Source organism: Nonomuraea maheshkhaliensis (assembly GCF_039529435.1).
Taxonomy (GTDB): domain Bacteria; phylum Actinomycetota; class Actinomycetes; order Streptosporangiales; family Streptosporangiaceae; genus Nonomuraea; species Nonomuraea maheshkhaliensis.
Genome location: NZ_BAAAMU010000081.1, coordinates 1 through 46,980, shown reverse-complemented (window position 1 = coordinate 46,980; position 46,980 = coordinate 1). Strand labels below are relative to the sequence as shown.

Annotated in this window: 47 protein-coding genes; 31 read left to right on the top strand and 16 right to left on the bottom strand. The window is 70.2% G+C overall.

All coding sequences use genetic code 11. The annotated features are described in order from the left end of the window. The coding region (locus ABFX54_RS38595; RefSeq protein ID WP_346111737.1) for a hypothetical protein at positions 1–426 on the top strand (426 nt) is incomplete at its 5' end. Here the strand turns inward: ABFX54_RS38595 and ABFX54_RS38590 are convergent. Further along, a complete protein-coding gene (locus ABFX54_RS38590) occupies positions 374–1,219 on the bottom strand; it encodes a glutathione S-transferase family protein (protein WP_346111736.1) in 846 nt (281 codons plus the stop codon). The two genes, ABFX54_RS38595 and ABFX54_RS38590, sit on opposite strands and share 53 nt — an antisense overlap. Before the next feature lie 45 nt (positions 1,220–1,264). On the opposite strand from ABFX54_RS38590, the gene ABFX54_RS38585 reads away from it, so the two are divergent. The 8 genes from ABFX54_RS38585 (at position 1,265) to ABFX54_RS38550 (ending at position 10,477) form a co-directional block, all read left to right on the top strand. Next, positions 1,265–2,323, top strand: coding sequence for an MBL fold metallo-hydrolase (locus ABFX54_RS38585; protein WP_346111735.1), 1,059 nt, complete (start codon positions 1,265–1,267; stop codon positions 2,321–2,323). Positions 2,324–2,374: 51 nt separating this feature from the next. Further along, positions 2,375–3,247, top strand: coding sequence for an SDR family oxidoreductase (locus ABFX54_RS38580; RefSeq protein ID WP_346111734.1), 873 nt, complete (start codon positions 2,375–2,377; stop codon positions 3,245–3,247). A 342-nt stretch (positions 3,248–3,589) separates the two neighbouring features. Beyond that, entirely contained in the window at positions 3,590–4,747 is a 1,158-nt protein-coding gene (locus ABFX54_RS38575; RefSeq protein WP_346111733.1) for an ROK family transcriptional regulator, read from the top strand. 13 nt (positions 4,748–4,760) lie between these two features. After that, the gene (locus ABFX54_RS38570) at positions 4,761–6,245 is read left to right on the top strand and encodes a sugar ABC transporter ATP-binding protein (protein ID WP_346111732.1); all 1,485 of its coding nucleotides are present in this window, start codon (positions 4,761–4,763) and stop codon (positions 6,243–6,245) included. Next, positions 6,245–7,252 (top strand): ABC transporter permease, encoded by a 1,008-nt coding sequence (locus ABFX54_RS38565; protein WP_346111731.1) that lies wholly within the window; start codon positions 6,245–6,247, stop codon positions 7,250–7,252. Before ABFX54_RS38570 ends, ABFX54_RS38565 begins: the two co-directional genes overlap by 1 nt. Beyond that, positions 7,249–8,304 carry an ABC transporter substrate-binding protein gene (locus tag ABFX54_RS38560; protein ID WP_346111730.1) on the top strand — a complete coding sequence of 352 codons (1,056 nt, stop codon included), beginning with the start codon at positions 7,249–7,251 and terminating at the stop codon, positions 8,302–8,304. Before ABFX54_RS38565 ends, ABFX54_RS38560 begins: the two co-directional genes overlap by 4 nt. 17 nt (positions 8,305–8,321) lie before the next feature. After that, positions 8,322–9,473 carry a Gfo/Idh/MocA family protein gene (locus ABFX54_RS38555; protein WP_346111729.1) on the top strand — a complete coding sequence of 384 codons (1,152 nt, stop codon included), beginning with the start codon at positions 8,322–8,324 and terminating at the stop codon, positions 9,471–9,473. Then, a complete protein-coding gene (locus tag ABFX54_RS38550; RefSeq protein WP_346111742.1) occupies positions 9,470–10,477 on the top strand; it encodes a sugar phosphate isomerase/epimerase family protein in 1,008 nt (335 codons plus the stop codon). The genes ABFX54_RS38555 and ABFX54_RS38550 overlap by 4 nt, the downstream gene beginning before the upstream one ends. Before the next feature lie 126 nt (positions 10,478–10,603). Here ABFX54_RS38550 and ABFX54_RS38545 read toward each other — a convergent pair whose 3' ends face one another. The 3 genes from ABFX54_RS38545 to ABFX54_RS38535 are packed head-to-tail and all read right to left on the bottom strand — an operon-like array spanning position 10,604 to position 12,355. Beyond that, positions 10,604–11,692: a Zn-dependent alcohol dehydrogenase gene (locus ABFX54_RS38545; RefSeq protein WP_346111727.1), complete on the bottom strand. Its 1,089-nt coding sequence runs from the start codon at positions 11,690–11,692 to the stop codon at positions 10,604–10,606. A 22-nt stretch (positions 11,693–11,714) separates the two neighbouring features. Then, positions 11,715–11,906: a ferredoxin gene (locus ABFX54_RS38540; protein WP_346111726.1), complete on the bottom strand. Its 192-nt coding sequence runs from the start codon at positions 11,904–11,906 to the stop codon at positions 11,715–11,717. Continuing rightward, positions 11,903–12,355 (bottom strand): pyridoxamine 5'-phosphate oxidase family protein, encoded by a 453-nt coding sequence (locus ABFX54_RS38535; RefSeq protein WP_346111725.1) that lies wholly within the window; start codon positions 12,353–12,355, stop codon positions 11,903–11,905. The genes ABFX54_RS38540 and ABFX54_RS38535 overlap by 4 nt, the downstream gene beginning before the upstream one ends. An 85-nt stretch (positions 12,356–12,440) precedes the next feature. Here ABFX54_RS38535 and ABFX54_RS38530 point away from each other — a divergent pair, with 85 nt between their 5' ends. Then, positions 12,441–13,070: a class I SAM-dependent methyltransferase gene (locus ABFX54_RS38530; protein WP_346111741.1), complete on the top strand. Its 630-nt coding sequence runs from the start codon at positions 12,441–12,443 to the stop codon at positions 13,068–13,070. Positions 13,071–13,075: 5 nt separating this feature from the next. On the opposite strand, the gene ABFX54_RS38525 is transcribed toward ABFX54_RS38530, so the two are convergent. The 4 genes from ABFX54_RS38525 to ABFX54_RS38510 form a co-directional block, all read right to left on the bottom strand. Further along, the gene (locus tag ABFX54_RS38525) at positions 13,076–14,056 is read right to left on the bottom strand and encodes a DUF1702 family protein (RefSeq protein ID WP_346111724.1); all 981 of its coding nucleotides are present in this window, start codon (positions 14,054–14,056) and stop codon (positions 13,076–13,078) included. Positions 14,057–14,201: 145 nt separating this feature from the next. Next, complete coding sequence (locus tag ABFX54_RS38520) at positions 14,202–15,263, bottom strand: prenyltransferase (protein WP_346111723.1); 1,062 nt, start codon at positions 15,261–15,263, stop codon at positions 14,202–14,204. Then, on the bottom strand, positions 15,260–15,970 hold the full coding sequence (locus ABFX54_RS38515; RefSeq protein WP_346111722.1) for a class I SAM-dependent methyltransferase: 711 nt from the start codon (positions 15,968–15,970) through the stop codon (positions 15,260–15,262). The genes ABFX54_RS38520 and ABFX54_RS38515 overlap by 4 nt, the downstream gene beginning before the upstream one ends. Before the next feature lie 3 nt (positions 15,971–15,973). Next, positions 15,974–17,221: a glycosyltransferase family 4 protein gene (locus ABFX54_RS38510; RefSeq protein ID WP_346111721.1), complete on the bottom strand. Its 1,248-nt coding sequence runs from the start codon at positions 17,219–17,221 to the stop codon at positions 15,974–15,976. A 251-nt stretch (positions 17,222–17,472) separates the two neighbouring features. Here ABFX54_RS38510 and ABFX54_RS38505 point away from each other — a divergent pair, with 251 nt between their 5' ends. Next, a complete protein-coding gene (locus tag ABFX54_RS38505) occupies positions 17,473–18,495 on the top strand; it encodes a GDP-mannose 4,6-dehydratase (RefSeq protein ID WP_346111720.1) in 1,023 nt (340 codons plus the stop codon). Positions 18,496–18,569: 74 nt separating this feature from the next. On the opposite strand, the gene ABFX54_RS38500 is transcribed toward ABFX54_RS38505, so the two are convergent. Next, complete coding sequence (locus ABFX54_RS38500) at positions 18,570–19,406, bottom strand: helix-turn-helix transcriptional regulator (protein ID WP_346111719.1); 837 nt, start codon at positions 19,404–19,406, stop codon at positions 18,570–18,572. A gap of 53 nt (positions 19,407–19,459) precedes the next feature. On the opposite strand from ABFX54_RS38500, the gene ABFX54_RS38495 reads away from it, so the two are divergent. From ABFX54_RS38495 to ABFX54_RS38480, 4 genes are all read left to right on the top strand, one after another. Continuing rightward, complete coding sequence (locus ABFX54_RS38495) at positions 19,460–20,035, top strand: ArsR/SmtB family transcription factor (protein WP_346111718.1); 576 nt, start codon at positions 19,460–19,462, stop codon at positions 20,033–20,035. Beyond that, entirely contained in the window at positions 20,028–20,870 is an 843-nt protein-coding gene (locus ABFX54_RS38490; protein WP_346111717.1) for an SRPBCC domain-containing protein, read from the top strand. The genes ABFX54_RS38495 and ABFX54_RS38490 overlap by 8 nt, the downstream gene beginning before the upstream one ends. Positions 20,871–20,921: 51 nt before the next feature. After that, the gene (locus tag ABFX54_RS38485) at positions 20,922–21,332 is read left to right on the top strand and encodes a DUF2000 family protein (RefSeq protein WP_346111715.1); all 411 of its coding nucleotides are present in this window, start codon (positions 20,922–20,924) and stop codon (positions 21,330–21,332) included. Positions 21,333–21,729: 397 nt separating this feature from the next. After that, a complete protein-coding gene (locus ABFX54_RS38480; protein WP_346111713.1) occupies positions 21,730–22,653 on the top strand; it encodes a DUF559 domain-containing protein in 924 nt (307 codons plus the stop codon). Positions 22,654–22,996: 343 nt separating this feature from the next. Here ABFX54_RS38480 and ABFX54_RS38475 read toward each other — a convergent pair whose 3' ends face one another. Next, on the bottom strand, positions 22,997–24,181 hold the full coding sequence (locus tag ABFX54_RS38475) for a cytochrome P450 (RefSeq protein WP_346111712.1): 1,185 nt from the start codon (positions 24,179–24,181) through the stop codon (positions 22,997–22,999). Between the two features lie 480 nt (positions 24,182–24,661). Between ABFX54_RS38475 and ABFX54_RS38470 the strand changes: the two genes are divergently transcribed. From ABFX54_RS38470 to ABFX54_RS38440, 7 genes are read left to right on the top strand one after another with little or no spacing between them, the layout of a single operon-like run. After that, entirely contained in the window at positions 24,662–25,507 is an 846-nt protein-coding gene (locus ABFX54_RS38470; RefSeq protein WP_346111711.1) for a fumarylacetoacetate hydrolase family protein, read from the top strand. Continuing rightward, complete coding sequence (locus tag ABFX54_RS38465) at positions 25,504–26,814, top strand: L-fuconate dehydratase (RefSeq protein WP_346111710.1); 1,311 nt, start codon at positions 25,504–25,506, stop codon at positions 26,812–26,814. The genes ABFX54_RS38470 and ABFX54_RS38465 overlap by 4 nt, the downstream gene beginning before the upstream one ends. Beyond that, complete coding sequence (locus tag ABFX54_RS38460; RefSeq protein WP_245956732.1) at positions 26,811–27,563, top strand: SDR family NAD(P)-dependent oxidoreductase; 753 nt, start codon at positions 26,811–26,813, stop codon at positions 27,561–27,563. The genes ABFX54_RS38465 and ABFX54_RS38460 overlap by 4 nt, the downstream gene beginning before the upstream one ends. A gap of 35 nt (positions 27,564–27,598) precedes the next feature. Then, on the top strand, positions 27,599–28,621 hold the full coding sequence (locus tag ABFX54_RS38455; protein ID WP_346111709.1) for a sugar ABC transporter substrate-binding protein: 1,023 nt from the start codon (positions 27,599–27,601) through the stop codon (positions 28,619–28,621). Then, entirely contained in the window at positions 28,621–30,099 is a 1,479-nt protein-coding gene (locus tag ABFX54_RS38450) for a sugar ABC transporter ATP-binding protein (RefSeq protein ID WP_346111708.1), read from the top strand. The genes ABFX54_RS38455 and ABFX54_RS38450 overlap by 1 nt, the downstream gene beginning before the upstream one ends. Before the next feature lie 5 nt (positions 30,100–30,104). Further along, complete coding sequence (locus ABFX54_RS38445) at positions 30,105–31,085, top strand: ABC transporter permease (protein ID WP_346111707.1); 981 nt, start codon at positions 30,105–30,107, stop codon at positions 31,083–31,085. After that, on the top strand, positions 31,085–32,035 hold the full coding sequence (locus tag ABFX54_RS38440; protein WP_346111706.1) for an aldo/keto reductase: 951 nt from the start codon (positions 31,085–31,087) through the stop codon (positions 32,033–32,035). Before ABFX54_RS38445 ends, ABFX54_RS38440 begins: the two co-directional genes overlap by 1 nt. Before the next feature lie 236 nt (positions 32,036–32,271). On the opposite strand, the gene ABFX54_RS38435 is transcribed toward ABFX54_RS38440, so the two are convergent. Beyond that, positions 32,272–33,219, bottom strand: a complete 948-nt coding sequence (locus tag ABFX54_RS38435) for a DNA polymerase ligase N-terminal domain-containing protein (protein ID WP_346111705.1) — start codon at positions 33,217–33,219, stop codon at positions 32,272–32,274. A gap of 259 nt (positions 33,220–33,478) precedes the next feature. On the opposite strand from ABFX54_RS38435, the gene ABFX54_RS38430 reads away from it, so the two are divergent. Next, positions 33,479–33,991, top strand: a complete 513-nt coding sequence (locus ABFX54_RS38430) for an SDR family NAD(P)-dependent oxidoreductase (RefSeq protein ID WP_346111704.1) — start codon at positions 33,479–33,481, stop codon at positions 33,989–33,991. A gap of 14 nt (positions 33,992–34,005) precedes the next feature. Next, positions 34,006–34,188: a Rossmann-fold NAD(P)-binding domain-containing protein gene (locus ABFX54_RS38425; RefSeq protein ID WP_346111703.1), complete on the top strand. Its 183-nt coding sequence runs from the start codon at positions 34,006–34,008 to the stop codon at positions 34,186–34,188. Positions 34,189–34,292: 104 nt separating this feature from the next. Here the strand turns inward: ABFX54_RS38425 and ABFX54_RS38420 are convergent, their stop codons facing one another. The 5 genes from ABFX54_RS38420 to ABFX54_RS38400 form a co-directional block, all read right to left on the bottom strand. After that, complete coding sequence (locus ABFX54_RS38420; protein ID WP_346111702.1) at positions 34,293–34,973, bottom strand: FadR/GntR family transcriptional regulator; 681 nt, start codon at positions 34,971–34,973, stop codon at positions 34,293–34,295. Positions 34,974–34,998: 25 nt separating this feature from the next. Beyond that, positions 34,999–36,021, bottom strand: a complete 1,023-nt coding sequence (locus tag ABFX54_RS38415) for an MBL fold metallo-hydrolase (protein WP_346111740.1) — start codon at positions 36,019–36,021, stop codon at positions 34,999–35,001. An 809-nt stretch (positions 36,022–36,830) separates the two neighbouring features. After that, positions 36,831–37,946: a steroid 3-ketoacyl-CoA thiolase gene (locus tag ABFX54_RS38410; RefSeq protein ID WP_346111701.1), complete on the bottom strand. Its 1,116-nt coding sequence runs from the start codon at positions 37,944–37,946 to the stop codon at positions 36,831–36,833. A 42-nt stretch (positions 37,947–37,988) separates the two neighbouring features. Beyond that, positions 37,989–38,981: a sigma-70 family RNA polymerase sigma factor gene (locus ABFX54_RS38405; protein WP_346111699.1), complete on the bottom strand. Its 993-nt coding sequence runs from the start codon at positions 38,979–38,981 to the stop codon at positions 37,989–37,991. A gap of 194 nt (positions 38,982–39,175) precedes the next feature. Continuing rightward, positions 39,176–39,772 carry a TetR family transcriptional regulator gene (locus tag ABFX54_RS38400; RefSeq protein ID WP_346111739.1) on the bottom strand — a complete coding sequence of 199 codons (597 nt, stop codon included), beginning with the start codon at positions 39,770–39,772 and terminating at the stop codon, positions 39,176–39,178. 241 nt (positions 39,773–40,013) lie between these two features. Here ABFX54_RS38400 and ABFX54_RS38395 point away from each other — a divergent pair, with 241 nt between their 5' ends. From ABFX54_RS38395 to ABFX54_RS38365, 7 genes are all read left to right on the top strand, one after another. Then, positions 40,014–41,624 carry an AMP-binding protein gene (locus ABFX54_RS38395; RefSeq protein ID WP_346111698.1) on the top strand — a complete coding sequence of 537 codons (1,611 nt, stop codon included), beginning with the start codon at positions 40,014–40,016 and terminating at the stop codon, positions 41,622–41,624. Next, entirely contained in the window at positions 41,624–42,754 is a 1,131-nt protein-coding gene (locus ABFX54_RS38390) for an acyl-CoA dehydrogenase family protein (RefSeq protein WP_346111697.1), read from the top strand. The genes ABFX54_RS38395 and ABFX54_RS38390 overlap by 1 nt, the downstream gene beginning before the upstream one ends. Further along, entirely contained in the window at positions 42,754–43,908 is a 1,155-nt protein-coding gene (locus ABFX54_RS38385) for an acyl-CoA dehydrogenase family protein (protein ID WP_346111696.1), read from the top strand. Before ABFX54_RS38390 ends, ABFX54_RS38385 begins: the two co-directional genes overlap by 1 nt. After that, positions 43,905–44,870 carry a bifunctional MaoC family dehydratase N-terminal/OB-fold nucleic acid binding domain-containing protein gene (locus ABFX54_RS38380; protein WP_346111695.1) on the top strand — a complete coding sequence of 322 codons (966 nt, stop codon included), beginning with the start codon at positions 43,905–43,907 and terminating at the stop codon, positions 44,868–44,870. The genes ABFX54_RS38385 and ABFX54_RS38380 overlap by 4 nt, the downstream gene beginning before the upstream one ends. After that, entirely contained in the window at positions 44,867–45,250 is a 384-nt protein-coding gene (locus ABFX54_RS38375; protein WP_346111694.1) for a MaoC family dehydratase, read from the top strand. Before ABFX54_RS38380 ends, ABFX54_RS38375 begins: the two co-directional genes overlap by 4 nt. Further along, on the top strand, positions 45,250–46,413 hold the full coding sequence (locus ABFX54_RS38370) for a lipid-transfer protein (protein WP_346111693.1): 1,164 nt from the start codon (positions 45,250–45,252) through the stop codon (positions 46,411–46,413). Before ABFX54_RS38375 ends, ABFX54_RS38370 begins: the two co-directional genes overlap by 1 nt. Before the next feature lie 93 nt (positions 46,414–46,506). Next, a partial coding sequence (locus ABFX54_RS38365; protein ID WP_346111692.1) for a sigma-70 family RNA polymerase sigma factor occupies positions 46,507–46,980 on the top strand: 474 nt, incomplete at its 3' end.

Below are 46,980 nucleotides of genomic sequence, written 5' to 3'. Positions count from 1 at the left end.
GGCGGCTCCGCGCGGGGCGCCATCGCGGGGACGGTGCTGATGGCGCTCTCGGTCGCCGCGCTGGCCGCCACGGCGGACCTCCGCGGCGCCGCGGGGCTGGTGAGCGCCGGGCTGGCCTACGTCGCGCTCTTCGTGGGTCTCGCGGTGGCGGGCGTGCTGTGCCTGGAGATGACGCACAATGCGGTCACCGCCGCCGAGCGCACCACGGTCACCTCGACCAGTTCGCTGTCCCTCCAGGGCGGCGGGGCCGCGGCCAACCTGGCGCTCGGCGCCCTGGCCGCCCAGGCCGGCCTGCCGGTGGCGTGGGGGATCACGGCGGCGGTGGCGCTGGTCTCGGTGCTGGTGTTCGTCCGGATGCCCCTGATCGGGGTGGTCACGAACTCCAGTCCAGATCAGGTCCTACCGGCACGATCCGGCTCGGGTTGATGCCGGGCTGGGTGAGGTAGTAATGACGCTTGATCTGGTCGAAGTCGGTGGTTTCGCCGAAGGCCGGGATGGCATGCAGCCGGCGCGCGTACGCCCAGAGCGCCGGATAGTCCACCAGCCGGCGGACCGAGCACTTGAAGTGCGTGTGATAGACGGCGTCGAACCTGGCCAGACTCGTGTAGAGGCGCACATCGCTGTCGGTGAGCGTGTCGAAGAGGTGCTCCGACCCGGCCAGGCGCACCTCCAGGAAGTCGAGGGTGGTGAACACCCGCGCGACCGCCTCCTCGTACACCTGCTGGTCACGGGAGAAGCCGGCCTCGTAGACCGCGTTGTTGAGGCCGTGGTAGAGGCGGTCGTTCATGATGTCGATGTCGGGGCGCAGGCGTTCCGGATAGAGGTCGGGGGAGGTCCCCCATGACGTCTCCAGGTCGAGGGTGATCTGGGGGAAGTCGTTGGTGACGATCCGCTTGTCCTGGGTGTCCCAGACGCAGGGGACGGTGTAGCGGCCCGTGTAACCGGGGTCGGTGGCGAGGTAGAGCTCCGACAGATATTCCGGGTCGCCGCCAGGGACGCGCCAGCCCTTCTCGTCCCTGATGGGGTCCACGATCGTGACGTCCAGCAGCTCCTCCAGGCCGAGGAGCGCGCGGACGATCAGCACCCGCTGGGCCCACGGGCAGGCGTAGGAGGCGTAGAGCCGGTAGCGGCCGGGCTCGGGCGGGCCCAGGCGATCGGTGAAACGGTTGGGCTGCCGGACGAAGCGGCCATCGGCGTCGAACTCGCGGCTCGGCTTCATGACCCCAGTAGAACACGATTCGGGCACAGAACTATATTCGGGCGTGTGGCGAAATTTGTGGTGACACCCTCGAACGCGGCGCAGCGGGAGGCGTGGGTAGGCGGGACGATCCCCGGCGTCGAACGGGTACGGCCGGGAGTGTGGTCGGTCCCGGTGCCGATCCCGATCAACCCCCTCCGGTACGTGCTGGTCTACGTCCTCGAACTGCCCGACGGCGTGGCGATCATCGATGCCGGCTGGAACACCGACGAGGCGTACGACGCGCTCGTCGCGGGCCTGGGCGTGGCCGGGTACGCGATCACCGACGTCAAGGGCGTGCTCGTCACCCACATCCACCCCGACCACTACGGCCTGGCCGGACGGGTCCGCGAGATGTCCGGCGCCTGGATCGCGCTGCATCCCGCGGACGCCCGCCTGGTGCGCGAACGTTACGACGACGCGGCCATCGACTCCCTCGTCCAGCGCGAGCGGTCGCTGCTGCAGCGCTGCGGCGTCCCCGAGCTGACCCTGGACGAGCTGGCGGGGGCGTCCATGATGATCAGGCACATGGTCTCGATGGCCAGGCCGGACCGGCTGGTCGAGGACGGTGAGGAGCTCGGCCTGCCCGGCTGGGACCTGCGGGCCGTCTGGACGCCCGGGCACTCGCCCGGCCACCTGTGCTTCGTCTCTCCCGAGCGCAAGGTGCTGTTCTCGGGTGACCACGTGCTGGCGAAGATCACGCCCATCGTGGCCGTGCATCCCCAGTCGGGGCCCAACCCGCTGGCCGACTACCTCGACTCACTGGCCGCCGTACGCAAGCTGGACGTGGACGAGGTGCTGCCCGCGCACGAGTTCCGCTTCCTCGAACTGGCCGAACGGGTGGACACCGTGATGGCGCACCACGACGAGCGGCTGGCCGAGATCGAGCGGGTGCTCGGCGCGGCAGGGGCGTCGTCGTGCTGGGAGGTGGCCACCCGGTTGACCTGGTCGCGGCCGTGGGAGACGATCCCGCCGTTCATGCGGCGCTCGGCCAACAACGAGACGCTGGCTCACCTGGCCTGGTTGGAGGCGAAGGGGCGGGTAGTGCGGCAGGCGGGGCAGCCGGACCTGTGGCTGAAGCCCTGAGGCGGTTATCGTACTCATACTAGAATGTTGTTCTCCTGCGCGGGAGGTTCGATGCTTCGGTTCGATGACAGGGTCGCGATCATCACGGGGGCCGGGCACGGCCTCGGCAGGTCACACGCCCTCCTGCTGGCCGAGCGGGGCGCCAAGGTCGTGGTCAACGACCTCGGCGGCGCGCTCGACGGCACGGGCGCCTCGACGGGGCCGGCCGCCGAGGTCGCCGACCTCATCACGAAGAACGGCGGCCAGGCGGTGGCCAACGCCGACGACATCTCCACGCCCGAAGGGGCCAGGGCCGTCGTCCAGGCGGCCGTGGACGCGTTCGGCAAGGTCGACATCGTCGTCAACAACGCGGGCATCCTGCGCGACAAGTCGTTCGGGAAGATGACGGTCGAGGAGTTCGACGCGGTGCTTGCCGTGCACGTGCGCGGCTCCTACCTGGTCAGCCAGGCCGCCTACCCGCTGATGAAGGCGGCCGGTTACGGGCGCGTCGTCAACACCTCCAGCCCGGCAGGGCTGTTCGGGAACTTCGGGCAGGCCAACTACTCCACCGCCAAGATGGGCCTGGTCGGCCTGACGAAGACGATCGGCATCGAGGGCGCGCGCAATGGCATCAAGGCCAACGCGATCGCCCCCGTCGCCTGGACCCGGATGACGGAGGCGCTGCTGCCGGCCGAGTTCGAGGCGAAGTTCACGCCCGAACGGGTCAGCGCGCTGGTCGCCTATCTCGTGCACGAGTCGTGCGAGGCCAGCGGCGAGGTCTTCACCGTCGGCGGCGGGCGGGTGGCGCGGGTGTTCGTGGCCGAGGGGCCCGGCTGGAAGGCCGACGACGTCACGCCCGAGGCGATCGAGGCCAACTGGGAGGCGGTCATGGCCGAGCAGCCGTACGTGCTGACGGCCGGCGACTCGATGAAGGCGATGCTCTGAAGAGACCGCCCCGAGAGTGTGGTGGCTGTTAACGAGGCGGTAACGGTATCGCGGCCGGTCGCGGCGCTCTGACCGGGCCGTCGCCGTCCGCGACGATCTGACTGCGCCGCGGTCGCGGACCACCTCCACGTGCCGCCGCGTCGGGCTCCGCCGCAGGTGAAGCCGCTTTTTCCGGGCGCCGGTCCCTTGACAGGGGCCGGTGCTCGGCACGTCCGCCCGATGTCGGAAATGTCGATACGAACGGGTTGGAACGCCGCCTTTGTTCGATCTCCGGCGGAAGTTGGGGGAGTTTGGTCGATTATCACTCTTGATTTGCCGCATCGGTGATCTTATTGTCGCGGCATGACCCCCCTGCCGGGCTCTGCCGGCGACGTGCTGACGCTGATCAGTGCGGGCTCCGCGACGACCCGTTCCGACCTGGCGAAGCTGACCGGCCTGGCCAGATCCACGATCTCCCAGCGCGTCGACGCGCTGATCGAACGCGGACTCGTCGAGGAGACCGAGAGCGGCGAGTCCACCGGCGGCCGGCCGCCGCGCCAGCTGCGCCTGCACACCGAGGAGCACGCCTTCGCCGGCGTGGACCTCGGCGCCACGCACTGCCGGGTGGCGCTGATGGACATCTCGGGCGAGGTGCTGGCCGAGTGCGAGGACGGGCTGCTGATCGGGGAGGGCCCCGAGACGGTGCTCGCCCACGTGGACCAGCGGCTCGACCACCTGCTCGACCGGGTCGGACGGCCGCGCTCGGCGCTGCGGGCCATCGGCATCGGCGTGCCGGGGCCGGTGGAGTTCGCCACCGGACGGCCGAACAACCCGCCGATCATGCCGGGCTGGAACGACTACCCCGTCCCCGAGTACTTCGACGGCGTCGAGGTCCTGGTGGACAACGACGTCAACGTGATGGCGCTGGGTGAGCACCGCAACGCCTTCCCCGGCGCCAGCCACCTGCTGTTCGTCAAGGTCGGCACCGGCATCGGCTGCGGCATCATCGCCGAGGGCACGCTCCACCGGGGGGCCCAGGGCTCGGCCGGCGACATCGGGCACATCCGGGTCAGCGGCCACGACGACGCCGGCTGCCGGTGCGGCAACAGCGCCTGCCTCGAAGCCGTGGCCGGTGGGGCCGCGATCGCGCGGAGGCTGAGCGAGCTGGGCCTGTCGGCCGAGTCGGGAGGCGACGTGGTGGCGCTCGTCCAGGCGGGCGACACCCAGGCGCTGCGCCTGGTCAGGGAGGCCGGCCGGCTGATCGGCGAGGTGCTGGCCGGCCTGGTCAACTTCTTCAACCCCGAGGTCATCGTCATCGGCGGCGCGCTGTCGCGGGTGCACGAGCATCTGCTGGCCGGGATCAGGGAGACGGTCTACCGCAGATCGCTGCCGCTGGCCACGCACCATCTGTCCATCACGCCGAGCCGTACCGGCATCAATGCCGCCGCGCTCGGCGCCGGAATCCTAGCGATCGAGCATTACCTGTCACCCGACAACATCAACCGCATCGTCAACGCCTGAAAGGGACTTCCCGATGCTGGTCATGAAGGGCATCGTCAAGCAGTTCCCCGGCGTGCGCGCGCTGGACGGGGTCGATCTGGACGTACGCGCGGGCGAGGTCCACTGCCTGCTCGGCCAGAACGGCGCCGGAAAATCCACCCTGATCAAAGTGCTCGCCGGAGTGCACCAGCCGGACGAGGGCACCATTTTGTTCAACGGGAGCGAAGTACGTCCCGGGAGCCCCATCGACGCCATCAAACTCGGCTTCGCCACCATCTACCAGGAACTCGACCTGGTCGACGGGCTCACCGTGGCCGAGAACATCTTCCTCGGCCACGAGCACGCCCGCCTGGGCTTCGTCAACAGAGGCGAGGGCCGGCGCGCCGCGCGCGAGGTGCTCGAACGCCTGGGTCACCCCGAGATCCGCCCGTCGGCCGAAGTCGGGCGGCTGTCGCCGGCGGCCAAGCAGGTCGTCTCGATGGCCCGCGCGCTCTCGCACGACGCGCGCCTGATCATCATGGACGAGCCGTCCGCCGCCCTCGCCCACGACGAGGTGGCCAACCTCTTCCGCATCATCCGCGAGCTCACCGCCCAGGGTGTGGCCGTGGTCTACATCTCCCACCGCCTGGAGGAGATCCGCGAGATCGGCGACCGGGTCACGGTGCTGAAGGACGGCCGTACGGTCGCCGTCGGCCTGTCCGCGAGCCAGACCCCGACCACGCAGATCGTCTCCCTGATGACGGGCAGGAACGTCGAGTACGTCTTCCCGCCCAGGGGCGGCCGCGAGCCGGGCGAGGAGGTGCTGCGGGTGGAGAACCTCACCTCGCCCGGCGTCTTCTCCGACGTCTCGTTCTCTGTGCGGGCGGGCGAGATCGTGGGCCTGGCCGGGCTCGTCGGCTCGGGCCGCTCGGAGATCCTCGAAGCCGTGTACGGCGCCCGCCCCGCCTCCGGCCGCGTCCTGCTCGAAGGCCGCCCGGTGCGCCGCGGCGTCGTCGGCACGGTCAAGCGAGGCATGGGCCTGGCCCCCGAGGAACGCAAGGCCCAGGCCCTGCTCCTCGACCAGAGCGTGACCGCCAACATCACGCTGGGCACCCTGCCGGGCTTCTCCAAGTTCGGCTGGATCGACCGCAAACGTGAGCTGGACGAGGCCAAGCGCCTTTCCGAGATGCTCGACATCCGGCCACCCGACCCCGAACGCCCGATCCGCACCCTGTCGGGCGGCAACCAGCAGAAGGCCGTGCTCGCCCGCTGGCTGCTCGGCGGCACCAAGCTGCTCCTGCTCGACGAGCCGACCAGAGGCGTGGACGTGGGCGCGAGGGCCGAGCTGTACGCGGTCATCCACGACCTGGCCGAGCAGGGCATCGGCGTGCTCCTGGTCTCCAGCGAGGTGCCCGAGGTGCTCGGCCTGGCGGACCGGGTGCTGGTGCTGCGCGAAGGGGTCGTCATCCACGAGGGCGAGGCCGAAGGGCTGGACGAGCACCGCGTACTGGACATGATCATGAATGGGAGGGCGGCGTGATGAGCGAGCCCACGACGGACCGGCCCCCGGGGAAGACGGCCGCCCTGTCACTGCCGTCGATCCGCGGCGTCGGAGAGATGCGCCACCTCGGCCTGTTCGGCGCGCTGGCGCTGCTGGTCGTGGTCGGCCTGGTCACCCGGCCGGACAACTTCGCGACCGCCTCCAACCTGGTCAGCATCCTGTCGCTGGCGGCCACCATCGGCGTGATCACGGTCGGGGCCACGTTCGTCATCATCGGCGGGGGCATCGACCTTTCGGTGGGCGCGGTCATGGCGCTGGCCTCGGTGTGGGCGACGACGTTGGCCACGCAGTCGTACGGGCCGGTGGTGATGGGGATCTGCGCGATCCTCGTCGGCACCGGGGCGGGGCTGGTCAACGGGTGGCTGATCGCCTACGGGCGGCTGGTGCCGTTCATCGCCACGCTGGCCATGCTGGTGGCCGCGCGCGGCCTGGCGCAGCGCATGTCCGACCGCAAGACGCAGCTGATCCAGTCCGACAACGCGGCCATCGTGGATCTGTCGACCACTCGCGTGGCCGGCATCCCGCTGCTCGTCTACGTCTTCGCCTTCGTCGTGATACTCGGGTGGGTGCTGCTCAACCGCACGACGTTCGGGCGGCGCACCTACGCGGTCGGCGGCAACCCCGAGGCGGCCCGCCTGGCCGGCATCGACGTGCGCAGGCACACGATGCTGCTCTACGCCCTGTCCGGGCTGTGCTGCGGCATCGCGGCCATTCTGATCATGGCGCGCACCACCACCGGCTCGTCCACCCACGGCGACCTGTACGAGCTCGACGCGATCGCCGCGGTGATCATCGGCGGCACGCTGCTCACCGGAGGGCGAGGCACGATCATGGGCTCCATCCTGGGCCTGCTGATCTTCACCCTCATCACCAACCTGTTCATCCTCAACGGCCTCAACACCAGCGACCAGCTGATCGCCAAGGGCCTGATCATCGTCGTCGCCGTCCTTCTCCAGCGGCGGAACCTGAAGGAGAGAGCACCATGAGTGACAACGTCGCCCGCAGGGGATTCCTCGTCGGCGGTCTCGGCGGAGCCGTTCTCTTAGCGACCGGCTGCACCAGCAACGAGCCCGCGGCCGCTCCGTCGAGCGCGGCCCCGGCTCCGGCCCAGGCGACCGGCGGCAACGACCAGCCGGGCACCAAGGTCGTGATCGGATTCTCGGCCCCGGCCGCCGACCACGGCTGGATCGCGGCCATCGCCAAGAACGCCGAGAGCGCCGCCAAGCAGTATTCCGACATCGAGTTCAAGCCCGTCGAGCCCACCAACGACATCAACCAGCAGATCTCCGCGGTCGAGTCGCTGATCGCGGCCAAGGTGAACGCGCTGGTGATCCTGCCCAACGACGGCCAGCAGCTCAACCAGGTCGCGCTGCAGGCCACCGAGGCGGGCATCCCGGTGATCAACCTTGACCGCATCTTCCCCGACAAGCTCGCCTACCGGACCTGGATCGGCGGCGACAACTACGGCATGGGCGTGGCCGCCGGCCACTACATCGGCAAGGAGCTCAAGAGCAAGAACGTGGCGAACCCCGTGATCGTCGAGATCCAGGGCATCGCCACGCTGCCCCTGACCCAGGACCGCAGCAAGGGCTTCGCCGACGCGCTCAAGACGTACGGGTTCAAGGTCACGGCCCAGCAGGACGCCCAGTTCACCGTCGAGACCGGCAACGAGGTGGCCACCTCGCTGCTCCAGGCGCACAAGAAGATCGACGCGCTCTGGAACCACGACGACGACCAGGGCGTGGGCGTGCTCGCCGCGATCAAGGAGGCGAACCGGAACGAGTTCATCATGGTCGGCGGCGCGGGTTCGCTGAACGCGATGAAGGAGATCCAGTCGGGCACGTCCGTGCTCAAGGCGACGGTCACCTACAGCCCGACCATGGCCTCCTCGGCGATCAAGCTGGCGCGTCTGATAGCACAGGGGAAGGGCATGAGTGATCTGGTGGAGAACCAGGTTCCCCAGTCGATCACACTCGCGTCCGAGACCATCACCAAGGACAACGTCGAGAAGTACCTGGCGCTCGGCTTCGAGTCCTGATCCTGATCGGGGGTTGCATGTCAGACAGAACCACCATCGGCGTGGGCATGGTCGGCTACGCCTTCATGGGCCGTGTCCACTCCCAAGCCTGGCGAAGCGTGGGCGCCTTCTTCGACCTGCCGCTGGCACCGCGCATGGCGGTGCTCTCCGGCAGGTCCAAGGAGCGCACCGAGGCGGCCGCCGCGCAGCTCGGCTGGGACGCCGTCGAGACGGACTGGAGAGAGCTGGTCAAGCGCGACGACGTGCAGATCGTCGACATCTGCACGCCGGGCGACTCCCACGCCGAGATCGCCATCGCCGCGTTGCAGGCCGGCAAGCACGTACTCTGCGAGAAGCCGCTGGCCAACACCGTGGCCGAGGCCGAGGCCATGGTGGCGGCCGCCGCCGTGGCTCCGGGCAAGAGCATGGTGGCCTTCAACTACCGGCGGGTGCCCGCGATCGCGCTCGCCCGCCGGTACGTCGAGGAGGGCCGGATCGGCGAGATCAGGCACGTACGCGCCGCGTACCTGCAGGATTGGATCGTCGATCCGGAGTTCCCGCTGGTCTGGCGGCTGCAGAAGGACAAGGCGGGCGCCGGCGCGCTGGGTGACATCGGCTCGCACATCGTCGACGCCGCCCAGTTCATCACCGGCCAGAACGTGGTGGGCGTGTCCGCGCTGACGGAGACGTTCATCAAGGAGCGGCCGCTGGCTGCGGAGTCGGCGGGGCTGGGCGCCACCGGCTCCTCCGCCCGCGGCACCGTCACCGTCGACGACGCCGCGCTGTTCATCGGCCGGCTGTCGGGCGGCGCGGTGGCCTCCTTCGAGGCCACCCGCTTCGCCAACGGGCGCAAGAACGCGATGCGCATCGAGATCAACGGCTCGCGCGGCAGCCTGGCCTTCGACTTCGAGGCGATGAACGAGCTCTGGTACAGCGCCGACGGCGGCGGCTTCGAGCGCATCCTGGTCACCGAGCCCGACCACCCGTACGTCGGCGCCTGGTGGCCGCCCGGCCACGGACTCGGCTACGAGCACACTTTCACCCACGAGATCAAGGACTTCCTGGAAGCGGTCGCCACCGGAGCCGACCCGACGCCCTCGTTCGCCGACGGGCTGCGGGTGCAGCGGGTGCTGGAGGCGGTCGAGCGCAGCGCGGCTGAGGGCAGCCGCTACACGGACGTGGAGGACTGATGAGACCAGTCACGCTGTTCACGGGACAGTGGGCCGACCTGCCCTTCGAGGAGGTGTGCAGGCTGGCGGCCGAATGGGGCTACGACGGCCTGGAGATCGCCTGCTCGGGTGACCACTTCGACGTGGCCCAGGCTGTGTCGGACCCGTCGTACGTGGAGCAGAAGCGCGCGCAACTGGACAAGCACGGCCTGAAGGTATGGACGATCTCCAACCACCTCGTGGGCCAGGCCGTGTGCGACCATCCCATCGACGAGCGGCACAAGGCCATCCTCCCGGCGCGCATCTGGGGCTCGGGCGACCCCGAGTCCGTGCGCCAGGCGGCGGCCGAGGACCTGAAGAACACCGCCCGCGCCGCCGCGCTGCTCGGCGTGGACACCGTGGTGGGCTTCACGGGCTCGTCGATCTGGCACACGGTCGCGATGTTCCCGCCGGTGCCCGCCTCCATGGTGGACGCCGGCTACCAGGACTTCGCCGACCGCTGGAACCCGATTCTCGACGTCTTCGACGAGGTCGGGGTGCGTTTCGCGCACGAGGTGCACCCGAGCGAGATCGCCTACGACTACCACACCACCGTGCGCACCCTGGAGGCCATCGGCCACCGGCCCGCGTTCGGCCTCAACTGGGACCCGTCCCACATGGTGTGGCAGGACATCGACCCGGTCGGGTTCATCCTCGACTTCAAGGACCGCATCTACCACGTGGACTGCAAGGACACGCGGGTCCGGGTCGGCGACGGCCGCAAGGGCCGCCTGTCGTCGCACCTGCCGTGGGCGGACATGCGCCGAGGCTGGGACTTCGTCTCGACCGGCCGCGGCGACGTGCCGTGGGAGGACTGCTTCAGGGCGCTCAACTCGATCGGGTACGAAGGGCCGATCTCGATCGAGTGGGAGGACGCGGGGATGGACCGGCTGGACGGGGCCAAGGAGGCGCTGTCCTACATCCGCACCCTCAACTCCATCACCCCGCCGACCACGGCCTTCGACGCGGCCTTCTCGACCACGTAGCAGCCGTTCTGTGCGCCCCTCGGCCCCCTGGGCCGGGGGGCGTATCCTTTCACCGCCGCCACGGCGATGAAAGGATAACGACTGGTATTTGGGGGGAATCGCCTGTTTGCTCCAGTTTTCCTGATGTCAGTCCATGATGACGATCTGGCGGAGGACCTCGCCGCCGCGCAGTGCGGCCACCGCGTCGTTGAGGTCGGCGAGGCGGATTCTGGCGCTGATCATGGATTCCAGGTCGAGCAGGCCCGTCTTGTGCAGCTTGGCGAAGTACGGGAAGTCGTGGCGGACGTCGGCCTCGCCGTACAGGCTGGACAGCAGGTTCTTGCCTTCGAAGAGGAGGCTGAAGGCGGAGATGGACACCATGTCGTCCATCGCCCCGGCCCCGACCACGATGACGTCGCCGCCCGCGCGGGTGAGCTGCCAGGCGCTCTGGATCGTGGCGGACTTGCCGACGACCTCGAAGCCGTAGTCGAAGCCTCCGCCGCCCGTGAGCTCGTTCAGAGCCTCCGGGGCCTGCTCAGGAGTCACCGCGTGGGTCGCCCCGACCTTCTTGGCGAGGGCGTGCTTGGACTCCAGCGGGTCCACCGCGAGGATCGTCCTGGCACCGGAGACGCGGGCGCCCTGGATGACGGACAGGCCGACGCCGCCGCAGCCGATCACCACGACCGTGGAGCCCGGCCGCACCTTCGCGGTGTTGATCGCGGCGCCGACGCCGGTCGTGATGCCGCAGCCGATCAGGGCCGCCGCCTCCCAGGACACGTCCTCGTCGATCTTGATCGCGCCCTGCCAGGGCACGATGATCTCCTCCGCCCAGGTGCCGCACCCGGCCATGCCGAAGACCGTCGCGTCGTCGCCGCCGAGGCGGAAGTTGCCCTTGGAGAAGGACTCGATGACGTACTTCATGCACAGGTACGGCTGCCCGCCCACGCACAGCTCGCACTCCTGGCAGGCGGGCCGCCAGGAGATGACCACGTGGTCGCCTGGTTTGACCGAGCTGACGTGCTCGCCCACCTCGACCACCTCGCCGGCGCCCTCGTGGCCCGGGATGAGCGGCACGGGTTGCGGCAGCACGCCGGTCATGGCCGACAGGTCCGAGTGGCAGACGCCCGTGGCTCTGATCCGCACGCGTACGTCGGTCGGCCCGACGGGGGCCAGGGTGACGTCGTCCCGGATGTCGAGCTTGTCGTTGCCTACGGCGTGCAGGATCGCGGCGCGCATGGGGTTCCTCCTCGTGCCTGGGCTATTCCTCGAGGGACAGAGCGGCTTTCGGGCAGGACCTGACCGCGTGGCGGACGCGGTCCTGCGTCTCGGGGGGTGGTTGCGGGAGCAGGATGTGCAGCTGGTCGTCGTCGTCCAGCTCGAACACCTCCGGCGCGAGCCCCGTGCACACGGCGTTGGCTTCGCAGACCAGCTCGTCCACCTTGACCTTCATGTGAGCCTCCTGTGATCCCATGAGACCACTTTGGTGCGCTCGACGACGTACGCAACCCGTTTGAGGCCGGTTTTCTCCACGTACGGACGCAGGAGTTCGTCCGGTACGCCGGGTGTCATCCTGCGGGCGATGGTCATGCCGATGTCCATGACGCGGTCGCGGTCGTCGACCCTGCGGGCGGTGCCGTACACCAGGACGCCGCGCAGCTGGTCGTAGTCGTCGCCGGTCTCGACCAGGCAGCTCACCCGGGGGTCGCGGGACAGGTTGCGGGCCTTCTGCGCCTTCGCGTAGGTCCAGAAGGCGATCTCCCCGCCCGCGAGGCCGTAGAACATGGTCACCAGGTGCGGGGTGCCGTCGGCGTTGATGGTGGCCAGCTGCACCTTGCGCGAGCTCTCCAGGAAGGCGGTGACGTCGTCGTCCGACATGGCGATGCGTGCGCGCTGATTCACGTGCCAAGTAGAACAGGTTGCAGAACGGCCCGGCAAGAGCTCGCCGGAATGTTATTCGGTTCGGCTAGGGTGCATGCCTATGTCGATGCCGTCAGAGCTGCTGCACGCGGCCAAGCACGCCAAGGGATTCATGCCGCAGGACGAGGGCCTGGCCCTGTTCGAGGCGGCCTGCCGGTACGGCAAGCTCGGCCCCATCTGCGAGATCGGCACCTACTGCGGCAAGTCGGCGATCTACCTCGGCGCGGCGGCGCGGAAGTCCGGCTCGGTGGTCGTCACCGTGGACCACCACCGCGGCTCCGAGGAGATCCAGCCGGGCTGGGCGCACCACGACCCGTCGCTGGTGGACCCGCGTTTCGGCAAGATGGACTCACTGCCGACCTTCAGGGCCACGATCGCCGCCGCCGGCCTGGAGGAGGAGGTGATCGCCGTCGTCGGCAGGTCCGAGCGGGTGGCCGCGCTCTGGAGCACGCCGCTGGCCATGCTGTTCATCGACGGCGGCCACTCCGAGGAGCCGGTGACCCGCGACTACGAGGGCTGGGCGCCGCACGTCATGACGGGCGGGGCGCTGGTCTTCCACGACATCTATCCCGATCCGGCCGACGGCGGGCAGGCGCCGTTCCAGGTCTATCGGCGGGCGCTGGCGTCGGGGGCGTTCGAGGAGGTGTCGGTGACCGGGTCGCTGCGGGTGCTTGAGCGGGTCGGGTCAGGAATTTGACGGGGTCAGCAGCGGTGGCGGCGGTTCCAGGAGCGGCGGATCTGCGACTGCCAGCGCTGGAAGTCCTCGTGCGTGTGCGCCTCGTGCCCGAGCGCGATGAGCGCCTGATCCGTCCACGAGGCCGCCTCCTCCGGGTCGGTCCCGGCCAGGATCGGCACGGCCCGCGCGACGTGCGCGGGCAGCTCTCCCGAACGCAGCCGCGCGGCGACCGCGAAGGCGCACCCTTGGGCCAGGTACGCGCGGAACCCGTCGGCCCCCGCGTGCTCGGTCAGCCACCACAGCTCGTCGGCCTCGGCCCCGCCCGTGTACGTGGCCCCGAAGCCGACCCCGCTCCACAGGTCGGCCCGCCGCGGCGCGGGAAAACCGCCGATCCGCGTGGCCGCGTCGTCGGGGGAGGCGCCGTCGTGGTACCACAGCAGCCGCCCGAGCCCCTGGTCGAAGACCGCGCAGTGGGCCCTGGTGAGCAGATCGGGCATGGTCCGCTCGCCCACCAGGCGATCGGTCCTGGTCAGCGCCATCTGGAAGCCGAACCCGTCCACCGCCAGCCAGCGCAGCAGCGGATGGGCCCGGCGCGCGCCCCACACCGGGCGCAGCCGTAGGAGTGCGTACCCGCGGCCGGCGCCCAGGTAGGCGGCGTGGCGGTGATGCTGGGCGGGGCCGGCCAGTAGCTCGTGAAGGCGCCGGCCCCGGGTCAGGGTGAGCAGGTCGAGTACGGTGCAGGCGGCGGCCGCTCCCTCGTAGCCGAAGGGCCGCTGCTCGTGCGGGATCTCCTCGATCTTCTCTGTCTCGCGTGACATCACCGCGTTGTAGCCGAAGACGTACGAACTCTCGGCCTTCGTGAAGACCATCCGCGAAGGCCCGCCCCTGGACCGGAATCTCCGCCGGCCCAGATCGGACTCCAGCGGATCCTTGGCCAGGAATCTGCGCAACCCTCTGGCCCGCGACACCTGCGGCTCAGCCGCCGGATGGGTCCTGACCTGGTCCAAGAACGATGTTGTGCCCGTGTCGCCCACGCTTCCCCCGAAGACGCCTCGTACGGCCAGACACGAAGCTAGTAACCCCATTGCGCCGTTCGACGGCGGCGCACCGGTTGTCCCCGGCAAAGAACCGGCAAAAGCCCTTGTGCGCGGCTCAGGGACCTTCTTCGGCCGTCTGGGGAGGCACGCGTACGCCGGCGCACCCGCACACGTCAGGATCGAACACGGAGGTCCCCGCGATGTCGCGGAACAGCCCGGCCCCCGCCGAATACCCGGCCAGCGCGTCGGCCGCGAGGACGGTGGCGGCGGCGGTGTAGCCGGAGCGCTCGTGCGGGAAGTGCTTGCGGTTGACGAACTGCCAGCCGGTCCAGTACGAGCCGTCCTCGTGCCGCAGGTGCTGCATGTCCTGGAACAGCGCCAGCGCCCGTTCCCTGTCGCCCAGCGCGTCGAGCGCCAGCACCAGCTCGCACGTCTCCGCCCCTGTGACCCACGGCTGGTCGGAGACACACCGGATGCCGAGCCCCGGCACCACGAACGTGGCCCACTCGCGCTCCAGCAACTGCACCGCCTGCCGCCCGCGTACCGCGCCGCCGAGGACGGGGTAATACCAGTCCATGGAGAAGCGGCTCTTGTCGGCGAACGCCTCGGGGTGGGCGGCGAGCACGTGTGCCAGCCGGTCGGCGGCCAGCTCCCAGTGCGGCTGCGGGTCGCCCAGGTGGTCGGCGAGCAGCACGCCGCAGCGCAGCCCCTGGTGGATGGAGGAGCAGCCGGTGAGCAGCGCGTACGTCGAGGGCCTGCCGTGCGCGTCACGTTCCCAGACGATCTCGCCGCGCTCGGTCTGCAGCCCCGCCACGTAGTCGAGCGCGGCCTTGACCATCGGCCAGCTCTCCTCGGTGAGGCGCTGGTCGCCGGTGACGAGGTGGTGGTGCCACACGCCGGCGGCGACGTAGGCGGCGTGGTTGGTCTCGCCGCCCAGCTCCGTGGGCACGCCGCCGGCCAGCTTCATCGGCCACGAGCCGTCGGCGCGCTGGTGGCGGGCCAGCCAGGCGTAGCCGCGGCGTACCGGCTCCTCCAGTCCCGCCACGGTCATCGCCATCAGGCACTCGACGTGGTTCCAGGCGTCGACGTGGCCCTCGGGCCACGGCACGCCGCCGTCGTCCTGCTGGATCGCCGCGATGCTGGCCGCGGTCCTGGCGACCTCCTCGCGGGAGATCATGGCTTGCGGACGTAGAGGACCACGCTCTTGCCGATGAGCGGGTTGAGCAGGCTCTCGGCGATCCTGGTCGCGGCCGGGCGCTTCATGATGTCCCAGACCAGCAGCTCGTGGTACGCCTTCGCGAGGGGGTGGTCGTCGTTGTTGACGCCCACCGCGCACTTGATCCACCAGTAGGGGGCGTGCAGGCCGTGGGCGTGGTGGTGCGGGCCGATGGTGAACCCGACGGACTTCAGCTTGGCCGACAGCTCGGCCAGCGTGTAGATGCGTACGTGGCCGCCGGGGGCGGTGTGGTAGTCCTCGTCCAGCGCCCAGCAGATCCGCTCGGGCAGGAAGCTCGGCACGGTGATCGCGGCCGTGCCGCCCGGCTTGAGCACGCGGAAGATCTCCCGCATGGCCGCCATGTCGTCGGGGATGTGCTCCAGCACCTCGGCCGCGATGACCCGGTCGAAGGAGCCGTCCTCGAACGGCATGTCCAGGGCGGTGCCCTGGACGATCTCGCCGGACGCGCCCGCGGGCACCTCGCCCGCCTTGTCCATCGCCGCGAACATGGCCGACACACCGTCGAGCTCCGACTGGTCCATGTCGAACGCGATCACGTCCGCCCCCCTGCGCAGCACCTCGAACGCGTGCCGGCCGCCGCCGCAGCCGAGATCGAGCACGCGAACGCCGGGGCCCACGGGCAGCCGGGCGAAGTCCACGGTCAGCACTGGTCAGCCTCTCCTCTTGTGGTTCTCGATGGCCTCGTGGTACGCCTCGACGGTCTTCTTGGCCACGACGTGCCAGGTGTAGCGCTCCATGACCCGGTCGTATCCGGCCCTGCCCACCCGCTCGCGCTCCTCGGGCGAGTCGAGGAGGCGGCGCAGCGCCGCGGCCAGCTCCTCGGGGTCGCCGGGCGGCACCTGGACGGCCGCGTCGCCGACGACCTCGGGCAGCGCGCCCGTACGGCTGGCGACCAGGGGCGTGCCGCAGGCCATGTGCTCGACGGCCGGCAGCGAGAAGCCCTCGTAGAGCGAGGGCACGACCGAGATCTCGGAGGTGGCGATCAGCTCGCCGAGCTCGTCGTCGGAGATGCCGTGCACGAAGCGGACCCGTTCCTGCAGTGACAGCTCCTGCACGAGCTGCTCGGTCGGGCCGCCGGGGGTGGGCCTGCTGACGACGGTGAGCTGCACCTCGCGCTCGGTGGCCAGCTTGGCCACGGCCCGCAGCAGCGTCGCGACGCCCTTCATGGGCGAGTCCGCGCTGGCCACGGCCACGATCGAGCCCTTGCGCTTCGGCTTGTCCGCGCGCGGGTGGAAGTAGCGGGTGTCCACGCCCAGCGGGATCAGGCGCATGTTGGCCTGGGGGACGTTGAAGTCGCGGTGGATGTCGGCCAGCGACGACTCGCTGACGGTCAGGATGGGGCTCAGCCGGGGCGCGACGCGGGACTGCATCTTGACGAAGCCGTACCAGCGGCGCATGGTCAGCTTCTTCGCGCCCTTGGCGGCTTCGAGCTCGATCCGCCGGTCCACGCTGATGGGGTGGTGGATGGTGCCGACCACGGGAAAGAGCTTCTGGATGCCGAGCAGGCCGTAACCGAGGGTCTGGTTGTCCTGGACGACGTCGAAGTCGCCGACCCGCTTCTTCAGCTCGCGGTGGGCCCGCAGGGTGAAGGTCAGCGGCTCGGGGAAGCCGGCCGTCCACATGGTGCCGACTTCCAGCCAGTCGATCCAGTCGCGGTATTCGTGCAGCTTGGGCGTTCTGAACGGGTCTTCGTCGCGGTAGAGGTCGAGACTGGGGACCTCCCGCAGGATGACGCCCTCGTCCAGCTCGGGGTAGGGCTGACCGGAGAACACCTCGACGTGGTGGCCGAGCGCGACCAGCTCCCTGCTGAGATGGCGGAGATAGACGCCCTGGCCGCCGCAGGTGGGCTTGCTGCGGTAGGACAGAAGCGCGATCCGCAGCCTTCGCTCCACGGACACCCCTTTCGCCGCCGGTAAGGCCCTGAGGCGGGCGTGTACCGTGAAAGATGACCTTAGTCCGAGAAGGCTACCATTCGGTAGATCGGGTGGAATTGTTCACAACGGCCGCCACAGGCCGTGCGAACTGCGACGTTGCTGTAACCGAGCGTGGTTCGGTGGAACGTGTTCTAGGTCGGTGGATGTGCTATCTAGGCGCTTAGCTGTACATTCCCGTCCCAAAGGGATGGGGTAGGCGAAAGTTGGAGGACCCCTTGGCCAGGCGCGCTCTGATCACCGGCATCACCGGCCAGGACGGTTCCTATCTGGCGGAGCACCTGCTGGAGCAGGGGTATGAGGTGTGGGGCCTGGTCAGAGGCCAGGCGAACCCGCGCGTGTCGCGGATGCGCAAGCTGCTCACCGAGGTCCGGGTGGTGCGGGGCGACCTGCTGGACCAGGGGTCGCTGATCTCGGCCGTCGAGCGGGTGCAGCCCGACGAGGTCTACAACCTCGGCGCGATCTCGTTCGTGCCCATGTCGTGGGAGCAGGCCGAGCTCACGGCCGAGGTGACCGGGATGGGCGTGCTGCGGATGCTCGAAGCGATCCGGGTGTGCTCGGGCGTGTCGCGGGGCGGGAGCACGTCCGAACAGATCCGCTTTTATCAGGCTTCGTCCTCTGAGATGTTCGGCCAGGTCAGCGAGACGCCGCAGACCGAGGCCACCGCCTTCCATCCGCGCTCGCCGTACGGGGTGGCCAAGGCGTACGGGCACTTCCTGACGCAGAACTACCGCGAGTCGTACGGGATGTACGCCGTGTCCGGGATCCTGTTCAACCACGAGTCGCCGCGGCGCGGGGCCGAGTTCGTCACCAGGAAGGTCTCGCTCGGGGTGGCCCGCATCAAGCTGGGACTGGCCACCGAGCTGCGCCTGGGGAACCTGGAGGCGCGGCGCGACTGGGGGTACGCCGGCGACTACGTCAAGGCCATGCACCTCATGCTGCGGGCCGGCAAGCCCGAGGACTACGTGATCGGCACCGGGCGGATGAAGTCGGTCAGGGAACTGGTGGAGGCGGCCTTCACCGCGGCCGGGCTGGACTGGGAGCGGTACGTGGTGACCGACCAGACGCTGCACCGGCCGGCCGAGGTCGACCTGCTGTGCGCCGATCCCAAGAAGGCGCGGGCGCAGCTGGGGTGGGAGCCACAGGTGCCGTTCGACGAGCTGGTGGCGATGATGGTGGAGTCGGATCTGCGGCTGCTCACGGACGGCGGCGACCCGCACGACGAGGGCTCCTGGCCCTGATCGCAGCGGTTGCCGGCGTTTTGAGCGTCGTGCGCGCCGGCATGTCGAACGCCGCTCCGGCGTTGTGAGCGCCGCTACCGCTGCTGGGCGGCGCGGCGGTAGGCGCCAGGGGTGAGGCCGAAGCAGCGGGTGAACCAGCGGGTCAGATGGCTCTGGTCGGCGAAGCCCGTGGCCGCCGCCACCTCGCCGATCGGGGTGCCCGCGGCGATCAGGGCGCGGGCCTTCCTGAGGCGGAGCTGGCGCTGGTAGTCGCTGGGCGGCAGGCCGTACTCGGCCTGGAAGGCGCGGTAGACGGCGTACCGGCTGGCGCCGGCCGCGCGCGCCAGGTCGTCGATCGTCAGGTCGTCCGTCGGACGGTCGTGCAGGACCTGCCTGGCCCGCCTGGCCACCCGCTTCCCGGTGCTGTCGCCGGCCTTACTGCCGGGTTGCCGGGTCGCCGCTCGTCTGACGATGCTCGCGACCGCGGCCGTCAGCAACTCCTCGCGACGCAGGGCCGTCGCCGTCGTACCGCCGTCGAGGAGGGCCGCGTGCAGGGCGCGTAGTGCGTACGCCAATGCCGGATCGTCCACCACGGGGGAGTCGAAGAGCGGCAGGCCCGTACGGCGGCCGGTCGCGTCCGCCAGCGCGCCGGCCACCAGCTCGGGACCGAGGTGCACGATTCGATACGTGAAGCCGAGCGCGTCCGCGGCGTGGCCGTCGTGGGGGTCGTCCGGGTTGAAGGCCATGACCATGCCCGCCGCGCTCGTGTGCGCGCCGCCCCGGCAGCTGAACGACTGCGCGCCGGTCTCGGTCAGCCCGAAGGAGTAGGTCTCGTGGCTGTGCCGGTGGTAGACGTGCCGCTCGAAGTGGGCGTGCATGGCCTCGATCGGCCGGTCGGGCGACCGCCAGTAGCGGGACCAGTCGTGCGTCATGCCTCCATTCTCTATTGACAAGCAGATTTTTTACGTAAAAGATTGTTTTTGCGATGAGAGACGTCCTGTATCTGGAAGAGATCGAGCAGGCCGAGGCGCTGCTCAAGCCGCAACGCGTGGAGGTGCTGCGGCAGCTGGCCGAGCCGCGCACCTGCTCCGAGGTCGCCGAGCGGCTCGGGCAGACGCCGCAGCGGGTCTACTACCACGTCAAGCGGCTGGTCGAGGCCGGGCTGGTGGACCAGGTGTCCGAGCGCAGGGTGCGTGGCATCCACGAGGGCATCTACCAGGCGGGCGCGCGGTCGTACTGGCTGTCGCCGCGCCTGGTCGGCCGGATCGGGCTGCGCAAGGTTCGCGACGAGCTGAGCCTCGGCTACCTGCTCGACCTCATGGAGGAGGTCCAGGCCGACATCGCGGCCCTGGACAGGGCCGCGCCCGAGCTGCCGTCCATCGGACTGTCCGGAGAGATCCGCGTACGTCCGGACCAGCGGCAGGACTTCCTGAACGACCTGCAGCACACGTTGCGGGACCTTTTCACCCGGTACGGCGGCGCCGAGGGCGACGCCTTCAAGCTGGCCGTCGCCTGCTACCCCCAGACCGAGCCCACGCAAGGAGAGCGAGACGATGACTGAGCCCCTGATCGTGCGTGCCAACATCCCGGCGCCTGTCGAAGAGGTGCGCCGGGCGCTGACCGACCCCGACGTCCTGCGGGTCTGGCTGGCCGAGCACGTGGAGGTGGAGCTGCCCGACCGGTTCGCGTTCTGGGGACGTACGACGCCGGAGGGCGACGCGCCGCACCAGCGGCTGCTGCACGCCGACGAGCGCACGCTGCGCTTCGCGTGGCTGCTCGACGGCGAGGAGACCACCTCGGAGATCACGCTGGCACCGGACGAGACGGACGAACGGCGCACGGTGCTGACCCTGTCGCAGACGCACTTCGACTTCCAGGACGCCATGACGGGCAAGAGCATCCGGGGGGTGCTGCAGACGTACTGGTGCCAGGTGCTGACCATCCTCGCCGAGCACCTGGAGGGCCGCGAGCCCACGCCCATGCAGGACTTCACCTCGCCGGAGATGCGGGCCGAGGTCTCGATCGACGCCTCGCCGGAGGCGGTGTTCGAGTCGATCACCTCGTCGGAGGCGGTGACGAAGTGGTTCGGCTATCCCATCGAGATCGAGCCGTTCGTGGGCGGCCGGTACGCCATGGGCGGCTTGGAGAACAACCCCGACCCCGCGAAGGTGCTGGAGCTCGAACCCGGCCGCAAGCTCTCTGTCGACTGGGGCGAGACCGGGGTCGGCACGTGGGAGCTGGAGGGGTCGGAAGGGAAGACGCGGCTGACGCTGGTGCAGAGCGGGTTCGACCAGACGAATCCTCCCTATGCGGCGTGGGGCGGGTTCCTGTCGGGCGTCGCCGAGTTGCGGCGCTACCACGAGGTGGCCGACTGGCGGCCGATCCTCCGGGCGTAGGCGCACGAGCGTTCAAGACCCGGCCGGGGGAGGTGGGGGAGGGTGGTGGCCATGCGTTTCGATACCAAGATCGCCATCGTGGTGCGCGAGGACCTGGCCCCCTGGCAGCGCCTCAACGTCACCGCCTTCCTCGCCGGCGGCCTGGCCGGCGGGGTCACCGGGGCCATCGGCGAGCCTTACCAGGACGCGTCGGGGAACGCGTACCTGGCGCTGTTCCGGCAGCCTGTGCTGGTGTACGAGGGGGACCTGGGGGCGTTGCGCGGGGTCAGGGAGAAGGCGGTGGGGCGGGGGATGGACGTGGCCGTCTACGTCGAGGAGATGTTCAAGACCGGCCATGATGCGGACAATCGGGCGGTTGTGGCGAGGGTGCGGGGTGAGGAGCTGGACCTGGTGGGGGTGGCGGTGCATGGGGCGAAGAACGGGGTGGACAAAGTCCTGAAGGGCCTCCGCCTGCACTCCTGACCGACCCGTCGCGACCAACCCGCAGAACGTCGGGTCGTCAGAGCCCGCATCCATCCCAACCCCAGACCGACCGGCCCCAGGACCTCAAGCTGACCGGCCCGCAGAATCTCATGCCGCCCAGCCCCAGAACCTCAGAGTGACCAGCGCGCAAAGCTGGGAGTGGCCCAGCCCGGGCGACCAACCCCCCAGGACCTCTGACTGACCGGCGCGCGCAGAACCTTGGGCCGTCCAGCCCCGCGACCACCCCTCCCAAAACCCCAGACTGACCGAACCCCCAGAACCTCGGGCAGACCACCCCCACCCCCACCCCCGACCTCTGATCTCGAACAAGCCTTCGTTATCCACAGAATCCCGTTCGGCTCCCCCGCGCCCACCCCCGCCCACGCATCCTTACGCCATGAACCAGCCGCCAAGCCCCGGGCTCCCGCGAGAGACACCACCTTCGAGCATCGGCCCCAGGCCACCGTCCCTGACCCGACGTGCCGCCCGCATCACCCGCGCCGTTCCCCAGGTCGTGGCCTGCCGCCAGACGGCGGCGCACATCTGGGGCCTGCAAGTTCTCCCTGCTCCGGAAGCCGATTGGCCCGTCGAGCTCACCGCCCCCGATCACCTCGTGATCCCCGGTTGCGTCACCTACCTGGCGTCCCTCCCCGACGAGGACATCACCGAGCACAACGGCGTGCGGATCACCACCATGGAACGCACCGCCCTCGACTGCGCCCGCTGCCTGCCCCGCATGGAGGCCGTCGCCATCGTCGACCAGTTCGCCCGCAAGGGTGTCGATCTGGAAGCCCTGTGGCATCGCCCGCTCAACGGCTGGCGCCTGCGCGACACACTCAGTCTCGCCGACCGGGGAGCCGCCTCGCCGAGGGAGAGCTGGCTCAGGGTCCTCCTCGTCGACGGCGGCCTCCCCAGACCCACCACACAGATCCGGGTAGCCCTGGGCGAAGACCGGTTCGCCTACCTCGACATGGGCTGGAAGGAGTTCAAGGTCGCCGTGGAATACGACGGCCGGCAACACCACACCTCGGCCGCCGACCAGCAACGCGACACGGACCGCCGGGAGGAGCTTCGGCGGCGCGGCTGGCGGGTGATCGCCGTCCGGCGCGACGTCATCCCCGGCCAGATCGCCGACCTGCTGCACCACGTGGCCGACGCCCTGATCGAACGCGGCTGGCGCCCAGGCCCACACGGCACCAACCGCATCCTGAGTCGCATCCGCGCGGCCCGCCGCAGCTCCCGCTTCCGCTTACCCACCCACCCCACCGCACGGGGGCACGCCACCTTCCAAGCCGCCAACCCCACCACCGAGCGCCCATGACCACCGCCCCGACCCCCATCTCGACCGAACACCGCCAGGGAGGGCGGCAGGACGATGTTGACCCCCGCGGCCCGCGTCCGGTACGGCGGTGTGGAAACGCGTCCGCTACGACCGACGCGCGGCCCGCGCCGAGCACGGCCGGTACGGTCCCACGTCCGGCACGGCGAGCGCAATGCCCGCCGCCGGTGCGGGAGCCGGTGTGGTGGGGCGTCCGGCACCACGGGCGTAATGCGCGCCTCCCCCACAACGGATGCGATGTCGGCGTCCTGTCAGCGGGAGCGGAGTCCGCGTCCGAAGAGCAATCGCGCCCTGTGCGACCAGCGTCGCCGTGTTGCCATGACCCTCAGCTGATGGTTACGGGGAGCTCTTTGATGCCGTTGATGAAGTTCGAGCGCAGTCGCCGTGCCTCGCCCGTCTGCCGCAGGCGGGGACGGCGGCGGGCCAGCTGCTCGAACAGGATGCGGAGCTCCAGCTTGGCCAGGTGGTTGCCCAGGCAGAAGTGGGCACCGCCACCACCGAAGCCGATGTGGGGGTTGGGGTCGCGGCCGATGTCGAAGGTCTCCCCGTCGGGGAAGACGGAGGCGTCGCGGTTGGCAGAGGCGTAGAAGACGACGACCTTGTCGTTCTCCTTGATCTCCTGCCCGCCCAGCACCTGGTCGGCCGTGGAGGTGCGGCGGAAGAGGTTCACGGGGGAGACCCAGCGGACGATCTCGTCGGCGGCGGTCTTCGCGAGCGTGGGATCGGCGAGGAGGCGGTCCCACTGGTCGGGGTGCTCGAAGAGGGCGAGCATGCCGCCGGAGGCCGCGTTGCGGGTGGTCTCGTTGCCGGCGACCACCAGAAGGAGGATGAAAAGGTCGAACTCGTCCTCGCCGAGGGTCTCGCCGTTCTCGTTGGGCTGGAGGAGCTTGGTGACGATGTCGTTCTTCGGGTTGGCCCTGCGCTGCGCGGCCAGCTGGTTGGCGTAGGCGTAGACCTCCATGGCGGCCCCCGACCCCTCCTCGGGGTTGGCGGCGTAGTCGGGGTCCTGGGCACCGATCATGCGGTTCGACCAGTTGAACAGCTTGTCGCGATCCGCCACGGGAGCGCCGAGGAGCTCGCAGATCACGTAGAGGGGCAGGGGCGCGGCGACTTCGGTGACGAAGTCGATCTCGCCGGTCAGCTTGTCGAGGAGGTCGTCACAGATGTCGCGGATGTGCTGTTCGAGCGCGCCGATCGTACGCGGCGTGAAGCCCCGGTTGACCAGGGAGCGCCGCCTCGTGTGCTCGGGCGGATCCTGGTTGAGCATCATGAGGCGCTGCAGCGCGATCTGGTCCTCTTCCAGGTCGTCGAAGAGGGCGAGCTTACGGTGGGAGGAGAAGAGATCGGAGTGTCGCGACACGTGTACGACGTCGTCGTATCGGGTCACGGCCCAGAACCCCGGCTCGCCCTCGTGCCAGTGGACGGGGGAGTTCGCGCGAAGCCAGGCCAGCTGGTCGTGGGGCGGTCCTGAAGTCGCGTAAAGGTCCCTGTCGACGAGGTCTATGCGCACGCGGGTTCACCTCTTGATCAAGCGCTTGGTTTTGCGGTACTGAAACGTGTTCTATTACGGGACTATAAGTGCGTCAAGGAGTGCCATGGATCGTTCCTGGTCACCGCTGGTGCAGAGCCCTCTCGGCGACCCATCCACCCATCCGCGCCATCGCCTCCACCCGCCTCGCACCGCACCCCGCCGCTACGCCCCCACGCCCCAACCCGTGCCTGGCTCGATGCCGAATTTCCTCGCCGCCCGCTGCCCAGGTGCTGCCTGTAGCCGTCCTAGCTGTCGTCCGATGTATTCGAGAGTCACATTTCGAGTCTGTGAAGTCAGCGATCGGAGCGGTTAAGTGGGTTCACAGGGAACCGACCCGCCGAAGGGGTGTATTTCGAGGTCGCGGATCGGAGGTATCCGGCTTGACGCCCTTGACATGCTCCACCCCATCGCACCAGCATCAGGAAACAAGACATCCGATGTATATGAGAAGGAACGTGTGTGAAGCTGCTGCGAGTGGGACCCGTCGGTCAGGAGCGGCCGGTGGTCATGGACGATGCGGGGAAACTGCGCGACTTCGGGGAGCCCGAGATCGACGGGGCCTTCTTCGCCTCCGGCGGAGTGGCCCGGGTTCGTGCGGCCCTGGAGCGTGGTGACCTGCCCGTGGTCGAGGAGGAGGGGGTGAGGGTCGGTGCGCCGGTCGCCCGGCCGGGGAAGATCGTCTGCATCGGGCTCAACTACAGCGACCACGCGGCCGAGTCGGGCGCGGCGGTGCCGGAGGAGCCGGTGGTGTTCATGAAGGCGAGCAACACCATGGTGGGTCCGTACGACGAGGTGCTCGTGCCCCGGGCCAGCGTCAAGACCGACTGGGAGGTGGAGTTGGCCGTCGTCATCGGGCGGGAGGCGCGATATCTGCGCAGCCGCGAGGAGGCGCTCGATGTGATCGCCGGCTACGCGATCTCCAACGACGTCTCCGAGCGCGAGTTCCAGCTGGAGCGCGGCGGTCAGTGGGACAAGGGCAAGTCGTGCGAGACGTTCAACCCGCTCGGCCCCTGGCTGGTGACGGCCGACGAGGTGAGCGACCCGCAGCGGCTGGGCATGCGCCTGTGGGTGAACGGGGAGCTGCGGCAGGACGGCGACACCAAGAACATGATCTTCGACGTGGCGGAGGTCGTGCGGTATCTGAGCCAGTTCATGGTGCTGGAGCCGGGCGACGTGATCAACACGGGTACGCCGGCGGGTGTTGCCATGGGGATGCCGGGGCAGCCGTACCTGCGGGCCGGTGACGTGATGGAGCTGGAGATCGAGGGATTGGGGCGGCAACGGCAGACGGTGGGGCAGGCATGACGGTGACGGCGGGCGGGAGTCCGTACCGGATCGTGGCGATGGAGACGCACGACGTGCGGTTTCCGACGTCCCGCGAGCTCGACGGCTCCGACGCGATGAATCCCGACCCCGACTACTCGGCCGCCTATGTGGTGCTGAAGACCGACGACGGCTACGAGGGGCACGGGTTCGCGTTCACGATCGGGCGCGGCAACGACATCCAGACCACGGCGATCGGCGCGCTGGAGCCGTACGTGGTGGGCAAGGACGCCGAAGACCTCGGCACGCTCTACAAGGACATGGTCAACGACTCGCAGCTGCGCTGGCTGGGGCCGGAGAAGGGCGTCATGCACATGGCGATCTCCGCCGTGGTCAACGCCCTGTGGGACCTCAAGGCGAAGCGGGAGGGCAAGCCGCTGTGGCGGTTGCTGTCCGAGATGTCGCCCGAGGAGATCGTCGAGCTCATCGACTTCCGCTACCTGAGCGACGCGTTGACCAAGGACGAAGCCCTGGAAATCCTGAAAAATCAGGAAAAGGGGAAGGCTGAGCGGATTCGACGGCTCATCGAGACAGGTTATCCCGCGTACACGACCTCCCCAGGCTGGCTCGGCTACGGTGACGAGAAGTTGCGGCGGCTCTGCAAGGAGGCGCTCGAGCAGGGGTTCGGGCAGATCAAGCTCAAGGTCGGCGCCGACCTTGAGGACGACCGGCGGCGGTTCAGGGTGGCCCGCGAGGTGTGCGGTGACGGCTTCCCGATCGCGATCGACGCCAACCAGCGCTGGGACGTCGGTTCGGCGATCGAGTGGGTCAACGCGCTGGGCGAGTTCGACCCGCACTGGGTCGAGGAGCCGACCAGCCCCGACGACATCCTCGGCCACGCCGCCATCGCCAGGGGCATCGCGCCCATCAGGGTGGCCACCGGCGAGCACGTCCAGAACCGCATCGTCTTCAAGCAGCTGCTGCAGGCCGAGGCCATCTCGTTCCTGCAGATCGACTCCGCCCGCGTCGGCGGGGTCAACGAGAATCTGGCGATCCTGCTGCTGGCGGCCAAGTTCGGCGTGCCGGTCTGCCCGCACGCGGGCGGGGTCGGGCTGTGCGAGCTGGTGCAGCACCTGTCGATGTTCGACTACGTGGCGGTGACGGGCACCATGGACGGCCGCGTCATCGAATACGTCGACCACCTGCACGAGCACTTCGTGGACCCCGTGGTGATCCGTGACGGCCGCTACGTGGCTCCGTCCAGGCCGGGGTTCAGCGCGGAGATGCACCAGGAGTCGATCGCCGCCCACGCCTTCCCCGGCGGCGAGGTTTGGAGGGACGAGGCGTGAGCCGTACGACGAGTGAGGGTCTGAAAGCGGTCGTGACCGGCGGCGGGTCCGGGATCGGGCTGGCCGCGGCCACCGCGCTGGCCGAGCGCGGGATGAAGGTCGCCTGCCTCGACCTCAACCCGCCCGGTGAGCCGTTCATCGGGATCAAGGCCGACGTCACCGACGACGCGGGCGTGCGGGCCGCGGTGGCCGAGGCCGCCGAACGGCTCGGCGGGATCGACGTGCTCGTCAACAACGCGGGCATCGGGGCGCAGGGCACGATCGAGGACAACCCCGACAGCGAGTGGCACAAGGTTTTCGACGTCAACGTGCTCGGCATGGTCCGCGTGGCGCGGGCCGCGCTGCCGTACCTGAGGAGGTCGGAGCACGCGTCGATCGTGAACACGTGCTCGATCGCGGCCACCGCCGGGCTGCCGCAGCGCGCGCTCTACAGCGCTACCAAGGGCGCGGTGCTGTCGCTGACGCTGGCCATGGCCGCGGACCACATCAGAGAGGGCATCCGGGTCAACTGCGTCAACCCGGGCACAGCTGACACGCCGTGGGTCGCCAGGCTGCTGGACGCGGCCGGCGATCCGGAGGCGGAGCGGGCCGCGCTCAACGCCAGGCAGCCGATGGGCCGCCTGGTCACCGCCGAGGAGGTCGCCTCGGCGATCGCCTACCTGGCCGGCCCCGAGGCCGGCGCCACCACCGGCACCACGCTCGCGGTCGACGGTGGCATGCAGGGATTGCGACTGAGGCCGGCCAACTAGGCCAACGCCAACCAACAAGGAAGGTACCCCCCAAAATGAAGCTCGGTCGGGTGGTCGCGGGAGCGGCCCTCTTGGCGGTCGTGACCGCGTGTGGCGCAGGCACGACGACGGAAGCAGGAGGCGGCGGCGGGAAGGTCGGCATCGACCACCCCCGGGCCGACTCCGACTTCTGGAACTCCTACATCAAGTACGTCCCCCAGATGGCCGGCGAGCTCAAGGTGGACCTGATGCCCGCCACGAACTCGCAGAACGACGTGGCCAAGCTGGTCAACAACGTGCAGGCGCTGATCGGTCAGGGCGCGAAGGTCATCGTCATGGCCCCGCAGGACACGGGCGCCATCGCCAACACCCTCCAGCAGCTGGAGAACAAGAAGATCCCCGTCGTGACCGTCGACACCCGGCCGGACAAGGGCAACGTCTTCATGGTCGTACGCGCCGACAACCGCGCGTACGGCACGAAGGCGTGCGAGTTCCTCGGCGAGAAGCTCGGCGGCAAGGGCAAGGTCGTGCAGCTCCAGGGTGCGCTCAGCTCGATCAACGGCCGTGACAGGTCGGAGGCGTTCCTGGAGTGCATGAAGAGCAAGTTCCCGGGGATCACGGTGTTCAGCGAGCCGACCGAGTGGGAGGGCAGCAAGGCGGCCTCCATGCTGCAGACCCGCCTGGAGCAGAATCCGGACATCAAGGGCATCTACATGCATGCCGGTGGTGTTCATCTGGCTCCCACGCTGCAGGTGCTCAAGCAGAAGGGCCTGCTGGTCCCGCCGAGCGACCCCAAGCACGTCTTCGTGATCTCCAACGACGGGATCCCGCAGGAGTTCGAGTCGATCAGGAAGGGCGACATCGACGCCACGGTGTCGCAGCCGGCCGACCTGTACGCCAAATACGCCCTCTTCTACGCCAAGGCGGCGGCGGACGGCAAGACGTTCAAACCCGGCCCGACCGACCACGGCAGCACGATCATCCAGCTCCCCAACGGCCTGGAGGACCAGCTTCCCGCGCCGCTGGTGACCAAGGAGAACGTGGACGACCAGGCCCTCTGGGGCAACCAGGTCAAGTGATGAACGTCCACGTCGAAGCCCGGGACGTCGTCAAACGCTTCGGACCGACCACCGCCCTGGCCGGCGCGCGGATCGCGATCGAGGAGGGTGAGACGCACGCGCTCGTCGGCAGGAACGGCGCGGGGAAGTCCACCCTCGTGTCGATCCTCACCGGGCTCCAGCGGCCGGACGAGGGCGAGGTGCTGTTCTCCGGACAGCCGGCGCCCGCCCTCGCCGACCGCGACGCCTGGCGCCGGCGGGTGGCCTGCGTATACCAGAAGTCCACGATCATCCCGGCGCTGACGGTCGCCGAGAACCTGTTCCTCAACCGCCAGTCCGACAAGGGACTGATCAACTGGCGCGCGCTGGCGGGCCGGGCGCGCGAGGTGCTCGACACGTACGAGGTGGACGTGGACGCGCAGGCGCTGGCCGGCGACCTGAGCGTGGAGCAGCGCCAGCTCGTCGAGATCGCCCGCGCGCTGTCGTTCGGGGCCAGGTTCATCATCCTCGACGAGCCGACCGCCCGGCTCGACGGCCCGGCCATCGAGCGGCTGTTCACCCGCATGCGGTCGCTGCGCGAGCAGGGCGTCACGGTGATGTACATCTCCCACCATCTCGACGAGGTCTACGAGATCTGCCAGAGCGTCACCGTCTTCCGCGACGCCCGGCACGTCACGACCAGGCCGGTCGCCGACCTGCCGCACGACGAGCTGGTCGCCGCGATGACGGGGGAGGCCACGGCGGTGTACGAGGCCCGCTCCCGCACCCCCGGCGAGACCGTGGTGCTCTCGGGCGAGAACCTCGGCCTGGCCGGCCGCTACTCCGGCATCGACATCTCCGTACGGTCCGGCGAGGTCGTCGGCCTGGCCGGCTCCGCGAGCAGCGGCAAGGTCGGCCTGGCCGAGACGCTGGTCGGGCTGCGCAGGGCCGACACCGGCACGGTCACGATCAACGGCACCAAGGTCAGGCCAGGCGACGTGCCCGCAGCCATGAAGGCGGGGCTCGGGTTCGTCCCCGAGGACCGCCACCACGAGGGGTTCGTCCCGCTGCTGTCGGTCGGGGAGAACGCCACCTTCCCGATCGCCCGCAAGCTGGGGCGTTACGGACTGATCAGTCCCTCCAGGCGGCGCGACACGGCGGAGCGGATGATCGGCTCCCTCGACATCAAGACCGAGGGCCCCGACCAGCCCGTCGCCGACCTGTCCGGAGGAAACGCGCAGAAGGTCGTGTTCGCCCGCGCGCTCGTGGACGACCCGACCGTTCTCGTCGTGATCAACCCGACCGCCGGCGTCGACGTCAAGGCCAAGCAGGCCCTGCTCGGCGCCGTCGAGGACGCGGTCGAGCGGGGAGCGGGGGCCGTCCTGGTCTCCGACGAGCTCGACGACCTGCGGATCTGCGACAGGGTGCTGGTGATGTTCCACGGCAGGGTCGTCAAGGACGTGCCACGTGGCTGGACCGACCACGAGCTCGTGGCCGTGATGGAAGGCATGGAAGAGTGACCACTTTGACTGCACCGGCCCCCCGGGTGCGGCTGGCCAGGTTCCGCGACCTGACTCTCGTACCGGTGATCGTGATCCTGCTGGTCGTGGGCGCGGTCCTGGACCCGACGTTCCTGACGGCGGGCAACCTGACGAACGTGCTGCAGCAGCAGGCGGCGATCTCGCTGCTCGTGCTGGCCGAGGCGATGATCCTGATCGCCGGGAAGTTCGACCTCTCGCTGGAGTCCACGGTGGGCACCGCGCCGGCCATCGCGGTGATGCTGGTCGTCCCCGTGGCGGCGGGCGGATTCGGCATCGGCCTGCCCGGGGCGCTGGTGATCCCGCTGGCCCTGCTCATCGGGGCGGCGATCGGGGCGTTCAACGGGTTTCTGATCATCAGGTTCCAGCTGTCGGCGTTCATCGTCACGCTGGCCATGCTGATCATCGTGCACGGCTTCCTCCAGGGGCCGAGCGAGGGCAAGACCCTCTTCCAGCTGCCCGACTCGATCCTCTACCTGGGCAGCGCGCTGTGGCTCGGCCTGCCGGCGGCCATCTGGATCGCCGGCGCGCTGTTCGCGGCGGGCATCTTCGGGCTCGGCTACCTCAGGCTCGGCCGCTCGCTCTACGCGATCGGCGGCAACGTCGACGCGGCCCGCGCGGCCGGCATCCGCGTGGACAGGGTGCTGTACGGCGTCTTCATCCTGGGCGGCACGCTCGCCGCCCTGGCCGGCATCCTGGAGACCGGACGACTCGGGGCGATCGGCAACAACCAGGGTGTCGGCTGGATCTTCATGGTGTTCGCCGCGGCCGTCATCGGCGGTGTCAGCATGGACGGAGGCAAGGGCACGATCCTCGGCGCGCTCACCGGCGTCCTGGTGATCGGCCTGGTCCAGAACATCCTCACCCTCATCGGCGTCTCGGGCTTCTGGCAGCCGGTCATCTACGGTGCGATCATCCTGATCGCCCTGATGATCAGCCGGATCGCGGGAGGAAAGGCACAAGATTGATGGAACGCGGGATCGACCTGCCCCGCCACGGCTTCGGCGGCGCTCCGATCGGCAACCTGTACGACGCGGTCGCCGGCGAGACGGCCCGCGCCACGATCGACGCGGCGTGGGAGAGCGGGGTACGCCTGTACGACACCGCGCCACACTACGGCCTGGGCCTGTCGGAACAGCGGATGGGCGCGGCACTGGTCGGCCGCTCCGGCTACCTCCTGTCCACGAAGGTCGGCCGCCTCCTCCGGACGTCCGGCGGGCGTGCGGGGGGCCCGGATCGGGACGGACAGGGCTTCGACGTGCCGGCCGAGCTGGAACGGGTGTGGGACTTCAGCCGGGACGGCGTGCGTACGTCGCTGGCGGAGTCCCTGGCCCGCCTCGGCCTCCCGGCCGTGGACATCGCCCTCATCCACGACCCCGACGACCACGTTGACCAGGCCCTCGCCGAGGCGTACCCGGCGCTGGCCGAACTGCGGGCGGAGGGGCGGATCCGGGCGGTCGGTGTGGGGATGAACCAGTGGCAGGCGCCGCTGCGCTTCGTCCAGGAGACCGACGTCGACGTCGTCATGCTCGCCGGCCGCTACACCCTGCTCGACCAGTCGGGGCTGCCGCTGCTGGAGGAGTGCGTACTGCGGGGCGTCAAGGTGCTCGCGGCCGGGGTCTTCAACAGCGGCATCCTGGCCACCGACGAGCCGTCGGGAACCTACGACTACGTACCGGCGCCGGCGGAACTGCTGGACAAGGCGAAGCGCATCGCCCACGTCTGCCACCGCCACGGGGTCTCCCTGCCTCAGGCGGCCATGGCCTTTCCGCTGCGGCATCCGGCGGTGGCGACGATCGTCGTGGGGGCGCGGGCGCCGGAGGAGGTCGTACGGAACGCTGAGTTGTGGTCACGGCCGGTGCCTGAGGAACTGTGGGAGGACTTGCGAGCTGAAGGTCTCCTGACCATCGACGGCTGAAGGAGGAACGACCAGGTCGGCGACCGGCGGTCGCATCCATCGGAACGAGCCCGACTTAGAGCAAACGCATGCTCGGTTTGCCGGAGAGAAGCCGTCGAACGTGAGCTGACCGTTTCCCCTGCTCGACGCAGGTTGGTGGTTGATCGGTCGCTACGTGTGTGGGCGATTGTTCGCAGAGCTCGTGGGTGATTGATCGCTGGGTGCGTGGTGGGTGGTCGCAGGCTGCTGGTGGGCGGTCAGGGTGGGAGGAGGAGCCAGGATTTCGAGGGGCCCGGCTCGTACGGTGAGTCGAGGCGTTTGGCGACCACCCCCGGCAGGCCCTGCTCCCGCGCCGCCTGCCGTACCGGCTCCGCCTCCCCTGGCCAGGCCGGTGCGGTCTGCCAGCGGGCGCCTGTCAGGTTCAGCGCCTCCAGGGCCGCCCGTCGTTCCGTGTACGGGCGTGCCGTTAGGGAGTGGCCGTCGTCGTACAGGAGGTCGTAGAAGACGAGCAGCTCCGCGCCGCCCAGCGTGGCGAGCTCGCCGTCCAGCACCGCCGTGCGGCTGCCGAACGACTCGGCCAGTCCGCGCAGCCACGGGTGCTCCCTGGAGGCGTCCGTGCGGCCCCCGTCGATGGGCACCAGGAGGCGCCGGCCGCCCCAGGCGAACTCGAAGGCGTAGGCCGAGGCGTCCTTCGGGATCTTGGTGCGGCGCGTGGGCAGCATGGGCTCCAGCGGCGGGAACGGGTCGCGGGCGGCGCCGTCCATGCGGTGGATCATCCAGTTCTTGCCCCGGGTCTGGAACAGCACGAACCGGCCCGAGGCTCGCTTTCCGTGCAGGACGAACTTGACCTCGCGATCCGCCCACTTCTCCACGTCGTACGTGCCGGTGTCCCAGACGGTCATGGTGCCGCCACCGTACTCGCCCTGCGGGATCTCGCCGTGGAAGGTGAGGTACTCCATCGGGTGGTCCTCGGTGTGCACGGCCAGGTGGTTGGTGCCGGGGTCGGCGGGCAGGCCCTTGGGGACGGCCCAGGAGACCAGCACGCCGTCACGCTCCAGGCGCAGGTCCCAGTGCAGGGATCGGGCGTGATGCTCCTGGACGACGAAGGCGTTCCCGCCGGGGGTGGGGGAGGGAGCGTCGGGGACGGGCTCGGGGGTGCGGGCTGGGTCGCGCTTGCTCCGGTATCGCTCCAGTTTGTCGGCCACAGCACCGGTACTACCCGCTGTCGTCGTCCCCGATCGGGGTCCGGGTCCGGGTCCGGGTCCGGGGTCCGAGTCCGGTACGGGGCCGGCCGGTGCGGGTCCGGGTTCTGTACGGGGCCGGCCGGTGTGATGGTGTCCCGCCTGCCGCGCGCTTCAGCGGCGCCGGAAGATTCCTCCGATGTGTGCCTCCAGGCTGAGGTCCGCGACGTCCGCTCCCGCGTCCTCGATCAAGGTGTCCGGTTCGTGCTCGGGTCTCGGGTGAGTGTCGTGGATCCGGTGCCCCGAGGACCTTCAGCAGGCGCAGCGCCTCGTACGACGGCGAACCCGGCGCCGCGGTGTAGAGCACCACGAACTGGGCCGGGGCGTCGAAGCGGTGGCCGAGCTGGCCGCCGAGGGGTTGGATGTCCGTCTCGTCCGCCTCGACGTCACCGAACCGGCAACGGCCCGGGCAGCGGCCGACCGGGTCGAGCGCGAGCACGGCCGGCTGGACCTGCTGATCAACAACGCCGCGATCAGCCGCGACCAAGGTCGCGGCCCGATCGAACTGCCGGTCGCCGCCCTGCGCGAGGTCTACGAGACGAACGTGCTCGGTGTCGTCACCGTGACCAACGCCATGCTCCCGCTGTCGCGCAGATCGCCGGCCGGGCGCGTCGCGAACGTCTCCAGCGGCCTCGGCACCGTCGCCTTCCTCACCGACCCGCCCCCGAACTGCGGCGGTACGCGACGCTGCTGGCCTACAACTCCTCCAAGGCCGCGCTCAACGCCGTCACCTTGATGTAGGCCGAGGAGTTGCGCGGCACCCCCATCAGGGTCCACGCCATCTCGCCCGGCTTCTGCGCCACCGATCTGAACGGTCACCGCGGCGTGCTGAGCGCCGACGAGGGCGGCCGGCGGGTCGCTCGCCTGGTCACCCTGCAGGACGCGCCCACAGGGACCTTCCTCGACGAGCCGGACGGGATCCTGCCCTGGTGATCCGACGCGCGATCCGGCGCGCGATCCGGCGCGCGATCCGGCGCGCGATCCGGCGCGCGATCCGGCGCGTGATCCGGCGAGCGCGCGGCGTTTCGCCGTGATGGTCAGTCGAGTTCGAGGGCTCGGCGCAGCCACGATTCCACGCCGGCCACGTGGACGGTCGCCCACGAGCGGGCCACGTCGGCCTGGCGGGCGGCGATGGCCTCGTAGATGGCGGTGTGCTGCTCGCGCGTCTTCTCCATCGCGCCCTCCTGCGTGAGCCCCCGCCAGATGCGCGCCCGGGTGGTCGGGCCCGACAGGCTCTCGATGAACGAGCAGAGCACGCTGTTGCCCGAGCCCTGCGCGATCCGCAGGTGGAACTGCAGGTCGTTGGCGACCAGTTCCTCGATCGTGGGCCGGGCGGGCAGGGATTCGAGGATCACGCGCAGCTCCTCGATGTCGGTCTCGGTCATCTGCTCCGTCGCCATCGCCGTGGCGGCCGGTTCGAGGATGCGCCGGACCTCGAAGAACTGCAGCACCGTGTCGTCCCGGTGCAGGTCGAGCACGAACGACATCGTGTCCAGCAGCAGGCGGGGCTCCAGGCTGGTGACGTACGTGCCGTCGCCCTGGCGTACGTCCAGGACGTTGATGAGCGACAGCGCGCGCACCGCCTCGCGCAGCGAGTTGCGTGACAGGCCGAGCCGCTCGGCGAGGTCGGCCTCCTTCGGCAGCCGGTCGCCGGGGGCCAGCTCCCCCGAGAGGATCATCTGCTTGATCTTGTCGATGGCCGCGTCGGTGACCGCCACGCTCTTCTCCCTAGACATCGGATGTCTAGGAGTCTAGAGCGTGGAAGCGGACAGGTTCGACACCGGTGACGCGCGAAATCAGGCCCCGGGCCTCCAGCGTGCGCAAGTGGGCGGCTGCTTCGCCGGCCGCCATGCCTTTCAGCACGGGAGCCAGATCCTCCCACGGCCTGTTCCACGTCATCATCGAGGCGACCTCCCAGATGGTCAGCGGTTGCGGCCGCTGAGCCAGGAGGGCGCGCAGCCGGTCGAGCTTCTCCTCGTGATGGTGTCGGATCTGAACGGCTCGTGCGGCCACATCAGGAAATATCCATTCATGGGCGGGGAGGGCATCGAGTGGGCCGAGATCGCCCACGCGGTTGAGCGAGTCCAGGAAGTCGCCCAGCGGGTCGATGTCGTCACGGTCGTACGGATAAATCCCGACGTGGGGTGTGATGTCGGGGAGAACGTGGTCGCCGGTGAACAGGCGGTCGGCGTCCTCAAGGTGCAGGCAGATGTGGCCCGGTGTGTGACCGGGGGTGTGCAGGGCACGCAGCTTGCGGCCCGGCAGGTCGACCAGGTCGCCGTCACGCAGGACGCGGTCGGGCTGGGCCGGAGGTATGGGACGCTCGCCCACGGCCTGCGCGGCCTCGGCCGGGTCGGCGCCGGCCCGCCTGAGCATGTCGGCCTGCATCTCGGCCTGCGCGCCTGCCTCGTACTCGTTGATGAGCCGGACGAGCGCGGCATCGGCCTCGTGCATGGCGATCCACGCGCCGGACACCTGCCTGACCTGTCCGGCCAGGCCCGCGTGGTCGGGGTGGAAATGGGTGACAACCACCCCGCTGACCGCGCTCACGTCCAGCCCCAGCGCCGCGAGCCCGCCGCTGAGCGCCTCCCAGGCGTCGGGGTGGTTCCAGCCCGCGTCGATCAGTACGGGGCCCTTGGGTGACTCGATGGCGTAGACGAGGGTGTAGCCGAGCGGATTGCCGGGAATCGGCACCGGCACGCTCCACACCCCGCCACCGAGATCCTGCGGCCGCTGCTCGGCGTACGGCCTGCGCCTGGTCTTCATAAATCCCCCGATGTCGGTACGTGCTCCGGCGAGTATGCGCGCCACCGGCCCCGATTGTGAAATGGGCAATAAGTCGGATGGTTCGCGGTCGTGAGTGGGTCAGTGGGTCGGGTGGGTGGTCTGCCGGTCCGCGGTCGGTCGTGCCTGGCTCGGGAGTGGGCTGAACGTGTGGTCAGCCGGTCCGCGGTCGGTTGTGAGTGGGTCGGGCGTGTGGTCAGCCGGCCTGCGGTGAATGGGCTGGGTGGGCGGTCCGTCGGCCTGTGGTCGATGGCGAATGGACTGGGCGTGCGGGGGTTGGGTGTTGTTGATCGTGGCATGGGTCGGTGCGCGGTAATCCGGCGGTGGTCGGTGGTGGAAGGGGACGCGCACGTGGTCGCCCGGCCGTGATCGTGAATCGGCCTGACCCGTGGTCGCCTGGCCGTGTGCGGTTGCAAACGGGCACGTGGCAGGCCGGGCGTGATGGAACGCGGGAGGGGCCGAGCAGTCGAGCGTGCGGTCGGCGGGGCGTGGTCGATCGTGGAAGGGGCCGCGCGTGTGGTCGGCTTGGGCGTGATGGAACGTGGCAGGCGCCGGCCGATCGGCGGGCGTGCGGTCGGCGGGGCGTGGTCGATCGTGGATGGGGCTGGCCGGATGTGATCGACAAGGTAAGGGTCAGATACGTGGTCGGCCGGGCGTGGGCCGTTGGGGAAAGGACCGGCCGGGAGTGGTCTGTCGTGATGAGGATCGGTCGGGTGCGGGGCATCGGGGAAAGGGGCGGTTGGGCGCGGGGCGTCGCGAAAGGGGTCGGGTGGGGCGGGGTGAGCACGTGGTCAGCCGACCCGTTCCAGGATGGTGGCCGTGGCCAGGGCCCCGCCCGCGCACATCGTGACCAGCGCCGTCGCCGAGTCCGACCGTTCCAGTTCGTGCAACGCCGTCGTGATCAGGCGCGCCCCCGTGGCGCCCACCGGGTGGCCGAGGGCGATGGCGCCGCCGTTGACGTTGACGCGGTCGAGGTCAGGCTCGTGCACGCCGGCCCAGGACAGGACGACCGCGGCGAACGCCTCGTTCACCTCGAACAGGTCGAGGTCGCCCATCGTCATGCCGGCCGAGGAAAGCACCTTGGCCGTGGCGTCGACGGGGCCGTCGAGGTGGTAGTACGGCTCGGCCCCGACCAGGGCCTGCGCCAGGATGCGGGCGCGGGGGCGCAGGCCGTGGCGTCGTGCGGCCTGCTCGCTCATGACCAGCACGGCCGCCGCGCCGTCGGAGATCTGGGAGGAGGTGCCGGCCGTGTGCAGGCCGTCCTCGATCACCGGCTTCAGCCCGGCCAGGCTCTCGACGGTGGTCTCACGCAGGCCCTGATCCCTGCGGACGTCGCCGATCGGGACGATCTCCCGCTCGAACCGCCCGTCGGCCCACGCCTTGGCGGCCAGCCGCTGGGAACGCGCGCCGAACCAGTCGAGCCGCTCCCGGGTGAGCCCCCGTCGCCTGGCGATGCGTTCGGCGGCGGTGAACTGGTCGGGCAGATCGATGGCCCAGTCGTCGGGCCTGGGGCGCGCGGGCCGGACGTTGCTGCCCAGCGGCGCCCGGCTCATGACCTCGATGCCGCACCCGATGCCCGCCTCGATCACGCCCGCGCGGATCAGTGCCGCCACCAGGTGCACGGCCTGCTGCGAGGAGCCGCACTGGGCGTCGACGGTGGTGACACCGGTCTGGTACGGCAGCCCCGCGTAGAGCCACGCGTGCCGGCCGACATGACCGCCCTGCTCGCCGGCCTGGGTGACGCAGCCGGTGAAGACCTGGTCCACGATCGCGGGGTCGATGCCGGAGCGCTCGACGAGCCCGTTGAGCGTCCCGGCCAGAACCTGTTGCGGTTTGAGCTCGGAGAGCCAGCCCGCCCGCTTGCCGATCGGGGAACGTACGGCCTCGACGATCACAGGGGTGCTCATAGCCGCCTCCAGAACGATACTCTGGCGCGACTGTAACGCGTTCTACTTTGTTTCGGAACCCTCCCACTTGGCCGGCATCCCGAACGTCTCGAACAGCGACTCCTCGAAGAACATGCCGACATGCCCGACCCGGTCGCCCCTGAACGTGATCACCATGATCGCGAACTGGCCGTAGACGCCGTCGGCGCGGTGGTAGACGGCGAAGGCCGGCTGCCCGTTGGCCTCGATCGGCACCAGCTTGAGATCGCCGGGACCCTGCGCGGGGCAGTGGGTCCTGGTGAGCTCGGCGATCGCCTCCGGCCCCTGATACCACCCGACGAACGGCGGCATCTCCCAGATCGCGTCCTCGGTGAACAGGTGGACGAGCCCGTCGACGTCGTAGTTTTCGAACGCGGCGACATAGCGCTCCAGATGGGCCCGCTGCTCCGCCGTGAGCGGCCCCACCGGGTCGTCGAGGCTGGGCGAGGCTTCGCTGAGCTGGGCGCGGGCCCGCTGGAGGATGCTGTTGACGGCCGCGGTCGAGATGCCGACCGCCTCGGCCACCTCGGCGGCCTTCCATCTGAGCACGTCACGCAGGATCAGCACCGCGCGCTGGCGCGGCGGCAGGTGCTGGAGCGCCGCGACCAGGGCAAGCCTGACGCTCTCGCGCGAGGTCGTCACGACGTCGGCCAGGTCGTCGGCGCCGACCCCCGTCATGGCGTCGGGCGCGGGCTCCAGCCACGGCACCTCGCCGTCCTGCGCCAGCGGCGCGCCGGCGTCGGCGCTCGGCGCGCCCAGGCCCGTCGGCAGCGGGCGCCGGGAGCGGTTGTCGAGCGCGGTCAGACACGTGGTGGTGGCGATGCGGTAGAGCCACGTGCGCAGCGAGGAACGCCCCTCGAAGCCCTCGTACGCCCGCCACGCGCGCAGATAGGTCTCCTGCACCTGGTCTTCCGCGTCGTGCACCGAGCCCATCATGCGGTAACAGTGGGCCAGCAGCTCGCGCCGCATCGGGTCGGCCAGCCGGAGGAAGTCCTCGTTCGTCGGCTTGTCGGTCATGCAACCCTGTATAGACGGTGGCACCGACAGAAAGGCCTCATTTCGTCCTCGCCCGCGAAACCAGTGCGTGGACTTTCCGGTCCGGCCGGCTGCCGAGGCTGGTCGGTGCTCCCGTGCGCGGCGCCGCCGAGGTTGGTCGGTGCTCCGGTGCGCGGGGCTGTCCGATGCCGGTGGGCGCTCCCGTGCGCAGGTGGTCAGATGTCGGCGAGCAGGCGGCCGGCGGCGGTCTCGATGCGGCGCTGGATCTGGTCGTACGTGCGCCGCCCCCGCAACATCTCCAGCAGCTCCTGCACCCACACGCTGGCCAGCGATCCGGCGAGGTCGGTCTGCTCCTCACTGGCCTCCTCCAGCGACAGCCCGTCGGCCGAGACGCGCAGCAGCAGCCCGGTCATGCGGTCGCCGAACGGGGTCTGCACCTCGGCCATGATCAGCGACCGGATGAGCGCGTCGGCCAGCTCGGGCTCGCGCATCAGCCCCCGGGTGGCCCGCATGAGCACGTCGACCGCCCGGCTCGACGGCGTGGCCGCGCCCGGCGGGCGGCGCTCGATGCTGCTCTCCAGCAGGTCGAGCTCCTCGCCCACCACGGCGACGACGAGGTCCATCTTGGAGGGAAAGTATCGATAGAGCGTGCCAAGCGCCACGCCCGCGCGCTCGGCGACCGTGCGCATCTGCATGGCCTCGACGCCGCCCCTCGACGCCAGCGCCGCGGCGGCCTGCACGATGCGCTTGCGGCGTTGGTGCTGGCTGCGCGTACGGACGCTGTGCCCGCCCGGTGCTGGGTGGCTCTCCATGGTCCCCTCGGTGTCGCTGGCGGGAGGCGGCACGGGCACGTGCGTGGTACGCATGAGAACACGTTATCTGATTTCTCGATAACGCGGCTTGTTACTCGCGGGTCACAAACGAGCCCTATTGCCCCATGTCTACGGCGTTACACGGATATATCCCCACCTATCGACACGTACTGGTGCTGGACAGCTTTTAGAATCTGTTCTAGTTTGCGGGGTGGCTTACCAAGCGCTTGCTGGAGGAGCGATGACCGCGGACACGCTCGCCTCCCTGCTGCTCGCGCGGGCCGGGGACGACAGGCCCGGGCTCGTGTTCGAAGAGCGGGTGTGGTCGTGGCGCGAGCACGTCGCCGCCTGCCGGGCGGCCGGCGCCCGGCTGTCCGGGCACGGGCCCGGCACGCACGTGGGGGTGCTCAGCGAGAACGTTCCCGGCATGGTGGTCCTCATCGGGGGCGCGGCGCTGGCCGGGCACGTGGTGGTCGCGCTCAACCCCACGCGGTCGGACGCCGAGCTGGCCCGCGACGCCCGCGCGACGGACGTGACCCTGCTCCTCGCCGACGACCCCTACCGCGACGTGGCGCGGCGGCTGTCACGCGAGCTGGGCGTTCCCGAGCTGCCCCTCACCACGCTCACCGACGCCGACGCCGGCCCGGATGCCGAGCCCGCAAGGGTGCCGGAGGCGGGGGAGCTGGTGATGCTGATCTTCACCTCGGGGACCTCGGGCCGGCCCCGCGCCGTCCGCATCACCCAGCGCAAGCTCGCCGTCCCCGGAATCAGCCTGGCGGCGATGCTCACGCCGGCGGACGTCGTCTACTGCTCGATGCCGCTGTTCCACTCGGGAGCCCTCATGGCCGCCTACGCCCCGGCGGTCGCCTCGGGGGCCTCGCTGGTGCTGCGGCGGCGCTTCTCCGCCTCAGGGCTGCTGCCCGACCTGCGGCGGTACGGCGGCACGTACCTGCACTACGTCGGCAAGGCGCTCTCCTACGTGCTGGCGACCCCCGAGCGCCCCGACGACGCGGACAACCCGCTCAAGATCGCCTTCGGGAACGAGGGCAGCGCGGTGGCGATCAGGAGGTTCGGGCAGCGGTTCGGCTGCCTGGTCATCGACGCCTTCGGCTCCACGGAGACCGCCATCTCGCTCACCCCCGACCCGTCGGGGCCGCCGGGCTGCCTCGGTCGCCTGCCCGACGGCGTACGGATACTCGACCCCTTCACCGGTCGTCCCTGCCCGCCGGGACGGATCGAGGACGGCCGCCTGACCAACCCGGAGGATGCCGTCGGCGAGCTGGTCAACACGGCGGGGCTCGGGCTGTTCGACGGCTACTACAACGATCCGGCGGCGGACGCGGAGCGGATCAGGGACGGCGCGTTCTGGTCCGGCGATCTGGCCTACCAGGACGCCGACGGCTACGTGTTCTTCGCCGGCCGGGGCACCGAGCGGCTGCGCGTGGACGGCGAGAACCTGGCCGTGGCCCCCATCGAGGCCGCGCTGCGGGAGTTCGCCGGGGTGGTGGAGGCGGCGGTGTACCCGGTGCCCGACGCGGCGGCCGGCGACCAGGTGATGGCGGCGCTCGTGCTGGAGGAGAGCTTCGACCCCGGCGCCTTCGCCGCGTTCCTGACTGCCCGCCGCGACCTGGGCGCCAAGTCGATGCCCCGGTACGTCCGCGTCTGTGGGGAGTTGCCGCAGACGGCCTCGCACAAGGTCGTCAAGCGCCGGCTCGCCCGCGAGGCGTGGCGCACGGAGGACCCCGTCTGGCGGCGCGGCCCCGGAGGCTTCCAGCCGCTGGCCGGCGCGGACGTGAAGGCGATCGAGGAGGAGTTCGTACGGCACGGCAGGCAACACCTCTTGGAGACGTAGTGGATTTCAACCTGGACGAAACCCAGCAGGATCTGAAGAAGCTGACCATCGAGGTCCTTGCTAAAGAGGGGGCCAAGGAGGGGGCCAAGGAAGGGGACGGCGAAGGGCGCGAGGAACGGCTCCGCCAGGCCGGGCTGATGGGCGTGTGCGTGCCGGAGGAGGCGGGCGGCGCGGGGCTCGGGCCGGTGGAGATGGGTGTGGTGCTGCGTGAGGTGGGGGTACGGGCGGCCGCCGTGCCCGCGCTGGCGACGCTGGCCGGCACGTTGACCCTGGCCCGTCATGGCAGCATTGACCAGCAGCGGCGCTGCGCCGACCGGATCACGCTGGCCCTGCGCGAACCCGGCCGGGCCCTGTCCGACCCGCCCCCGCCAGGCTCACCCCCACAGAGCCCCTCCACGCAGGGCCCGTCAGCGCAGGGCCCGTCCCCGCAAGGTCCGTCCCCAGAAGGCCCGCCCCCGCGCGGCCCGTCCCTGCCGGGCTCGCCCCGGACCACCGCGACTCCCGACGGCGACGGGTGGCGGCTGACCGGGCGGAAGGTGTCGGTGCCGTACCCAGGAGCGGCGGTCCTGGTCTCCGCCGACCAGGGACTCTTCCTGCTGGACTCCCCGCCCACGACCCCCGAGTTCACCTCCACGGGAGAGCCCGCCGGCACGATCGTGCTGGACGGCGCCCCGGCCGAGCGGGTGGCGGGGCCCGAGGCGGTGCGCGACGCCCGGCTGATCCTCACCGGCGCGGTGGCGGCCCAGGCCAGTGGCGTGCTGGCCGGGGCACTGGAGCTGACCACGTCCTACATCAGGACGCGCAAGCAGTTCGGGCGGGCGCTGGCCGAGTTCCAGGCGGTCACGATGCAGATCGCCGACGTCTACATCGCCGGCCGGGCCCTGGACGTGGCCATGTGGTCGGGGCTGTGGCGGCTGGGGGAGGGGCTGGCGGCCGAGCAGGACCTGGCGCTGGCCGCGTACCACGTGAGCGAGGCCGTCACGGCCCTGCACACCTGCCAGCACCTGCACGGCGGGCTCGGGCTCGACGTGACCTACCCGCTGCACCGCTACTTCGCCCAGGCCAAGCACCTGTCCCACCTGCTCGGCGGCGCCGACGCCCAGCTCGACCTGATCGGAGCGCTCGTCTGATGCTCATCGACCTGACCCCCGAGCAGCGAGCGCTCCGCGACGAGCTGCGCGAGTACTTCCAGGACTGCCTCACCGCCGACGACCGCGCGAAGATCGCCACCGACCCGTTCGGCGAGGCGTACATGGAGCACTGCCGCCGCCTCGGCCGGGACGGCAAGCTCGGCCTGGGCTGGCCCAAGGAGTACGGCGGAGGCGGCCACGGCCCCCTGGAGCAGCAGATCTTCGCCAACGAGATCGCCCGCGCCGGGGTGCCGTACCCGATCATCACGGTGCAGACCGTCGGTCCCACGATCATGCAGTACGGGACACCGGCGCAGAAGGAGTTCTTCCTGCCGCGCATCCTGGCCGGCGAGTGCCACTTCGCGATCGGCTACAGCGAGCCGGAGGCCGGCACCGACCTGGCCTCGCTGCGGACGACGGCGGTGCTGGACGGCGACCACTACGTCGTCAACGGCCAGAAGATCTTCACCAGCGGCGCCCACTACGCCCAGTACATCTGGCTCGCCGCCCGCACCGATCCGGCCGCCAAGAAGCACAAGGGCATCACCATGATGATCGCCTCCACGGACGATCCCGGCTACTCGTGGACCCCGATCGTGACCATGGACGGCCGCCACCACACCAACGCGACCTACTACTCCGACGTCCGCGTCCCGGTGGACATGGTGGTCGGGGAGGTCAACAGGGGCTGGGACCTGATCGTCAACCAGCTCAACCACGAACGCGTGACGCTCGGCCCGGCCGGCAACCTGGCCCAGACCTACGACCGCTTCCGCGCCTGGGCCCGCCGCACGGGGCTGGACGCCGAGCCGGACGTACGCAGGGCGCTGGCCAGGGTGTGGAGCGCCTTCCGGACGAACGAGCTGCTCAACTGGCAGGTGGCGGCCAACATGGACCTCGGCTGGCTGGGCGCGCCCGACGCGTCGGCCACCAAGATCTACGGCTCGGAGCGCATGCAGGAGGCCGGCCGGATCGTCGGGGACATCCTGGCCAGGTACGCCGACCCGTCCGACCCCGAGACGGCCGAGCTGCTCGACCGGGTGGACCACGGCGTGAAGGGCGCGGTGGTGCTGACGTTCGGCGGCGGCGTGAACGAGGTGCAGCGGGAGCTGATCGCCATGCTCGGCCTGAACCTCCCGAGGCCGCCCAGATGACGGGCCCGCAGACCGGCCCGAAGAGCCCGGTGATCGGCCCGATGACGGACGAGGAGCTGCACGAGCTGGCGGGCAAGCAGGTGGCGCTGGGCGAGATGCGCGGCGCCCCCGCCCCCGACCCGGTGAACATCCCCATGATCAGGCACTGGCTGACCGCCATGGGCGACACCAACCCGGCCTACCTCGACCGGGGCCTCGCCCCGCCCGCGATGGCCCAGGTGTGGACCATGCAGGCCGCCGGGCATGGCCGTTCGCCGGTGGACGACCTGCTGGCCGCGCTCGACGGCAACGGCTACACGGGCGTGGTGGCGACGAACTGCGCGCAGACCTACCACCGCTACGCCCGCGTCGGCGAGCGGCTGACCCCGGCCACCCGCCTCAGTGGCCTGGCCGGCCCGAAACGCACCGCGCTCGGCGTCGGCTTCTTCGCCACCTGGAACGTCACCTGGTACGGCGACGGCGACGAGCCGGTGGCCGAGATGATGTTCCGCGTCCTGAAGTTCCGCCCCCGCGCACAAGAGCCGAAGTCGACGGAGACGGAGCCCCGGCCCGAGGGGCTGCGGCCGTATCCGCTCCAGCCCGCCGTCAACCAGGACACGGCGTTCTTCTGGGAGGGCGCCAAGCAGGGGGAGCTGCGCATCCAGCGCTGCGCCGACTGCGGCGAGCTGCGCCACCCGCCGGGCCCGATGTGCCCGCGCTGCCGCTCGGCCAACCGCTCGCACACACTCGCGAGCGGCACGGGAACCCTCTACAGCTACGTCGTGCACCACCATCCGCCCGTGCCGGGACGAGAGACGCCGTTCGTGGTGGGCGTGGTGGAGCTGCCGGAGGGCGTACGGATCGTGGGCAACGTCGTGGACTGTCCCATCGGGGAAGTGGAGATCGGGATGCGGCTGAGAGTGACGTACCGTGCCATGGACGACCGGCTCGTCCTGCCCATGTGGGCGCCGGAGGAGTCATGATCGGCGCCGCGCTGCCCGAGCTGTCGATCGAGCTCACGCCCACCGTGGTCATCTCCACCGCCCTGGCCACCAGGGACTTCACGCCGGTGCACCACGACACGGCGCTCGCCCGTGCCCAGGGCTCGAAGGACATCTTCCTCAACATCCTGACCACCATGGGGCTGGTCGAGCGTTACGTCACCGACTGGGCCGGCCCCCGGGCCGTGATCAGGAGCATCGACGTCAAGCTCGGCGTCCCGGCGTACGCGGGCGACCGGCTCACCTTCACCGGGACGGTCGTGGCGGGCGCGGACGACCGGCTCACGGTCGAGGTGCGCGGCCGGGTGAGCCTCGGCGACCACGCCACCGCAACTGTCACCTTGACGTCCGGGGAGGTCTAGTGCGGGCAAGCACCGCCATCGCGGGCATCGGTGCCACCGAGTTCAGCAAGGAGTCAGGACGTACGGAGCTGCGGCTCGCCGCGGAGGCCGTGCTCGCCGCGCTCGACGACGCGGGCCTGTCGCCCGGCGACGTGGACGGCCTGGTCACCTACAGCCAGGACGCCAACCAGGAGATCGCCGTGGCCAGGGAGACGGGGATCGGCGACCTGACCTTCTTCTCCCGGGTCGAGTACGGCGGCGGCGCGGCCTGCGGCACCGTCGCGCACGCGGCCATGGCCGTGGCCACCGGCATGGCGGAGACCGTGGTCTGCTACCGGGCCTTCAACGAGCGCTCGGGCCGCCGCTTCGGCCAGCCGAACGCCGGGCTGACCGGCCAGCCGACCTCGCAGGGCCTGGAGATGAGCTGGCACGTGCCGTACGGGCTGATGACCCCCGCGGCCTGGGTGGCCATGTTCGCCCGCCGCTACATGCACACCTACGACGCCACCTCCGAGGACTTCGGCCGGGTCGCCGTGGCCATGCGCAGGCACGCCGCCACCAATCCCGCGGCATGGTTCCACGGGCGGCCCATCACGCTGGCGGAGCACCAGGAGTCGCGGTGGATCGCCGAGCCGCTGCACCTGCTCGACTGCTGCCAGGAGAGCGACGGGGCGGTGGCCCTGGTCGTGACCTCGACCGAACGCGCCCGCGATCTGCGCAGGTCCCCGGCCGTGATCACGGCCGCGGCGCAGGGGGCGGGCGCGGGGCAGATGATGATGACCAGCTACTACCGCGATGACATGAGCGGATTGCCGGAGATGTCCGTGGTCGGCCGGCGTTTGTGGGAGACGTCGGGGCTGTCGCCCGCCGACATCCGGACCGCCATCCTGTACGACCACTTCACCCCGTTCGTCCTGACCCAGCTGGAGGAGCTCGGCTTCTGCGGCCGCGGCGAGGCGCCGGGCTTCGTCAGGGACGGCGGCATCGAGCTGGACGGCTCCCTGCCGGTCAACCCGCACGGAGGGCAGCTCGGGGAGGCGTACATCCACGGCATGAACGGCATCGCCGAGGCCGTCCGCCAGATCAGGGGCACCGCCGCCAACCAGCTGCAGAACGTCACGAACGTCCTCGTGACGGCCGGCACCGGCGTCCCGACGAGCGGCCTGATCCTGTCCTCCGACTGAGGCCGGGAGCCTGGCCCCGGATGAGCCGATGTCACATCGGTCCGGTTTCATGGGTCGAAGCGATGAGACCGGGCCGACCGAGGAATGTGACAGATGCACGACAACGAATCCCTGACCGGCGTCTTCGAGGCGCACCGCGGTCAGCTGCGGGCCGTCGCGTACCGGATGCTCGGCTCGGTGAGCGAGGCCGACGACGCCGTGCAGGAGGCGTGGATCAGGCTCAACCGGGCCGACACCGCCGACGTCGAGAACATGGGCGGCTGGCTCACCACGGTCGTGGCCCGCATCTGCCTCAACCTGCTGCGCTCCCGCGAGACCCGCCGCGAGGAGCCGCTGGCGGAGCGCCTGCCGGATCCGGTGGTGAGCCGGGCCGACGGCATGGACCCCGAGCAGGAGGCGCTGCTGGCCGACTCGGTGGGGCTCGCGCTGCTCGTCGTGCTGCAGCGGCTGGAGCCGACCGAGCGGCTGGCGTTCGTGCTGCACGACATGTTCGCGGTGCCGTTCGACGAGATCGCCGCCGTCATCGGCCGCAGCTCCGCCGCCACTCGGCAGTTGGCCAGCCGGGCC

Bases quoted from the DNA above. Each gene is read 5' to 3' on its own strand.
- ABFX54_RS38450 (WP_346111708.1), top strand. From the start codon at position 28,621: ATGAACGTCCACGTCGAAGCCCGGGACGTCGTCAAACGCTTCGGACCG.
- ABFX54_RS38500 (WP_346111719.1), bottom strand. From the start codon at position 19,406: ATGACGCACGACTGGTCCCGCTACTGGCGGTCGCCCGACCGGCCGATC.
- ABFX54_RS38405 (WP_346111699.1), bottom strand. From the start codon at position 38,981: ATGACCGACAAGCCGACGAACGAGGACTTCCTCCGGCTGGCCGACCCG.
- ABFX54_RS38530 (WP_346111741.1), top strand. From the start codon at position 12,441: ATGCCGTCAGAGCTGCTGCACGCGGCCAAGCACGCCAAGGGATTCATG.
- ABFX54_RS38490 (WP_346111717.1), top strand. From the start codon at position 20,028: ATGACTGAGCCCCTGATCGTGCGTGCCAACATCCCGGCGCCTGTCGAA.
- ABFX54_RS38540 (WP_346111726.1), bottom strand. From the start codon at position 11,906: ATGAAGGTCAAGGTGGACGAGCTGGTCTGCGAAGCCAACGCCGTGTGC.
- ABFX54_RS38410 (WP_346111701.1), bottom strand. From the start codon at position 37,946: ATGAGCACCCCTGTGATCGTCGAGGCCGTACGTTCCCCGATCGGCAAG.
- ABFX54_RS38395 (WP_346111698.1), top strand. From the start codon at position 40,014: ATGACCGCGGACACGCTCGCCTCCCTGCTGCTCGCGCGGGCCGGGGAC.
- ABFX54_RS38480 (WP_346111713.1), top strand. From the start codon at position 21,730: ATGAACCAGCCGCCAAGCCCCGGGCTCCCGCGAGAGACACCACCTTCG.
- ABFX54_RS38590 (WP_346111736.1), bottom strand. From the start codon at position 1,219: ATGAAGCCGAGCCGCGAGTTCGACGCCGATGGCCGCTTCGTCCGGCAG.
- ABFX54_RS38415 (WP_346111740.1), bottom strand. From the start codon at position 36,021: ATGAAGACCAGGCGCAGGCCGTACGCCGAGCAGCGGCCGCAGGATCTC.
- ABFX54_RS38580 (WP_346111734.1), top strand. From the start codon at position 2,375: ATGCTTCGGTTCGATGACAGGGTCGCGATCATCACGGGGGCCGGGCAC.
- ABFX54_RS38455 (WP_346111709.1), top strand. From the start codon at position 27,599: ATGAAGCTCGGTCGGGTGGTCGCGGGAGCGGCCCTCTTGGCGGTCGTG.
- ABFX54_RS38380 (WP_346111695.1), top strand. From the start codon at position 43,905: ATGACGGGCCCGCAGACCGGCCCGAAGAGCCCGGTGATCGGCCCGATG.
- ABFX54_RS38400 (WP_346111739.1), bottom strand. From the start codon at position 39,772: ATGGAGAGCCACCCAGCACCGGGCGGGCACAGCGTCCGTACGCGCAGC.
- ABFX54_RS38375 (WP_346111694.1), top strand. From the start codon at position 44,867: ATGATCGGCGCCGCGCTGCCCGAGCTGTCGATCGAGCTCACGCCCACC.
- ABFX54_RS38465 (WP_346111710.1), top strand. From the start codon at position 25,504: ATGACGGTGACGGCGGGCGGGAGTCCGTACCGGATCGTGGCGATGGAG.
- ABFX54_RS38485 (WP_346111715.1), top strand. From the start codon at position 20,922: ATGCGTTTCGATACCAAGATCGCCATCGTGGTGCGCGAGGACCTGGCC.
- ABFX54_RS38555 (WP_346111729.1), top strand. From the start codon at position 8,322: ATGTCAGACAGAACCACCATCGGCGTGGGCATGGTCGGCTACGCCTTC.
- ABFX54_RS38570 (WP_346111732.1), top strand. From the start codon at position 4,761: ATGCTGGTCATGAAGGGCATCGTCAAGCAGTTCCCCGGCGTGCGCGCG.
- ABFX54_RS38520 (WP_346111723.1), bottom strand. From the start codon at position 15,263: ATGATCTCCCGCGAGGAGGTCGCCAGGACCGCGGCCAGCATCGCGGCG.
- ABFX54_RS38565 (WP_346111731.1), top strand. From the start codon at position 6,245: ATGAGCGAGCCCACGACGGACCGGCCCCCGGGGAAGACGGCCGCCCTG.
- ABFX54_RS38440 (WP_346111706.1), top strand. From the start codon at position 31,085: ATGGAACGCGGGATCGACCTGCCCCGCCACGGCTTCGGCGGCGCTCCG.
- ABFX54_RS38560 (WP_346111730.1), top strand. From the start codon at position 7,249: ATGAGTGACAACGTCGCCCGCAGGGGATTCCTCGTCGGCGGTCTCGGC.
- ABFX54_RS38575 (WP_346111733.1), top strand. From the start codon at position 3,590: ATGACCCCCCTGCCGGGCTCTGCCGGCGACGTGCTGACGCTGATCAGT.
- ABFX54_RS38545 (WP_346111727.1), bottom strand. From the start codon at position 11,692: ATGCGCGCCGCGATCCTGCACGCCGTAGGCAACGACAAGCTCGACATC.
- ABFX54_RS38385 (WP_346111696.1), top strand. From the start codon at position 42,754: ATGCTCATCGACCTGACCCCCGAGCAGCGAGCGCTCCGCGACGAGCTG.
- ABFX54_RS38495 (WP_346111718.1), top strand. From the start codon at position 19,460: ATGAGAGACGTCCTGTATCTGGAAGAGATCGAGCAGGCCGAGGCGCTG.